The 45,467-nt window shown below is 49.1% G+C and carries 43 protein-coding genes and 1 pseudogene; 7 read left to right on the top strand and 37 right to left on the bottom strand.

Features of this window, described 5'->3' with window-relative positions; all coding sequences use genetic code 11:
- Nucleotides 1–343 precede the first annotated feature (343 nt).
- The 32 genes from K5Q99_RS11910 to gmk form a co-directional block, all read right to left on the bottom strand.
- A complete protein-coding gene (locus tag K5Q99_RS11910) occupies nt 344–643 on the bottom strand; it encodes a type II toxin-antitoxin system RelE/ParE family toxin (RefSeq protein ID WP_220776968.1) in 300 nt (99 codons plus the stop codon).
- Nucleotides 644–651: 8 nt separating this feature from the next.
- A complete protein-coding gene (locus K5Q99_RS11915) occupies nt 652–894 on the bottom strand; it encodes a type II toxin-antitoxin system Phd/YefM family antitoxin (protein ID WP_106648377.1) in 243 nt (80 codons plus the stop codon).
- Between the two features lie 279 nt (nt 895–1,173).
- Nucleotides 1,174–1,917, bottom strand: coding sequence for a hypothetical protein (locus K5Q99_RS11920; protein ID WP_220776969.1), 744 nt, complete (start codon nt 1,915–1,917; stop codon nt 1,174–1,176).
- 28 nt (nt 1,918–1,945) lie between these two features.
- Nucleotides 1,946–3,205, bottom strand: a complete 1,260-nt coding sequence (locus K5Q99_RS11925) for a beta-ketoacyl-ACP synthase (RefSeq protein ID WP_220776970.1) — start codon at nt 3,203–3,205, stop codon at nt 1,946–1,948.
- The gene (locus K5Q99_RS11930) at nt 3,206–3,931 is read right to left on the bottom strand and encodes a 3-ketoacyl-ACP reductase FabG2 (protein ID WP_220776971.1); all 726 of its coding nucleotides are present in this window, start codon (nt 3,929–3,931) and stop codon (nt 3,206–3,208) included. It lies immediately after the preceding gene.
- Nucleotides 3,932–4,042: 111 nt separating this feature from the next.
- A complete protein-coding gene (locus tag K5Q99_RS11935; protein ID WP_220776972.1) occupies nt 4,043–4,576 on the bottom strand; it encodes a hotdog family protein in 534 nt (177 codons plus the stop codon).
- Between the two features lie 4 nt (nt 4,577–4,580).
- Entirely contained in the window at nt 4,581–5,780 is a 1,200-nt protein-coding gene (locus K5Q99_RS11940; RefSeq protein ID WP_246604472.1) for a beta-ketoacyl-[acyl-carrier-protein] synthase family protein, read from the bottom strand.
- A 49-nt stretch (nt 5,781–5,829) separates the two neighbouring features.
- A complete protein-coding gene (locus K5Q99_RS11945; protein WP_220776974.1) occupies nt 5,830–6,630 on the bottom strand; it encodes a DUF3261 domain-containing protein in 801 nt (266 codons plus the stop codon).
- A 4-nt stretch (nt 6,631–6,634) separates the two neighbouring features.
- On the bottom strand, nt 6,635–7,924 hold the full coding sequence (locus tag K5Q99_RS11950) for an NAD(P)/FAD-dependent oxidoreductase (protein ID WP_220776975.1): 1,290 nt from the start codon (nt 7,922–7,924) through the stop codon (nt 6,635–6,637).
- 23 nt (nt 7,925–7,947) lie between these two features.
- Nucleotides 7,948–10,455 (bottom strand): MMPL family transporter, encoded by a 2,508-nt coding sequence (locus K5Q99_RS11955; RefSeq protein WP_220776976.1) that lies wholly within the window; start codon nt 10,453–10,455, stop codon nt 7,948–7,950.
- A gap of 2 nt (nt 10,456–10,457) precedes the next feature.
- Nucleotides 10,458–11,276, bottom strand: a complete 819-nt coding sequence (locus K5Q99_RS11960; protein WP_220776977.1) for an outer membrane lipoprotein carrier protein LolA — start codon at nt 11,274–11,276, stop codon at nt 10,458–10,460.
- Nucleotides 11,276–11,707 carry an acyl-CoA thioesterase gene (locus tag K5Q99_RS11965; RefSeq protein WP_220776978.1) on the bottom strand — a complete coding sequence of 144 codons (432 nt, stop codon included), beginning with the start codon at nt 11,705–11,707 and terminating at the stop codon, nt 11,276–11,278. The genes K5Q99_RS11960 and K5Q99_RS11965 overlap by 1 nt, the downstream gene beginning before the upstream one ends.
- Nucleotides 11,704–13,278: an HAL/PAL/TAL family ammonia-lyase gene (locus K5Q99_RS11970; protein ID WP_220776979.1), complete on the bottom strand. Its 1,575-nt coding sequence runs from the start codon at nt 13,276–13,278 to the stop codon at nt 11,704–11,706. Before K5Q99_RS11970 ends, K5Q99_RS11965 begins: the two co-directional genes overlap by 4 nt.
- Entirely contained in the window at nt 13,275–15,134 is a 1,860-nt protein-coding gene (locus tag K5Q99_RS11975; RefSeq protein WP_220776980.1) for a glycosyltransferase family 2 protein, read from the bottom strand. The genes K5Q99_RS11970 and K5Q99_RS11975 overlap by 4 nt, the downstream gene beginning before the upstream one ends.
- Complete coding sequence (locus tag K5Q99_RS11980) at nt 15,128–15,532, bottom strand: ApeI family dehydratase (protein WP_220776981.1); 405 nt, start codon at nt 15,530–15,532, stop codon at nt 15,128–15,130. The genes K5Q99_RS11975 and K5Q99_RS11980 overlap by 7 nt, the downstream gene beginning before the upstream one ends.
- Nucleotides 15,525–16,889 (bottom strand): AMP-binding protein, encoded by a 1,365-nt coding sequence (locus tag K5Q99_RS11985; RefSeq protein ID WP_220776982.1) that lies wholly within the window; start codon nt 16,887–16,889, stop codon nt 15,525–15,527. The genes K5Q99_RS11980 and K5Q99_RS11985 overlap by 8 nt, the downstream gene beginning before the upstream one ends.
- Nucleotides 16,886–17,434: a COG4648 family protein gene (locus K5Q99_RS11990; RefSeq protein WP_220776983.1), complete on the bottom strand. Its 549-nt coding sequence runs from the start codon at nt 17,432–17,434 to the stop codon at nt 16,886–16,888. The genes K5Q99_RS11985 and K5Q99_RS11990 overlap by 4 nt, the downstream gene beginning before the upstream one ends.
- The gene (locus K5Q99_RS11995) at nt 17,434–17,682 is read right to left on the bottom strand and encodes an acyl carrier protein (protein WP_011982196.1); all 249 of its coding nucleotides are present in this window, start codon (nt 17,680–17,682) and stop codon (nt 17,434–17,436) included. The genes K5Q99_RS11990 and K5Q99_RS11995 overlap by 1 nt, the downstream gene beginning before the upstream one ends.
- A 9-nt stretch (nt 17,683–17,691) precedes the next feature.
- A complete protein-coding gene (locus K5Q99_RS12000; protein ID WP_006079824.1) occupies nt 17,692–17,946 on the bottom strand; it encodes a phosphopantetheine-binding protein in 255 nt (84 codons plus the stop codon).
- Nucleotides 17,930–18,805, bottom strand: coding sequence for a lysophospholipid acyltransferase family protein (locus tag K5Q99_RS12005; protein ID WP_220776984.1), 876 nt, complete (start codon nt 18,803–18,805; stop codon nt 17,930–17,932). The genes K5Q99_RS12000 and K5Q99_RS12005 overlap by 17 nt, the downstream gene beginning before the upstream one ends.
- The gene (locus K5Q99_RS12010) at nt 18,798–19,532 is read right to left on the bottom strand and encodes a beta-ketoacyl synthase chain length factor (RefSeq protein WP_106648361.1); all 735 of its coding nucleotides are present in this window, start codon (nt 19,530–19,532) and stop codon (nt 18,798–18,800) included. The genes K5Q99_RS12005 and K5Q99_RS12010 overlap by 8 nt, the downstream gene beginning before the upstream one ends.
- Before the next feature lie 346 nt (nt 19,533–19,878).
- Nucleotides 19,879–20,775 carry a DUF3014 domain-containing protein gene (locus K5Q99_RS12015; RefSeq protein ID WP_220776985.1) on the bottom strand — a complete coding sequence of 299 codons (897 nt, stop codon included), beginning with the start codon at nt 20,773–20,775 and terminating at the stop codon, nt 19,879–19,881.
- Nucleotides 20,776–20,974: 199 nt separating this feature from the next.
- Entirely contained in the window at nt 20,975–23,050 is a 2,076-nt protein-coding gene (recG, locus tag K5Q99_RS12020; RefSeq protein WP_220776986.1) for an ATP-dependent DNA helicase RecG, read from the bottom strand.
- A gap of 184 nt (nt 23,051–23,234) precedes the next feature.
- On the bottom strand, nt 23,235–23,831 hold the full coding sequence (locus tag K5Q99_RS12025) for a response regulator transcription factor (RefSeq protein ID WP_220776987.1): 597 nt from the start codon (nt 23,829–23,831) through the stop codon (nt 23,235–23,237).
- On the bottom strand, nt 23,831–24,910 hold the full coding sequence (locus tag K5Q99_RS12030; protein ID WP_220776988.1) for a sensor histidine kinase: 1,080 nt from the start codon (nt 24,908–24,910) through the stop codon (nt 23,831–23,833). The genes K5Q99_RS12025 and K5Q99_RS12030 overlap by 1 nt, the downstream gene beginning before the upstream one ends.
- A 131-nt stretch (nt 24,911–25,041) precedes the next feature.
- Complete coding sequence (locus K5Q99_RS12035; protein WP_220776989.1) at nt 25,042–25,746, bottom strand: tetratricopeptide repeat protein; 705 nt, start codon at nt 25,744–25,746, stop codon at nt 25,042–25,044.
- 214 nt (nt 25,747–25,960) lie between these two features.
- The gene (locus tag K5Q99_RS12040) at nt 25,961–26,905 is read right to left on the bottom strand and encodes a calcium/sodium antiporter (protein ID WP_106648355.1); all 945 of its coding nucleotides are present in this window, start codon (nt 26,903–26,905) and stop codon (nt 25,961–25,963) included.
- 179 nt (nt 26,906–27,084) lie between these two features.
- Complete coding sequence (locus K5Q99_RS12045; protein WP_220776990.1) at nt 27,085–28,749, bottom strand: AMP-binding protein; 1,665 nt, start codon at nt 28,747–28,749, stop codon at nt 27,085–27,087.
- A gap of 227 nt (nt 28,750–28,976) precedes the next feature.
- Nucleotides 28,977–29,360, bottom strand: coding sequence for a deaminase RidA (gene ridA / locus K5Q99_RS12050; protein WP_006079838.1), 384 nt, complete (start codon nt 29,358–29,360; stop codon nt 28,977–28,979).
- A gap of 25 nt (nt 29,361–29,385) precedes the next feature.
- Nucleotides 29,386–31,491 carry a bifunctional GTP diphosphokinase/guanosine-3',5'-bis pyrophosphate 3'-pyrophosphohydrolase gene (gene spoT, locus K5Q99_RS12055; protein WP_006079840.1) on the bottom strand — a complete coding sequence of 702 codons (2,106 nt, stop codon included), beginning with the start codon at nt 31,489–31,491 and terminating at the stop codon, nt 29,386–29,388.
- 45 nt (nt 31,492–31,536) lie between these two features.
- Nucleotides 31,537–31,815, bottom strand: a complete 279-nt coding sequence (rpoZ, locus tag K5Q99_RS12060) for a DNA-directed RNA polymerase subunit omega (RefSeq protein WP_007651394.1) — start codon at nt 31,813–31,815, stop codon at nt 31,537–31,539.
- 58 nt (nt 31,816–31,873) lie between these two features.
- Nucleotides 31,874–32,497, bottom strand: coding sequence for a guanylate kinase (gene gmk, locus K5Q99_RS12065; RefSeq protein ID WP_106648352.1), 624 nt, complete (start codon nt 32,495–32,497; stop codon nt 31,874–31,876).
- A gap of 252 nt (nt 32,498–32,749) precedes the next feature.
- Here gmk and K5Q99_RS12070 point away from each other — a divergent pair, with 252 nt between their 5' ends.
- From K5Q99_RS12070 to K5Q99_RS12085, 4 genes are all read left to right on the top strand, one after another.
- Nucleotides 32,750–34,423, top strand: a complete 1,674-nt coding sequence (locus K5Q99_RS12070; protein WP_220776991.1) for a hypothetical protein — start codon at nt 32,750–32,752, stop codon at nt 34,421–34,423.
- A 224-nt stretch (nt 34,424–34,647) separates the two neighbouring features.
- Entirely contained in the window at nt 34,648–35,520 is an 873-nt protein-coding gene (locus tag K5Q99_RS12075) for an NTP transferase domain-containing protein (protein ID WP_220776992.1), read from the top strand.
- On the top strand, nt 35,513–36,577 hold the full coding sequence (locus tag K5Q99_RS12080) for a phosphotransferase enzyme family protein (protein WP_220776993.1): 1,065 nt from the start codon (nt 35,513–35,515) through the stop codon (nt 36,575–36,577). The genes K5Q99_RS12075 and K5Q99_RS12080 overlap by 8 nt, the downstream gene beginning before the upstream one ends.
- A 181-nt stretch (nt 36,578–36,758) precedes the next feature.
- A complete protein-coding gene (locus K5Q99_RS12085) occupies nt 36,759–38,177 on the top strand; it encodes an MFS transporter (protein WP_220776994.1) in 1,419 nt (472 codons plus the stop codon).
- 10 nt (nt 38,178–38,187) lie between these two features.
- Here the strand turns inward: K5Q99_RS12085 and K5Q99_RS12090 are convergent, their stop codons facing one another.
- A complete protein-coding gene (locus K5Q99_RS12090; protein WP_220776995.1) occupies nt 38,188–39,141 on the bottom strand; it encodes a sulfotransferase family protein in 954 nt (317 codons plus the stop codon).
- Nucleotides 39,142–39,523: 382 nt separating this feature from the next.
- Between K5Q99_RS12090 and K5Q99_RS12095 the strand changes: the two genes are divergently transcribed.
- The 3 genes from K5Q99_RS12095 to K5Q99_RS12105 all read left to right on the top strand — a co-directional run bounded on the left by K5Q99_RS12095 (nt 39,524) and on the right by K5Q99_RS12105 (nt 42,982).
- Nucleotides 39,524–40,639, top strand: a complete 1,116-nt coding sequence (locus tag K5Q99_RS12095; protein WP_220776996.1) for a Fic family protein — start codon at nt 39,524–39,526, stop codon at nt 40,637–40,639.
- Between the two features lie 160 nt (nt 40,640–40,799).
- Entirely contained in the window at nt 40,800–41,030 is a 231-nt protein-coding gene (locus K5Q99_RS12100) for a helix-turn-helix domain-containing protein (RefSeq protein WP_011624886.1), read from the top strand.
- Nucleotides 41,027–42,982: a DUF2075 domain-containing protein gene (locus K5Q99_RS12105; protein WP_220776997.1), complete on the top strand. Its 1,956-nt coding sequence runs from the start codon at nt 41,027–41,029 to the stop codon at nt 42,980–42,982. The genes K5Q99_RS12100 and K5Q99_RS12105 overlap by 4 nt, the downstream gene beginning before the upstream one ends.
- A gap of 34 nt (nt 42,983–43,016) precedes the next feature.
- Here K5Q99_RS12105 and K5Q99_RS12110 read toward each other — a convergent pair whose 3' ends face one another.
- From K5Q99_RS12110 to K5Q99_RS12125, 4 genes and pseudogenes are all read right to left on the bottom strand, one after another.
- Entirely contained in the window at nt 43,017–43,493 is a 477-nt protein-coding gene (locus tag K5Q99_RS12110; protein ID WP_220776998.1) for a PD-(D/E)XK nuclease superfamily protein, read from the bottom strand.
- Between the two features lie 103 nt (nt 43,494–43,596).
- Nucleotides 43,597–43,833, bottom strand: a pseudogene (locus K5Q99_RS12115) (LysR substrate-binding domain-containing protein); the annotation flags it as partial.
- A 6-nt stretch (nt 43,834–43,839) separates the two neighbouring features.
- Nucleotides 43,840–45,147 carry a type II toxin-antitoxin system HipA family toxin gene (locus K5Q99_RS12120; protein ID WP_168826545.1) on the bottom strand — a complete coding sequence of 436 codons (1,308 nt, stop codon included), beginning with the start codon at nt 45,145–45,147 and terminating at the stop codon, nt 43,840–43,842.
- The gene (locus K5Q99_RS12125) at nt 45,147–45,413 is read right to left on the bottom strand and encodes a helix-turn-helix domain-containing protein (protein WP_220776999.1); all 267 of its coding nucleotides are present in this window, start codon (nt 45,411–45,413) and stop codon (nt 45,147–45,149) included. Before K5Q99_RS12125 ends, K5Q99_RS12120 begins: the two co-directional genes overlap by 1 nt.
- Nucleotides 45,414–45,467: the final 54 nt, after the last annotated feature.

A 45,467-nucleotide genomic window follows, 5' to 3' on the forward strand; every position in this document is an offset into this window, starting at 1 on the left:
TTGATAGACAGATGTAACTAATTTTTTTCAGAGTATTAATTTGACTCTAGTCTTTTAAGCCAGCAGATTACGCTGATGTTCGAACGGCAAACCATGGTGATTGGCGAGACGACCGTCCGCCCCATGGACGGTGCGGTCGAGCATCCAGGGATGGACTCGCTGCGTGGCGTCGAGCCGGTACCATGGTTGGCCCCACTCTGAACAATATCTATGTTTAACTGCCTCTTCGGCTTCTGTAACTCTCGTTTACCAACTTAGATCCTCTAGGTTTCTTTCACTGTGTCGGTAAGTGAGTGCCATGGCAAGCCTGTGCGGGTGTACCAGTAAACAATCAGGGGTGAGGCTATTTCAGGTGGTTTTGGGGTAGTTGTGGTTGACCTAACAGGGCAACGATAAGGATGAAGTCGTCTTCTTTTGTGAAGTAGGCGGTGTGTTTACCAATAGGAAAGTAGAATCCGTTGGGGTAAATATCGTCGCAGCTTCTGCCTAATCCGGGGTTATCGGCTAACATTTTCAAGCCGGATATTAGGCTTTCTTTGTATTTGTGCCACTGCGACTCAGAAAAGTGTTGAAGGGTGTAGTCTTTAATCTTTAGTAAATGAGTCTGAGCTAACTTACTCAGTTTATAGCGTTTATTTTTCATGTAAGTTGCTACAGGGCGTTAAGAAAATCTTCACCATCAACCACATTGCCCTTCGCTAAATCTTCTTTGGCTGCGTTGAAACAGTGCTTCAAATAGTCGGCTTTCATCGCCTCAAGCTGTTCGAAGTCGTGGATAGACATCACGACAACCGCATCTTTACTGTTTTTGCTGATCTTGATGGGTTCGCGTTGAGCGTTTAGCAGTAACTCACCGAAATTTCGTTTGGCGTCATTGGCTGTTAATGTTTGCACGATTAAGCCCTCTTATTTGGAAATACAGTAGCAGTATAGTGTATTGTGCGAAACGCTCAAAACGATTAAATCGTGCGATATTTTCCGAAAACAAGCGCGTCATAAATTTTTGTCGCCAGTAAAAGGCACAGGCTACAAGATCAACCACGTTGTGCGAGTTCCCTAATCCGCTTACTATTAATTATCCTTTCCGATTCTCAACATTATCCAAGCGAATATAAAAATGGCCGAGGATATGCTCGGCCATTATTTGTTTTATTAAGCGTTAAACGGGCAGGTTTAGTAGAATTTCTTCAGGTAGCTTGCCGCATATTTTTGCAGTTTTCGGTTCGAACTTGTGGTCGCAATATTCTCAATCACGTCGCGGTAATCTGCGTTGCCTGAGCTTGCTAGGGCCTTTGCCATGTTGGCATAGGTATCGATGGCGAGTTTATCATCAGCCATTAAGCGCGGCGTTTTCAATTCGTTACTGAGTACGGCTAGGATAAAATCATCGTACTGACGATCATCCATAATGCGTTTAGCCGCCAGTCGCATTAACTCTAAATCATCGCTGCGTAGTGCATTGGCAAAGGCATTATTTTGCTGACTTTGGTCGGCAGCATATTGGTTTTTATCCCCAAGAATGGTATTCCACTTTTTATATTGCGCTAGATTTTCATTGGCTTGAGATGCGTATTTTTTGAGTTTTTTGTGATAGTTGCCATTCACAATGCTGTTAATGGTTTCGCTGTACTTATCATTGCCTGAATAAGCTAAGCCTTTGACTAACCAAGCACTGTAGTCGATGGCATTTTTTTCAGTGGCTTGGGGCAAAGATGCGAGTAGCTTTGCTTCGAGCACATCGTAAATCGCAGGATCGGATAAGCCTGCAAGGGTTAAGGATTCGATGGCTTGCTTCTGCTTAAATTCGTTGTCGCCCTTAAAGACTTCTTGGTAGGTTTCTACCGTGTATTCTTTGGCAAACAGTGGCGCGGTTAATAAACTGATGCTCAGCAGCATCCCTGCAAACAGTGGTTTCATTGCTATGTCCTTATGTGGGTTTTAGGTGTTATCTAGTCCAGCGTTTAAAAATCAGCGAGGTATTAATGCCGCCAAAGGCGAAATTATTACTCATCACATAATCTGTGTCGATTGGGCGCAGTTCGTTGCGGATATAGTCCAAATCAGCGCACTGTGGGTCGATATTCTCAAGATTGAGCGTTGGCGCAAACCAGCCCGCATTCATCATCTCAATACTTACCCAAGCTTCTAACGCGCCGCATGCACCTAAGGTGTGGCCCGTGTAGCTTTTTAGGGATGAAATCGGCATGTTAGTGCCAAATACCGCGTGAGTCGCGTGACTCTCGGCAATATCACCACGGTCGGTGGCTGTGCCGTGGGCGTTCACATAGCCTATGGCGCTAGGCTCAAGCTGTGCGTCTTTGAGCGCCAACCTGATGGCGATTTCCATGGTATGGGCATTCGGTTGGGTGACGTGTTGACCGTCGGAATTCGTGCCAAAACCGACTAACTCAGCGTAAATCTTGGCGCCGCGTGCCTTGGCGTGTTCTAGCTCTTCGAGCACCAACGTACAAGCCCCTTCGCCAATGACGAGGCCATCACGGCTCGCATCGAAGGGGCGCGGCGTGAGTTCGGGAGTGCTGTTTTTAGTGCTGGTGGCAAATAAGGTATCGAACACGACAGCCTCTGTGGGGCAGAGTTCTTCGCCGCCGCCTGCCAACATTAAGGTTTGCTGACCGTATTTGATGGCTTCATAGGCGTAACCTATGCCTTGGCTACCCGAAGTGCACGCACTGCTGGTGGTGTGAATGCGGCCCTTTAAGCCGAAGAAGACGCCAACGTTCACCGCTGTGGTGTGCGCCATCATGCGGATATAACTCGTGGCGGTGACGCCCGACATATCACCGGTTTTCAACATATCGCCAAAGGCGATGATGGCATCGGTACTGCCAGTGGACGAGCCATAGGCTATACCCATTTCACCCGAGGACACGATAGGATCGTCTAACAATCCCGCATCGATTAATGCAAGTTCACTGGCGCGGGTCGCCATGATGGAAACCCGACCCATAGAACGAATTTTCTTACGCGAATAATGGCTTGGCACTTCAAAGTCGCTAATGGGCGCGGCTAAGCGGGTATTGAGGCCATCGTATTTATCCCATTCGCCCATAGTGACAACACAGTTTTTCTGCGCCTTAAGGCTCGCTGCTATCGCCTCCCAATCATGGCCTAGGGCGGTAATGCCGCCAATGCCAGTGACAACCACTCGTTTCCCTAAGCGGGTTTGATTTGTCGCTTCGCTCATTTAGATCATGCCTCCATTGACCGATATCACTTGGCGAGTAATATAGGCGGCATCGTCAGACATTAAAAATGCGGCTAAGGCGGCGATTTCACTGGGTTTACCCATGCGGCGCATCGGCACTAATTGCTCGACCATATCCTTAGGAATATCAGCCACCATGTCGGTTTCAATCAAGCCGGGAGCGATACAGTTGACGGTAATTTTGCGTTTTGCCAGCTCTAACGACAATGCCTTAGTCGCGCCGATAATACCCGCTTTGGAGGCGCTGTAATTGACTTGGCCACGGTTGCCCGCAATCCCAGAAACTGAGGCTAAGGTGATGATGCGCCCGCCCTTTCTACCTTGTACCATAGGCATGACACAGGGGTGGATAACATTATAAAAGCCGTCCAAGTTGGTATGGATGACGCTGTCCCACTCGCTTTCTGTCATAGCGGGAAAGGCGGTATCGCGGTTGATGCCAGCATTGAGGATCACGCCATAATAGGCACCATTGGCCTCAATGTCGGTTTCAATGGCGGCTCTGACGGTTTCGCGGTCGGCGACATCAAATTTCAGCAGGCTCACATTCACCCCAAGCGCGCGGATTTGCGCGGCAGTGTCATCTGCAGCTGCTTGGTTCCTGTGGTAATGCAGGGCGATATCGAAACCCGCAGCGGCGAGTTTTAGGGCGATGGCTTTACCAATACCGCGGCTCGAACCTGTGACTAATACTCTGTTATTCATCTGTTTTCTCCACCCCATTTTATCGTTATGTGTCGGTATGGGGTTTCATGTATTTATGGTAAAAAGGTCGCTTGTTAAGGCGCTTTAATGCTTTTTATCTACACCATAGCTTTAGTGCCCAAGGCTTCTATTTGCCGCGTCTTGATTGCCTGCAAGGTAGGCTTGTGTGTCCTGAGGCTGGAACACATTCACATTGGCTTGGGCCACTAAGCTCTTTTCTAGCTCAGTGCCGGCTTCGGGCAGCAGATAAATTTGGCAATCGAATACCGCTAATCCCGATTCCTCCTGATAGAGGCGGCTGACTTGGGTGCGATAGGTGCGCCCGAGCTCATATTGCTTTGCATACAAGGTTAATTTGCGCGATCCCAATAGAAACCCGACGCGGATTTTATCATTGCGAAGCTTTGCCTCAACCCCTGCAAGGGCGGCAATACTTTGGGCCATATATTCGATACCCACATAATTGGGTACGGCTTGATATTTATCATCGAAATAAGGGCTCTTGGCCGTGATAGTGACTTCGGTCTCTAGGTTATCACGGCGATAGCCAATGACTTTATCGAGCAAAATCATCGGTGCCCTATGGGGGATAAAGTCGGCAATATCTTGTTCGGCAAAGGGTTGGTTAATTTTAAGTAACTGCATGGTACTAGGCCTCGTTACGGCAAAAAATCAGGCTGGCATTACTGCCGCCAAAGGCGAAGGAATTGCTCATCACATAATTAAGCGCGCCCTTAGCGGCGACTTGATGGCGCTCGACCAATGCAATGTGCGGATCCTGTGGATCGACTTGTCCGTCCCATTCATGGGGCGGCAGGGCTTGGCGGTGATTATGTGCTGAAAGTAATAAATAACAGAAGGCGGCTTCAATGGAGCCAGCGGCACCTAAGGTATGGCCGACTAAGGGCTTGGTCGAGCTACAAGGGGGCGTGTTCACGCCAAACACCTCAACCACGGCGCGGCTTTCCATCGCATCATTTTTAGGCGTGGCTGTACCGTGTAAGTTTATGTAACCAATGTCTTTTGCTGCAATGTGTGCATCTTGCAACGCCGCGTGCATGGCAGCGATGGCGCCTGCGCCTTCGGGATGTGGCGCCGACATATGGTGCGCATCGCTCGACTCGCCAATACCCGCTAGCATGACCTCTGACTCGCCCAACGTTAGGACGAAAAGCGCCGCGCCTTCGCCGATATTGATGCCATCACGGTTGATACTAAAAGGATTGCAGTGGCCTTTCGAGACAGATTCTAAGGCATTAAAACCATTGACTGTGAGTTGGCATAAACTGTCGACACCGCCGACAATCACAACATCACAGAGATTCGCCTGTAATAGGCGTTTGGCACTGGCAAACACTTTGGCGCTGGATGAGCAGGCGGTTGAAATTGTGTAGCAAGGGCCATCTAGCTCAAAATATTGGCGTAAAAAGTCGCTGGTGCTGCCGAGCTCCTGCTGGAAATAGTGGTAATCCGCCGGAAAGTGGCCGTGTTGATTGCGATAGCTTAGGGCCGCTTCACCTTTAGATATGCCAGAGGTGCTGGTGCCTAACACAACGCCAATGCGGGCATGACCCAAATCCCGTTTCGCTTTTTCAACTGTGGCGGCAATTTGCAGTGCGGCGCACAGCAGTAACTGGTTGTTACGGCAGTCGAACTGGATGAGCTTTGCAGGAATGGTTGGTAGCGCAGCCGTCACGGGTGCAACTAAGGTTGGGTGCTCGAACAGGAGTGTGTCACTGCGCTGCATCGCGCTGGTATCGCCTGCGATCAGGCGGTCTAAAACCTGCTGGGGATCTTGCCCTAGCGGGGTACACAGTCCAATTTGTGTAATGGCGACTCTGTTCATCATAGCGTATCGTTTTTTTACCATGGCACAGTGAAGTGCGGGTGTTAAAAGGTTAAATAGGTTCGATTTCTAGCTCAAACTTGGCCTGTGGCATAGTTAGGCTGATGTGGGCTTGCCATAGGGCATCGCCGACATCTTGTTGATAACGGATTTGCACCACATGGGTTTGCAGGGCGCTTTTACTGATCAAGGTATCTTGGCTATAGATCTGGCGACAGGGGATTGTATTCATTCGGGTGCCTATAAGCGTATCGCCCTGATTTCCCTCAACCGTATCGCAAAGACCAGTCACTAAATGGCCACCTTCCAAATGGGCGCGAATACTCTGCTCAGGCCAATAGATCAGTTGCATCATCGCCATTAAATACTCGGCTTTAAAATTGTCACCCAGCAGCACACTTTGCTCACTGCTGAGTGTATTCCCATCATAAACCAAGGTAAACAACGCCTGTCCGAGTGGCGCTAAACCCACGAGCGTCATGCGCTCGCCCTCTAACTCCAATTGAGTGAGCAGTTCGTGGGACTCTTTCCCCACTTTAATACTGACTTTTTGGCTAAAGGACTGGGGTGAAGATACGCCTGTGTTGCTGTCGGTTTGCTGACTCGCCATGATGGCGGGCTTAGTTGTAGGCTCAGTCGTGGGCTTGGTCGTGGACTTTATCCTTGGCTGAGTCAACGGCTTATCGGTCGCGGGAGCAAAATCATGGGGCAATGGTGCCAAACAATAACGCATATCCTTAGCGAGCCCGACACAGGTCTGCCTGAACAGCAGTTCACTACAGCCCGTTAGCCCAAGGCTTGCGAGCAATAGCGCGGGGATGATTAGCCATTTAGCGTTAAGGTTTAGCTGCATGCGATTAGACCTCTGCGAATGCTGGAGTGGCGGCTGGATTTCGGCACAGTTCGACTATCATATTCAGGCGGCGCTCCGAGTCTTTAACAAAGGGATTATTCGTATCCCAAGCATAGCCCGCCAGAATAGAACAAATCATCTGCTTGATACGCTCGTTCGGTTCCTCATAGAAGATCACATCCTGAAAGCGGCCATCATACCAAGCTTGCACATAGGTGCGGAAGGCATTCACGCCCTGCATCAAAGGCGTTGAGTAATCGGCTTGCCAGTCAACCGTTTCGCCATTGAGTTGTTTCGTCACACACTTTGCCGCCATCGATGCCGATTGCATGGCGATAGTCACACCGGAGGAAAACACAGGATCGAGGAACTCGCCTGCATTACCCAATAGCGCGAACTTGTCGGTCGCAAGGCGTGACACATTGGCAGAATAACCTTTGAGCGTGGCGCATTCCTGCACCACTTTCGCATTGGCCAGCAGGGCTTTTAGCCCTGGTTCTTCATTGACTATGCTCATCAATTGTTGCTCAAGGGAACCTTGTAAACGCTCAAGTAACTGCGGCTCAGCCACCACGCCGAGCGAACAACGGCCATTGCTAAAGGGAATGAGCCAGTACCAAATGTCCTTATGTTCAGGGTGGACGCTGATCAAAATCTTATTACGATCAAAGTTAGCATCGCTGATGTTGTCTTCCACATGGGTAAAGATGGCGCTGCGCGGAGGCAGGCAAGACGGACTTTCTAAGTTGAGCAAGCGGGGTAACACGCGCCCAAACCCGCTGGCATCGAGCACATAATGGGCATTGATTTGATAAAGCTCGCCCTGTTCATTGCGCACAGTTAAGCGTGGGGTCTCGGTTAAATCGATCGCCTCGACTGTTTCGCCATAGCGGATGTCGACCCCTTGGCTTTGGGCGGTATCGGCTAACAGTTTATCGAAACTGGCGCGCTGCACTTGAAACGTGGTGCCCGGCCCTGGGGTAAATTTATCGGTAAAATCGAAGGTAGTATAAGTGCCATTGCGACGAAAGGCGGCGCCATTTTTATGCTGGAATCCGGCAGCATTGAGCGCATCTAACATGCCTGCTTCTTCGATGAATTGCATGCAGCAGGGCAGTAAACTTTCGCCGATGGAGAAGCGAGGAAAATGCTGTTTCTCTAACACCAGCACACGCTTACCTTGCTGGTGTAGCAGGCTAGCGGCGATGGCACCTGAAGGCCCTGCGCCGATAATGGCCACATCGATATCGAGTGAATTTGGCATAGTTGATAAATCGTGAACGGGTGTAGACATGTAAAGTACGTTCCTTGTAGTCATCAGGACTTTTTAGTCGTTAGAAGCGGATTGTTGGTTAAAGCCTGTGTTGTAGTCAAAATCAACGGCGAAAGTAAAAAGGTAAACCCTATGCCCAGCGACAGGGTTAAGCCAAAGTAATGAATCGCTTGGGTCTGGCTAAAGGCAAGTAAACCAAAGGCCAATAGGGTCGAGCAGGCGGACATAAACACCGCCATCATCACGGCCTTGCCGTGGTTCTGGGCTGAGGCAAAAAACAAGCTGTAGTCTATGCCAATCCCGAAAACTAAAATGAGCGCCAGTGCATGGAACAGACTCAGTGGTGAGCCCGTTAAGCCTAAGGTTGCGAGCGTGAGCAAGGCCGCAAGGGCTGGCACGGCAACCACAACCGCCGCTTTTTTAATGCCGAAATTCAGGCTAAACAGCAAGAGTGCGATGCTAAGAGCAAGGGCTAACAGCTTTAGGGTTAACAGTCGGTAATGGCCCATGACGGCGGAAATGTCCGCGACTTTATCGATAAGTTGTACGCTTTCATCATGGGCAAAACGCGCCTTAAGGGCATCGATTTGCTGAATGCCACCAAGGAGGACTATTGCACCCTGATCTGCTCCATGCTCAGCGCCATGTTCCGCGCTCACCCCACCATCATTTAGCGCGCCTTTGCTGACTGGACTGTTAGCCTCATTCGGCGCTAGCCACAGCGGTGCAAGTTGCTTGCCAGCCTCTAGGGTAAAGAATGCTGCCGGCGTGATGTACTCTGTTTTCGCGGCCAAATAGGCGGCTTTCAGCTCTGGCTTTAGATTTTCATCCAACCCAAGGCTTGCGAGTACAGTATCTAGCTGAGTTTGATAGATTTCGCCCTGTAAGCGGTAAGCCGTGTCTTGCCTTTGCTGGCTGGGCAGATAACGGCTGAGGCTGACGTAGTTGCCTAACTCTTGGTTAGCAATAGCGGCATCGAGCAGTGGCGACACTCGCTCAAGCTGTTGTAGTAGCGCTTCTTCACTCGCGGCACGCACTAATAAGAATTGATTATCTGTGCCGCCGCTGAGTAACTGGCGTAGCTTATTTTCAGGTTCAGTCACGCTTGCGGGGCTTTGCTGCAAATGGCGAATATCGTCATCGACGGTTAACTTTGATACGCCAATCAGACACCAAACAACTATCACTAAAGCAAATAGGCCCATGCCTAACGGCGTGGTCAATTTGTTGGATAACTTAGTTAAATTAGCAAGGTAAGTCCCCGCGAATGCTAATGGGCGGGAGCCTTCAGGCAAGCGACTGCCCGCTAACAGCGGATAGGCGAGAATGAGGGTGAGATAGGCCCCAAGCAGCCCCGCGGCGCAGAAAATCGCCACTTGCTGCATGCCGGGAAACGGCGCTAACCCTATGCCGACATAAGCTAAAGCGCTGGTGATAAAGGCGAGCGTCACCGTTGGGAAGATATACGCGACCGTGGCCTTCGCACTGCGTTCGCTATCGCTTAGGCGCTCGCAGTAAAAATGAAAACTGTAGTCGATGGCAATGCCAATCAAGCTAGTGCCAAACACTAAGGTGAGTAAATGCAGCTCGCCAAACACACTTAAGGTAAAAGTCACGGCCAGCAAGAGCCCGCTGGAAATAGTGACGATTGCCAGCAGTAGTGGCATTACAGAGCGAAATGCCAACCAGACTAAGGCTATCACCCCAAGTAAGGATGCAAGACCAAGGATAGATATTTCACTCTTAGCCGTTTGCGTTGCCGCAATCGCGTGAAACAGAGCGCCAGCCTTAAGCACATTGATATCGGGATAGCTTTGTTTAACAGCATCCAAGGCCGCTGTTAATGCCGTCATCTGCGCTAATTGCGCATTGGGATTAAAAGCGCTTTCTCGCCCCTTTGCCATGACGACCGCGGCAACATTATCGCCTTGATTCGCCAGCAGTATCCCTTGGCTGGCTCTGACTTTTGAACTCGGCGCGAGGGCGAGTAAATTGGCTGGGAATAACAGCAGCGGATCTTGGGCAAGCAAGTTGCTATTGGCATAACCAAAAGCGTTGTAAAGCTGCGCTGTGGCCGCTTCAATTAGATTTCCAATGTCTTTCGTTGCTAACGCCTCAGCTTGTGGCGCTGTCAGTAATTTAAATCTGTGGGGGAAATAATATTGCCCCAAGGCTTCACCTAGCTGCATATCGGCGCTGCGAATCTCTGTGAGTGCAGCATTTTTGCCAGTAGCAACAAGGTCAGCTTCAAGCTTTTGCATCAACAGCTTAGCCGCTGCTATTGCCGTGGTTTCGTCCTTGGTGACGAGCGCAATATAGACTTGGTCAGCGAGCGTGGCTTCAACTTGGTTAAGGGCGCGCTCTGTGAGTTTATCTTGCTGTAAATGCGGTAGCATGGCGAGGATATCGCTCTGCACCCGTGCGCCGTTTTGCCAGAGTTGCAGCGTCCACAGACTGGCAGATAGCATCAATAGCAACCAAATGGCGAGGCGCCACTTGGGGGAAGATTGCATTAGCGCTTGACTGGCGCGCACGGCGAAGTGGGAGGCCATGGTTAAGGTTTATTCGCCTCGAGCGCTAACGCATACTGCGCCAATTCGGTTTCGCTGAGTGTGCCTTGGGAAAGCGCACTAAAGTCGATGCGGGTCATATCCTGCGGGCTCACACTCGGCGCGGCGCTCAGCAGCACTAAGGATTGCAAGGTATCGCCACCCTCTAACACCATATTGGCGATGGCTTTTTTCATTAAGGGATCTTTGGGCGTTAGGCCCAATTGCCATTGGCTGCCTGGACTCAAGTTCTCTGGGCTTAACTTTTCTGCGTTTAACTTGTCTGTGCTGAGGAAGTGCAGCTCGAAGTTCTCACTTAAACCGGAAATATCACCGCCGAGCATAGCGCGCACTAGGCTGGGCAATAAATCCCCCATAGCGGCGGCGCTTGCCGAGGCATCGGCCTTGCTGACTTGGACTCGACCTTGGCTATCGCGCTGAATAAGTTGCTTATCTTTTAAAATCAGCAGGGATTCGAAGGGTTTTATCTGTTGCCAAATCAGCCCTTGCTCTTTGTCGAAGATAAACTGACCTTGGCTGATTAACGGCTTTTTGAGAACCTTTAACTGCCGAGATTGCACAAACTGACCTCGCACCGTTTCGCCCAAGTTAAGTTTTTGGCTTAAGGCGACAAGCTGCTCAGCATCGGCACTTTGGCTAAAGAGTGCTTGATAAGCGCTGGGCGTGGCAAGCTTGTCACTTAAGGTTTCAGCCTTGAGTGGCAGGCTGCTTATCAAAGCAAAAGCTAAGCAGAGAAATAATGCACACTTTGTCAGCACAGGATTCTTCGTCAGCGCAGAACTCTTGGTGAGTACTGAGTTCATTAGTCTTCCACCTTGGCAAGCAGGGTGGCGATTTTGTTACGGAACACGTCTGGGGTAACAAAGCACAATTCTTGGGTGCTCATATCGACCGCCGCCTGAATGGTATAGCCCTTAGTGATGCGGGCACCGGTTTCAACATCGCGAATTTGATAATTGATCTTTAAGCGGTTTTCCCACTCGACTAACTCGGCACGCACTGTGATTTTTTGCTCAAAGGTGCTGGCTTTAACGTACTTAATCTGCAAATCGACAATCGGCCAGGCATAGTTAGATGCCTGCATTTGGCGGTAGTTATAGCCCAGCTCATCGAGCAGTTTACAGCGAGCTATTTCGAAATAACGCAGGTAATTACCATGCCAAGTGATCCCCATGGAATCCACATCGTGGAAGGGAATTTGCATTTCCATATCGATAGTGAGCAATGATTTCATCGGCACACTTCCCATTCGCCCGCTTGGATTTTAGCTATGGTTTGGCGTAGCACGGCTTCGAGCGGCCTATCTTCAATTAAGGTCTCAAAATCGGCGCGCACTTGGGCGAGGGTTTTCGCCAATGAGGGGGTGAGCGAGGCTTCGTCCAGTTCATTTTGGGCGATACGCAAACCAATACCTTGGGTCATGGCGAGCAAGGCTGCGGCGGCCACTTGTTCGGTTAATTGCAGCACGCGCATGCAGTCACGGGCGGCGATAGTGCCCATGCTGACTTTGTCTTGATTGTGGCATTCGGTCGAACGTGAGAACACGCTGGCGGGCATAGTGTGCTTGAGTGCTTCTGCCGTCCATGCCGATACGCCAATTTGCACCGCTTTAAAGCCATGATTAATCGCGCGGCGCGCTCCGGTTGAGCCGGATAAGTTCGCAGGTAAGCCATTGTTAAACTTAGGGTCCATCACGAGTGCCATTTGGCGATCGATAAGATCGGCCAAGTTGGCCACAGTATTCTTCAGTGAATCCATCGCAAAGGCGATATGGCCGCCGTAGAAATGGCCACCGTGGAGAATGTGCTCGCCTTCGCCGTCGACAATCGGGTTGTCGTTGGCGCTGTTGACTTCGGTTTCGATAAACTGACGCATAAACGGCAGGGCATCCTGCAACACGCCGATAATGTGCGGTGCGCAGCGGATGGAATATCTGTCCTGCAGCCTGTCAGAATTACGTGGATGTTCGTGGTGATTCAAATCTTCCCGTATCCAAGTGGCGATTTGGTTTTGCCCGGGATGCGGTTTGGCGGCAAATAAGATTTCATCAAAATGGTTCGAGTTGCCTTTTAACGTTAACGAAGCCATGGCGGTAATGCGGCTACTTAAGCGGGCAAGATATTGGGCGCGATCGAAGGCTAAACAGGCCAAGGCCGTCATCACGGCGGTGCCGTTCATCAGGGCTAAGCCTTCTTTTGGGCGCAGCACGTGCGGGGTGATGTTGAGTTTAGCGTACACATCTTTTGTCGCTTGGCGCTCACCTTGGTAAATCACTTCGCGCTCGCCGACTAATACGGCGGCCAAATACGATAGCGGCGTTAAATCACCACTGGCGCCGACCGAACCTTCCTCTGGGATGACTGGCACTATGTTGAGATTGAGCAAGGTTTCGATGCGCTTTAATAGCTCATAGGTCACGCCAGATTTGCCAATGGCTAAGGAGTTTAAACGGCAAGCCATCACAGCGCGGGCCTGCATTATGCTTAAGGTCTCGCCTAAACCGCAGCCGTGGAAGCGGGTTAAATGCAGTGGTAATTCGTGGACCAGATCTAAACTCACATTGACTGTGCAAGAGTCGCCATAACCTGTGGTTACGCCATAGACCACGCCTTCTTCGTGCAGCAGGCTATCGATAAAGCGCGCACCTTTTTGGATATATTCTTGATAATCCGCATCGTCACAGAGCTTGACTGGCGCGCCCTTGGCGACGGCAACCACTTGTTCTAAGGTGAGAAATTGACGGCCAAACTCAACAGTCTGTAGGTCTGATTGACTCTCGGAGTCGGCTGCTTGGGTGTGGCTCATGAATGCTGTGTCCTGTCTGTCTTATGATCCTGCTCTGGGATCGGCGATGATGCTGAAGTTGTCGGTAACGGATTAGGCTGTACTAACTGCGATAGAGCGCGTTGGAACTCGCTGTCTTTGCGCCAAAAATCAAAAAAGTTAAACCATTGCAAAGGCTCGCGTCTGGCAAAGTATTCTAAACGTTCGCTGTAGCGGTTCACGGCCTGCTGTAATCTGTCCATTCTGCCCGCTCTTGGGCCTTTCAGTGTTTCGGCGAAGCGTTCTAAATGCACCCGATAACGACCCTGTTCCCGCAGGCAAAACATTAAAAATACGGGACAATCGAGTAAGCCCGCCAAAATAAACGGCCCCTGTGGAAACGCGGCATCTTGGCCCATAAATGGTGCATACATGACGCGACCTTGGGTATTGGATGAGGTTCTATCCCCCGCAATTACCACCAGTTCACCGTCTTCTATCTTTTGCTGCAACAGCATAGACGTTGCAGGATTCAGCTCAGTCACTTGAATGAGATTGAGCGTGCTATCTGGGTTTAACTGCTTGAGTACCTTATTGAAATTTTCAGCATGGCTCGTTAACACCATGACGTTGACTTTGACTTTGCGCTGGTGGATGGAAATGGCGCGGCAGAGTTCTAAATTACCAAGGTGCGATACCAATAACACCGCGCCTTTGCCGCTTTCGAGCTGGTCGGCCAGCACTTGGCGATCGGGGAAATCCACTTGGCTCAATTGAATACGATCGCACCAGGCATCGATTCTATCGAGCGCCGCATTGCCAAAGGCTAAAAAGTGATTCAGGCTATCACGCCAGCCTACGGGCCGATTGAGCTTAGGGTGTTGCGGCTCAAGTTTTTGCACGCGGCGCAGAAAATCTAACGAGGCTTCGCGGGTGACTTTGCCTGTGAGGAAAAAATAGCAAATCACTGGATACATAATGGCGCGGCATAACCAATGGCCGCCAAAGCGATAGCTCTCGGCTAACAGTTTGATGCCCCAGTAACTGCCGCGCTCCTTCATGCCAGACCAATGGGTGGTTGCAGTTGTTTGTGGCTTCGATGAGGTCTCTGAAATATAGGCTTGCTGCTGCGATTGTTTGCGTTTCAGCAGCCAGGGGAGGCGTTTGAGCATGCCGAAAAATAACTTAGTGTGCAGCTTAGTGATGCGCACATTATCGGCCACAGCTTGAAAGTGACTGACGCCGCCTTCGGGATAAATCACCTTAGTCGGTTGGAATAAAATCTCCACCCCTTGCCAGTAGAGTTTGACTAGGATTTCGATATCAAAATCCATTCGCTCGGTTAAGGCTTGCTGGTAGAGTAATCGTTCGGTGGCGGCCAGCGGATAAACGCGAAAGCCACACATAGAATCTTGAATATCAAAGCTTAAGGTTTCGACCCATACCCAAAAATGGGTTAAGTAGCGTCCATAAAGCCTGCCCTTAGGCACGGATTCATCGTACTCAGGTTTACCCGAAATCAGCGCATCGGGTTTAGCCTGTGCCCTTGCTAACATAGCCGGAATATCGGCGAGATTATGTTGGCCATCAGCATCGACCTGCAGCGCATGACTAAAGCCATCGCGGTAGGCACGGCGCAGCCCTGTCATCACGGCGGCGCCCTTACCACGATTGTACGGATGCAGCAGCAGCGTCACCCAAGGATAGGTTTGGGCTAAGGATTGCAGTAGATAACGAGTTTCATCATTGCTGCCATCATCAATCAAATAACAGGGCAGATTAAATTGGGCGAGTTCGGCCAAGGTCTGGGCAATCGCGGCGCTGTGATTGTAATTGGGGATCACTAAGGCGAGCTTAATAGGCGCCGACTCAACAAGGTCGCTGGGTGGCGTTAACACTGGCTCGCTCCGTTATTGTTGACATCGGAAGACTGATTGACCAATGGCGAGGTATCAAAGGCTATACGGCCCGACGCGTAGCGGTTGTCACCATCGCTATAGGCGAAAGTGAGTTTTGCCTTAGCGGCATTATTGCTAATGCTTAAGGTGACTTCTTGCCCCGGCAGTATGAGTTGCTGAAACTTAAGCACTTCTAAGTTAGCAACCGCCTCTGAATAACCAAAATATTGGCAGCCTAAACGCACCGCCCAATCTAATTGCGTCACGCCCGGCAACACGGCCTGTTCGGGGAAATGCCCCTTAAAATAGTCAAGGTCAGCCGCCACTAACAGACGTAATTCAATGTTATCAATGCCGATATCGGAATGCAGGATCGGCGGTAAACTCGATTTAATCATGATCAAATAACTCGACTAACTGGGCAGTGACACGCTTACCCTGAGTGTTAAGCGGCAAAATATCGGGATAACGCCAGCGGCGTGGCAGGGTGACGCGCTCAAATTGGGTCAGTAAATGTGCTTTTAACGCATTGTTGATACTGAGTTTTCCCTGCTCTTGATGCACGCTGCGGCCAAGTGCGGAGAGGGTCACGACCGCGCCCAGTTGGGATTTAAACTGCGGCAATACGACAAGTGCGGCTTGCTCAACATAGGCGTGACTGCCTAACAGCGTTTCCATTTGCGCCAGTGACAGGCGTTTTTCTTCAATCTTAACGATGCGATCGAGTCGGCCCTTGAGTCTAAACTGGCCATTTTCGGTCGGTTCGATTTTATCTTCGCAGCGCAACCATTCATCATCGGCCAAATAGGGCGATTTCAGCAGCAGGGCGCCGTCGCTCGGATCTTGATCTATTGAAATGCGGTCAAACACTTGCCAAGGTTCATCGGCCTCATGTTGACGGCGATAGGCGATGCCGCCGGTTTCTGTGCTACCAAAAATTTCGATGGGCAGGTGACCATAGCACTGGTTGACACCCTTGGCCGCGGCATAACTTAATGGCCCACCAGAGCTAAATACTAGGCTCGGTGAGCGCAGTTGCCGCTCGTGCTCTAGCGCTTTAGGTAGGCGCGATAATTGGGCAGGACTACTGATCAAACACAGGTTTGGCAGTAAGGCAGTGTAATAACTTAGGGTTTCTGGGTATTCAATCTGCTCGCTTAAAAACGGTCGACTGGCGGCGAGCGGCCACAAAATCTTGAATAACAGACCATAAATATGCTGGTGAGAAACCGTTGAAACCACACTGCAATGGGGCAAATGCTCTGCAAAGGTCTGTTCGAGCACTGACACTTCGACATCTAACTGCCTGAGTGTTTTACGGATAGCCTTAGGTTCGCCGCTGCTGCCGGAGGTAAAGAGCACTAACTCGCCGATAGCCGCGCTCGCGGGCCAAGGTTTACTCGGTAGGCTCAGCTCTTTTTTTAGCAGCACAAAAGCCTGACTTTCACACAATGGCTTGTCCGATAATATGCCTTCAAACTGGTGGGTTAACTCGCTCAAGGTGCCGGTTTGGGTGTTGGGAGGCAGGATAATTTCCTTGCCTGCTAACAGTGCGGCACATAATCCGACGGCAAACAGATCGCTGGTATCACTGGCGAGCAGCCATTTTTTCTCGGGCGCGGCGAGCAGTTGCTCGTAAAAATACGCCACCTGATTGGTAAATAATGCACCTGTGACTATGTCGTGGTGATTAAAGCTGATCAGTTGTTGGGCATAGGGCCCTTGGGTTAACCAGTTTTTGAGTAGCTGTGTCATGTTTTCTTCAACCAAAAGCTGCGATATAACCACTCCCCACCGAGGAGCAGTCCCATGAGTACGTATGCAATCAAACCGTTATACAAGGTCCAGGTTGCTAAGCTAGTAAAGCCAGCGGTATAAGCCGCCATAGTGCCATTGAAGATAAATAAGCCGCACCAAAGTAGGGTGACTTTTTTAAGATATGGAATGGCTTCGTCCGGTAAATCGGGTTCTTTCAAGCGGGCTAAACGCTCGATCATGCATGGGCCAGTGTGCAGTGAATAACTGAACAGCGCCAGCATAGTCAGATTTATCACCACAGGGTAATACAAAAGCCAGTCGCTGCGCTTGGCAAGATAACTGCCTGCGGTGAGCGCTATCCCCACCAACAGCGGCAGTATTAACGTCTTAACCCTTTGCTTTTGTAGCATTAACCGAACTATCAGCAATAAACACAACACGAGTGCTATGGTGCTAGCTGGCAAATAATTCAGCCCTAAATATACGGCAACCGGATAGGCTAGCAAGGTTAGGGCGGTTAACACCTGTAGCAAGGCGCGCATTAGTCTTTAACTAAACCTTCGATGGCATTCACCACATCGTTGACTGTGCGAACGGATTTAAATTCATCGGGTTGGATCTTTTTACCTGTCATTTGTTGCAGCTTTATCACTAAGTCGACGGCATCAATACTGTCGAGATCGAGCTCTTCATACAGGTTGGCTTCAGGCGTAATTGCCTCAGCCTCAATTTCGAATTCGTCCACTAAAATAGTGGTCAGCATGGCGAGGATTTGTTCACGATTTTGCATATTCCTCTCCTATGGACGCTGGGATTCGATAAAGCTAGCTAAGCTGGCAACACTGTGGAAATGGGCCTTAGTGGCATCCGAGTTCGCTTCGATTTTAACATCAAATTTTTTCTTGATGGCTAAGCCGAGTTCGAGGGCGTCGATAGAATCTAAGCCTAGACCTTCGCCAAAGAGCGGTGCATCGGTTTCAATATCATCAATACTGACGTCTTCAAGATCGAGGCAGTCGATGATTAACTGCTTTATTTCATTGTTTAAGTTCATAATTATTTTCGAGTTGTTGTTTATAGTAGTGTTCAAGATCCCGCGTCAGCTGCCGGGCCATTTTTGCATGCTCACCTAAAGCCGCTTGGTACTTCTGGTAAGAAACTGTTGTGCCGATTTCAACGGCCATCCCCATGGTTTGCCTTGGGATCTCATACCAAGGTTGCTCCTTTGTCAAACCACGCACATTGGTACGCAGCACCACAGGTAAAATATCGGCTTCTGTCCTTAAGGCAATATTGGCGGCGCCGCGGGCAAAGTCGTTAATGGTCGCGCCGACAACCGTGCGTGTGCCCTCGGGGAAGATAATTAAATTGGTGCCCCTAGCGAGCACTTCACGGCAATCCTCTAGCATGAGTTCGGCGCCGCGATTGGGGATATAACCCGCGCAGGACACCACACCACGCAAAAATGGATTACGCCATAAACCTTGTTTGACTATGCAGCCCGCATTGGGCATGAGGCTTATCAACACGACGACATCCACTAAGCTGGGATGATTGGCGATAACGATAACGCCTTTTGCGTCGTGCAATTGTTGTGCTCTGTGGGTGCTAACGTGGATCACGCCCGCCCAAGTGAGCATGGCGACAAAGCCTTTGAACATCAGATGCACAGCCTTTTGGACTCGAATAATCCGCGCCTCGGGTGTGCCTGGCCAAAAACGCAGCAAAGGCAAAATGGTCAAGGAGCTTAATAAGCCGCCTAAGCCAAAGGCGATATAACAACTCACGCCGCCGAGCCAACGTGGCAGATAATTCAGCCCTGCGCGGCGAGTTTCCGGCGGGGTATAAGCGGCATTGTGCATTGAATCTTCATGGCTATTGGCAGCGTCATGGCTGTGGGTTGTATCAAACATGCTCAAGCTTCCAATGCCATTGGGATAAGCAGCCTGAAATATTTTGCGTTGTCGCTAGGGCGTGAATAAAAGCGCCATAGGTCAAAGGGTTTAATGCTGTCGACTCACAGATGCGGCTGACAGTGAGCTTGACTGAAGCGGGCGCATCGAAGGGCGCGAGCTGTAAGCCGAGGGCCAAAGGCAATTCAAATTCTTGGGTAAACTCATCGTACACAGGTGGCACGGGATCATCACCGAACACTAACAGCAAGGGTTCTGGCGATTGGTGTAACTGGGCGAAGGCTTCAACCATAGCTTGTGACAGGGTTTCGGTACCTGCTGCAACTGAGGTCGATGGCGCGGTATTGGCTGCCACTATGCCAAAAATGCCACTAGCGGTATTGTGTACTGACTGACTAAAACCTAAGGGCGATAAGGGCTGTTTGGCGATAATGTCTTCGAGCAGTCCTATGGTGCGTTGCAACTCACCATGGCGTGAGGCAAAAATTGAGCGGCAGTTCGCCGGCATATCGCACTGAAAACTCACCTCTAACATCATCTTAGTTAAGCGACTAAAACGGCGGCGCTGCATGGCAGGAAGGTGTTTGAGTGCGGGAGCTGTGCTATCAGACTGTGACGTACCGAGATTTAATTCAGCCGAATTCTTGCACCAAGTTTGCCAACTTTGCGGGTGCTGATATTGGGGAGACCAAGCGCCCCAAGAGAGAATGCTGAATGTTAGTTGCACTACTTTGCCTCGACACTAAATTTAAGCTGTCTTAGTTATCCCTAACTAAGTTAGAACATTGATGGATTGTCATACCATAGTGAGGTGTAAACGCGTTTGATGAATGACGCTGGAATGACCTCTACAGCGGGGTCATTCTACACTATGCCCCGCGTTTTTATGAAGCCATTTGCATTGTATGGGTTAATGCAATGGGATCAAGTGCTGCGATTTTCGGCAGTTAGATCGAATTTGTGTAACAAATATCGCAATGGCATTCTCATTCGACAGGCTTTTTTATCCTAGCGATTTACGGTCAAAATGAAAAAGGCGCACGAGCGCCTTTTGTCTTCACCACGGCAAGGTTTTACTGCGCCAGTTGGCTCTCGAGTTTGCGTAGGGCTACTTTTAGCTTGCGGGTATTTTCTGGGCCCATACGGATCAGCAGTTTTTGCGCGCTGGGTAGTGCCTCTAAGTTAGGGTCAACAAATTGATAGTTAACGCTAATAGAGCTCAGCTCAATCGGATCTTCAATGATAGGCGCCGCGAGCAGTATTTTAATCGCTTGCAGCATTCTGTCATTGAATTTGGCATTGCTGTAGCCGAGTTCGCTAAAGGCTTCCTCTAGCATAGGCGTCATTTGCTTATAGGTGGCCATTAACGTCTGTTCGTCCATTTTGGCAATCGAATCAACATAGGCATCGTATCGATGGAAACCTTCTGGATTTAAATACACTTTGTTGGTGATTTCAGAAACCGAGAATAGCTTTTCAGGCCCTTTGAGTGGGCTCACTTTGCGGGTTAATTCACCTTGAGCTAAGTTGTCGACAAACACCACAAATTGGCGTGCGAGATCTTGCTGTACAAGTGAAGAACTCAGCACATTGTTATTGATAATGGCGAGGGCTTTTCGTTGCACAAATGCATCACTTTCAGCCAGCGCGGGTACAGGTTCAACCACCACTTCTGGCTCAGTTACCGCAGGGGTTTCTGGGCTGTTAGTGTCCGTTTCAGGGGCCACGGGGGTCGTCTCTGTGGTCTCTGGTTCTGGCGCACTTTCGAGCGTCATAGGCTCAGAGGGCGGTGTTTCAGGCAATACAATTGGCGCGTTAGGGATGAGTTTAGGTGAATCTGAGTCACCGCTGTAGTAATAATATCCTCCGACAGAAAGCAGCACGACGAGCACGATCGCAAAAAGTGCAAAGCGATTACTGCTAGAAGAAGTCTCTTGAGGTGTTATTCTATCATCTTGATTAACTTGCATTTTACATCCTTCGCTTGAGTGTCAAGGTAACGTGGTGAATACATGCAGCTAACATTAAAAGTGCAAGAGCGGACGATTGGAATGCCGCTGGTTCATTTTGCAAGTTTCCATGCGCTTGTCTATAGCGCTTAGCTGAACATAAACAATTTATTTTGAGTATCGAGGCAGATGTCACTCCTCGGCCTTTCCCCTTTACAGCCTAAGCCTGCACATAGTGCTGCTTGTGCCCCAGCCAACGTAAGATAATCGCATCGACTTTTTCGGGGGCCTGCGCCATCACGTGATTTGCCAGTTTTTGAATATGCGGGATCAAAGCTTGATCGCGCACTAAGTCGGCAATTTTCAGTTCGGCCAGTCCCGTTTGCTTAGTGCCAAGCACTTCACCCGGGCCACGAATTTCTAAATCTTTCTGCGCTATGATGAAACCGTCATTACTTTGTCTGAGTACACTCAGTCTTTGGGTGGCGGTATGGCTCAATGGCGCCTTGTAGAGTAACACACAATGGCTTGCGATGGCGCCTCGGCCGACTCGTCCGCGTAGTTGGTGTAATTGCGCTAAGCCTAAACGTTCAGGGTTTTCAATGATCATCAGGCTGGAATTAGGCACGTCTACGCCGACTTCAATCACTGTCGTTGCCACAAGAAGATGAATGATGCCCGCCTTAAAATCGGCCATGATTTGTTGTTTCTCAGCGCTCTTCAACCTGCCATGCACTAGGCCAATATTGAGCTCGGGTAGGGCGAGGCGCAGTTCTTCGGCCGTGTCTTCGGCGGCTTGGCATTCGAGCACTTCGGATTCTTCAATCAGAGTACACACCCAATAGGCCTGACGTTTATCTGTGATGACGGCGTTACGCACCCGTTCAAGCACTTCGTTGCGGCGTGAATCGGCAATCGCCACTGTGGTTACTGGAGTTCGTCCCGGCGGCAGTTCATCGATAATAGAAGTGTCGAGATCCGCATAGGCTGTCATCGCTAGCGTGCGCGGGATCGGCGTTGCCGTCATGATCAATTGATGCGGATGGAAACCTTGGCTCACGCCCTTTTCCCGCAGACCTAAGCGTTGGTGTACGCCGAATCTGTGCTGCTCATCTATGATAATTAACGCGAGTTTATTAAAGACCACATGCTGCTGGAAGATGGCATGGGTGCCAATCACCATTTGGGCGGCGCCGGATTCAATATCCGCAAGTGATTGCGCTCTTGCCTTGCCTTTAAGTTTACCCGCTAGCCAACCGACTTTAAGCCCGAGTGGCTCAAACCAAGCGGCAAAGTTAGTTGCATGCTGCTCGGCCAATAGCTCGGTCGGCGCCATCATGGCAACTTGATAACCGTTTTCAATCGCTTGCAGCGCAGCCATCGCCGCGACTAAGGTTTTACCCGAGCCCACATCCCCTTGCACTAAGCGCATCATAGGGTGCGGCTTTTCTAAATCTTTGACTATATCGGCCACCACTCTTTGCTGGGCGCCTGTGGGCTTAAAGGGCAAAGCGGCGAGGAAGGGATTGAGCAACTGCCCCGTGGCCTGCATGGTCACCGCTGCATCTAAATTACTGCGCTGCCTTAGGCGTAACATGCTGAGATTATGGGCGAGTAACTCTTCCTGCACCAGTCGCTGCTGGGCTGGGTGTTGGCCTAACTCTAAATCGAACTGTGAGATCCCCGCAGGAGGTCGATGCAGCGTCTGCAACGCTTGTTTAAGGCTGATGTTATTCGGTTGCAACTGCGGTGGCAGCAGCTCAGTTAAACCGCCATCTTCCAGTAATGCCAAAGCTTGCTCGGTCAGCTTTAGCCAACTCGCCTGTTTTAAGCCCTCAGTTGTGGGATAAATCGGCGTTAGGGTATCGCTTAGGTGAACATCTTCACCGGGATAGACGACTTTATATTCTGGATGCACGATCTCGGCTTGATGACCACCACGGCGCACTTCACCGTAGGCTCGGATCATTAAACCATTTTGCATGGCATTACGCTGGGCGACAGAAAAGTTAAAGAAGCGCAGGCTCAAGCTGCCCGTATCATCGCGCACATTGCAGACCAGCATGCGCTTGCGGCCTTGGATGATTTGCGTCGATTGGATTTCAGCTTCTATAGTGCCATAACCGCCTAGGCTGAGGGCGGCAATGGGATAGATTTGGGTTCTGTCTTCGTAGCGCAGGGGTAAGTGAAACAGCAGATCTTGTACTGTTGTGATGCCGAGCTTTGCGAGTTTCTCCGCGACCTTTTTGGCGACGCCTTTGAGGTCGGTGATCGGAACAAGATCCAATTGCTGCAAGTCGTTAGCACTCAATCACTGTGAATTTATACATATATTAACAGAGAATAAGCGTAAGGCAATCTCAAGCAGAATGAGGGACTTATTTGCTAGCCTAACTAACGTCAGTTTGCGGCCCTTAGGTTTCGGCTAAGGCCGCAGAAATTGTCGATATGAACGAAAGAGTGGTTAACCGTGAGCGTGTTTATAGCCAGCCCTTTTGTTTGGCGATACGGGCGGCGTCGATTCGGTTGCTGGCATTGAGTTTAGCTATGGCTTCGGAGAGGTAGTTGCGCACTGTGCCTTCGGCGATAAAGAGGGTTTCGGCGATGTCGGCGGTGGATTTACCTTCGCTAGCGAGGCGAAGGACGCGGCGTTCTTTATCGTTGAGTGGGTCGACGTCACCAATTGCCATCATGGCCAGTTCAGGATCAATTATCCGTTTACCCGCCATCACTTGTTGAATCGCGTTGACTAAGGTTTCCGAGGGGGCATCTTTAAGCAGAAACCCGCCGACACCGGCTTCGATGGCACGTTTGATATAGCCAGCGCGGCCGAAGGTAGTAATGACCACAACTTTAGTTTGGCTGTGTTGCTCCTTTACCCAAGCGGCCAGCTCAAGGCCTGTGCGACCGGGCATTTCGATATCGGTTAGCAAGAGATCAAAACTTTGCTGCTTGAGTAGGTTAAGGGCTTCGTCGCCGTCACTCGCTTGGGTGATATTAAAGCCTCCCGCAAGCGTGAGGAGTGCTGCGAGTGCGCCACGCACCATGGCTTGATCTTCCGCCAATAAAATCTTCATTAATCTGTTGCTCCCTGCAAAGGTAAACTGACGGTAAATGCATATCCTTGTTCGAGATTATAGCTCAAGCTGCCACCTAAAATGTCGAGACGTTCGCGTATGCCAGTGAGGCCATTGCCTTCGGCGATAGGTTTACTTGTGCCATTATCTTTGACTTCAAGGATTAGTCGATCTGGCTGTTGAATAAAGTCGATAATACATTGACTTGCGCCGCTATGGCGTAAAATATTATTCACCAGTTCAGTGACAATTAACCCTAGCTGGCTCTCCATTCTGGCGGGTAATTTGGGGATACTGCCTGTTAGCTCGACACTGATCCCTTTTTCTCTCAATAGTTTACACAGTTGTGTCACGCTATCCGCGAGTCCTTTATGTTTGTAATCCGATACAGTATGGCGAATTTGGCTGAGGCTCTCGCGGGCGATTTGACCGAGTTCATTAAGCTGGGTAGTGGCTAGTTGGTATTCTTGTTTTTCCAGCAGTTTTTCGGCCAGTTCCGCCTTAAGCGCAATCGAAGATAAGCTGTGGCCCATAATGTCGTGTAGATCGCGCGCGATACGCTCACGCTCAAGCATAGTGGCCAAGGTGGTAATTTCTTGGGCACTTTGCTGTTCTTTTAATTTATGCCGATAACGTCTGCGTTCGGCGACACCAAACATACCCACGCCGAGCACTAACCCCGAGCCGTAAAGCGGAAAGTAGTAACTGTTAAAGTGGTAAATCTCATTGAGGGCAAACAGTAGTCCGATGATGGCAGCAAGTGCCAATAGACAGGTTCGTAGAGGGTAAAAAAAGCCAATGAAAAAAGCCGCAAAGGTGAATAGTGAGATAGAACCTGGGTTGATTGGGGTGATCGCTATTGCTATCGCCACCATAATCAGAATGGGCCGATAGGCGCTACGGTTATTGCACTTATAGGTCCAAAAATAGCTGGCAATAAAAGGGATTAACACAGCAAAACTGAGGGCGATTTTCCAGCTTGGATAGGGATTTATGGCTAGAGGGATAAGATAAAACACTAAGTTTATCAAATACACCCAAGCAAGTTTTCGTTCGAGCTGAAGTGGAGTGCTCATCATGATGCCTCTGTGAAACTGTGTTGATTGTTCATAGTTGCCCCTTGAATGCTAAAGGAGGCATCTGCCTTGATTTATTCTGTTTAGGGGTTGGCGCTGGGGTCAGCGCCATCAGTCCCTGTTAACAATGGGATCTAGTTTGCACTTAATTGCTGATTTTGTTGAAGCAAAAATTTTGCCCAACCGTAATCTGCTTGCACTTTGATGGCTTGATGCCAATCTTCAATCGCGCCTTGGGTATCGCCTAATTCCTGTTTAGCGAGTCCACGCCAGGTATAAGCTTCGGCTTCGCCCCAACAAATGTCGTCGCAAGGTTGGGCGAATCTTTCTATGGCGGTAGTGGCGAGCGTCTTAGCATTTTGCATGCTGCCGCCAAACATAGCTGGGGTGTTATAGGCGGCGATGGCTTTCACCAATGCGACCCGCGGATTTTGAGGTGCTAATTGTTCGGCGTTGGCAATGGCATTGGCTGATTTCATCCCGAGCGTTGCGCCTTTGCTATTGTCTAAAGCGATTTGCATGCCATAAACCGACGATAACAGCGCTAGGGATTCGGCGTCAGCTTGGCTGATTTCTAAGGCTTCCAGAGCCGTTTGCGCATTGGTCAGAGCACTACTGGCGAGGGCTTTTTGTCCCATGACATTGGCGCTGATGGCTAAGCGATAGTTCGCATAGGCTTTGTCGTAATCTTGAGTGCTGGCACTCAGTTGTTGTAGCTGCGCTAGGTTCATCGAGTTTGAGGCCGTATCTATGCTGGTGATATTGGCGTTAGAGGGCGACGCTGCAAACGCGTGGCTGCTGATAAGCGCTAAGCTTGAAACGAGTAGTAATGTTTTCATGGTATTTCCTTATTGAGTGAGTTTCTCTGTGCTTGGGTACGGACTCATTATCAGAAATTCGTTAGGAAAAATGCAGACACAAAGGTCATGGCTTTCGCATGACAAATGTCATTAGTTGAAGGGTGTTAAACTTGTCTTTTTTAAAAAGTGCGAAACTCAGATAGCAAAACACCGGAGAGGCTCCGGTGTTTTAAGTGGGGATTACCGCTGAGTGTTATACCAAAGCTTGAGCGCTCGCTTGGTTGATCAGGTAACCCATATAGCCTAAATAGCTCAGTAGTAGTACAGAGCCTTCGCGGCGGCCGATGCGCAATCCCGTCCATGCAAAAGGCAGAATCACAACGGCTAAGGCTAGCATCACCATAAAGTCGAAGGGTTGGAAGCCGAGTGATGACACTGGATGCACTATGGCAGTAACACCTAAAATGCCCAAAATATTGAACAGGTTAGAACCAACAACGTTGCCGATAGCGATATCGCTTTGGCCTTTTAATGCCGCAATCACTGAGGTCACTAACTCTGGCATACTGGTACCAATCGCCACGATCGTTAAGCCGATAATGACTTCACTCACGCCGAAGGTTTTCGCTAAATCTACTGCGCCGTTTACAAACAGAATACCGCCGCCAACTAGCATGCTGATGCCGACTAGGATGAACAAGCCAGAAAGTAGTGGGTTATTCGGCCCCGCTTCAATTTCTTCCTCATCATTGCTGTTTTTCGAGCTGATGTAGCTAAAGGTTAAATAACCAAACAGCAGTGAAAGCAGTATTACACCGTCAATTAGGCTGAGTTCACCGTCTAATAAGAGCCCCCAGAACAGCATAGAAGCCAATATCATCAAAGGGATATCGCGCTTCACCACTTGAGATTGCACTTGGATAGGGCGGATTAGTGCCGTGATCGCTAGGATTAAACCTATGTTTGCAATGTTAGAGCCGATAACGTTTCCTAAGGCGATACCACTGTTTCCGGCGAGGGCAGATTTGACACTCACGGCCAGTTCTGGTGCGCTAGTACCAAAGGCAACAATAGTTAAGCCTATGATAAGTGGCGTAATACCTAAGCGTAGGGCGATAGAACTCGCGCCACGGACTAGGGCTTCGGCGCCTAAGGTTAAAATAATAAAACCGCCAATAATCGAGAGTGTAATTAGCATCACGGGACTTTGTTAAACCTATATTGAATGGGAAAGTACAAGGGAATCATCCCTTAGCCGACAGACGCATATGATACGTGGTTTTATCGAAATTTGACAGAATATGTCATAAAAAAGCACGCCGAGGCGTGCTAGATTTGAGCCGATAACCACATTGGCTATCTCTCTGTTTTGCTGAGCTATTTCTGTGTTAACTCATCTTCCCAGCGAACTTGAGCGCCACGAATACCATCAACGCGTTCGCTAAACGCTTTTTCAAGCACATGGCGTTTGATCTTCAGCGTCGGCGTTAGTGCATCGTTTTCAATCGTCCAAGGATCGCTAACCACGATAATCGCATCCACATGTTCATGTGACTCTAAGTGCGGATTAACGCTATCGAGTGTCGCCTTGAGTGAAGCGCGGACTTCTTCGCGGGCCTGCAAACTAGCGCCTTCGGATAATTGCACTAATGCGATCGGATGCGGCAGGCCAGAGCCAATCACGCAGATCAGTTCAACATGCGGGTCCTGCGCCAATTTACGTTCAATCGGCACGGGCGCGACATATTTACCTTTGGCGGTTTTGAAGTTGTCCTTCACTCGGCCGGTAATGGTCACGCAACCATCGGCGTCGATGGAGCACAAATCGCCAGTGTGGAAGAAACCATCGGCGTCGAAGGCTGCTGCAGTCGCTTCGGGTTGTAGATAATAAGCCGTCATCAACCCTGGACTCTTAAGCAGCAGCTCACCATCTTCCCCTTGGCGGATCTGACAATCCTCAACCGGGCGACCCACAGTGCCAATTTTACGGGCATCGAAGGGATAGTTGATAATCGAGTAGGCGCAGTTTTCTGTCATACCCCAAGCTTCACAGATATTCAGACCAATGCTGTGATACCAGTGGATCAGCGACGGCGGAATGGGCGCAGAGCCAGAGCCGAGTAAACGACAATGGTTTAAACCTAAGCCTTTATGGATTTTGTGTTTTACTAAGCTGCTGATTAACGGGATTTTCAGCAATAGATTCAGTTTACTGACACCAATTTTATCTATGATGTTTTTCTGGAACAGGCTCCACAAACGCGGCACTGAGAAGAATACCGTCGGTTTTGCCCTTTGCACGTCGGCGACGAAGGAGTCGAGACTTTCAACGAAAGCGACCACGCTGCCGGAATAGAAGGATGAACCTTCAATCGCGACGCGCTCTGTGATGTGCGCTAAAGGTAAATAGGATAACAGTCTGTCATTGCCGTCGGTGCGTAAATCACGCACTACCGCTTGGCAGGTCCAGCCATAGCTGGCGAAGGTTTGAATCGCACCCTTAGGTTGACCCGTCGAGCCAGAGGTATAGATAAGCGTCATCACTTGATCAGGCGTCGGCAGCGGCGCATCGACGAGTGGATAGCCGAGATTAAGTAATTGCTCCCATTGATATTGGGCTGGCATTGTATCGTAGGGCATAGCAAGGCGTAACAGTTCGCCGCCGACACCGGCTTCTTGGTCAGCCCAATGGTCGAGCTTGCCGAGGAAAATGGCTTTTGCGCCACTGTGTTGCAACACATAGCGAATGGTATCTGTGTTGGCCGTTGGGTAAATCGGCACGCTGACATAGCCGCCGTGCATCAACGCGAGGTCGGTGATAAACCACTCGGCGCAGTTTTTAGAGAGTACGGCAATCTTATCTCCGCGCTCTAGGCCTAAGTGGTGTAAGGCACCAGCCAGTTGCTGTACTTTTTCTTGCACTTCGGCCCAAGTAAAATCAAGGAATTGACCCTTGATAGGTTGGCGTAAATAGACTTGGTCCCCCTGAGTCTTAGCCCAGTGCGCCAGCATTTCAATTGGCGTCTTAATCGCTGTATCCATTGGCAATTCCCTGTTCTTTATTGTTATTTTGGCTGCACCCAGTATGGCGAGTTTTGTGAGCCCGCGCAAATAGTTTACAGGATTGTAAAATATGAGAATGGAGCCCAAAGCCTACAAGCTGAGTATGAAAATAAGATGAAGAGAATAGTAAGCTGGAAAGAGGATTGTGGCGGCAACAAAAAAGGCGCCGCAGCGCCTTGTTGTTGGTTGAAGGGCAATGCGAGAGCTTACAGCTCCATCACGCCATCCATTTCAACTTGAGAATCCTTCGGCAATTGCTTCACGCCGATAGCTGCACGGGCAGGGTAGGGCTGGCTGAAGTAACGGCTCATGATTTCATTCACTTTTGCAAAGTGGCTTAAATCAATCAGGAAGATGTTGAGCTTAACGATATCGTTGATTGAACCGCCCGCAGCAGTACAAACGGCGGTTAGGTTTTCAAATACTTGCACCACTTGCGCTTCAAAATCATCGCTGACAATTTGCATTGTGCTTGGCACAAGTGGAATTTGGCCGGATAAATACACTGTGCTGCCGACTTTGACGGCCTGTGAATAAGTGCCGATGGCCGCAGGGGCGTTTTCGGTCGCTATGATGATTTTTTCTGCCATGACGCTCTCTCTAATGTTGAGTTAATTAACGATTACGGGACGTACGCAGCACTTCGGGCAGTACCCTAATTCGGCGCATCACGTTGGCTAAATGGATCCTGTCTTTCACCGAAATCCGCAGGTTAATCAAATACACGCGGCCATCACGTTCTTCAGTGCTGAGGTTGTGAATGTTCGAACCTTCGGCGGCAATGATCGAAGTGATCTTCGCCAGTGCGCCTTGGTGGTTAACGATTTCGACCCGCAGGTTGGCTTGGTAATCAACGCCTTCGACATTATCCCATTGCACAGGAATATACTTGTCAGGCTCGCCTTGATAACCACGAATGTTAGCGCAGTTTTCCATGTGCACCACTAAGCCCTTACCTTGGCTCACGTGGGCAATTACGGCGTCACCTGGGATTGGGCGGCAACAGTTGGCGAAGGTAACGAGCATGCCTTCAGCGCCACGGATTGGCATCATGTGGCCGTCGCGGCTTTCTTGATTTTCAAGATTATCACCAATTAAGCGCTGGGCGATCACTATGCTCATGGCATTGCCAAGGCCGATATCGGCGAGCAGTGAATCGAGCGTGGTGTGTTTAGTATCGCGAATGACTTTTTCAATCTGCTCAGGCGGAATACTGTCGAGTTTAGTTTTGCCGAGCGCATGGTTGAGCAGGCGGCGACCGAGCGCAATCGCGTCATCACCCTTAAGGCTTTTCAGCACTTGGCGGATTTTGGCGCGGGCCTTACCTGTTACCACAAAGTTCAGCCAAGCGGCATTAGGACGTGCGCCTTTAGCTGTAATGATTTCAACGGTTTGGCCAGAAATTAACGGCTGGCTAAGCGGATACGCTTGGCGGTTAACGCGGGCACCGACGCAGGTATTACCCACGTCCGTATGCACTTCGTAGGCAAAGTCTACTGCAGTGGCATTGACAGGTAATTCTAGAATGCGACCTTCAGGGGTGAACACATAAATCTCTTCAGGGAAGAGTTCCGTCTTCACGTTTTCAACGAATTCGAATGAGGTGCTGGCGCTTTGTTGTAATTCCAACAAGCTTTGCATCCACTTACGGGCACGCACTTGAGTCGTCGTGCCTTGGCCTGTTTGCGCACCGCCTTTGTAGGCCCAGTGTGCCGCGACCCCTTTATCTGCCATCTGATCCATATCTTCGGTACGAATTTGGATCTCAACGGGCACGCCGTGTGGACCAAATAAAGAGGTATGAAGAGACTGATAACCGTTGGCTTTAGGGATAGCGATATAATCTTTGAAACGACCGGGACGAGGTTTGTACAGTCCGTGCATGGCGCCGAGTACGCGATAACAAGTGTCGATGGAATCGACTATCACCCTAAAGGCGTAGATATCCATGACTTCTTGGAATTGCAGCTCTTTACTCTGCATCTTGTTATAGATGGAGTAGAGGTTTTTCTCGCGACCTTTAACTTTTCCCGGAATGCCTGCATCGTTTAAGCGCGTATACACAGCGGCTTCGATGCCTTGGATCAATTCTTTGCGATTGCCACGGGCGGCTTTAACGACTTCTTTAAGCACCCGATATCGCATGGGGTAATACGCTTGGAAACCTAAGTCTTCTAACTCTGTCTTGATGTTATGGATACCGAGACGGTTAGCGATGGGGGCATAGATTTCAAGGGTTTCGCGGGCGATACGGCGACGTTTGTCGGGACGCAGGGCGCCTAAGGTACGCATGTTGTGGGTTCTATCGGCAAGCTTGATGAGGATAACGCGGATATCCTGCGTCATCGCCATCATCATTTTACGGAAGTTTTCAGCCTGAGCTTCTTTCTTGTCGCGAAATTTAAGCTTATCGAGTTTTGACACGCCTTCGACGAGTTCGGCCACCGCGACACCGAATAGTTCGGCTAAGTCGTCTTTGGTGACATGGGTATCTTCGATGGTGTCATGGAGCAGTGCTGCCATCAGCGTCTCATGATCAAGACGCATGTCAGCAAGGATGCGGGCAACCGCAACCGGATGAGTAATATAAGGTTCGCCACTCGTGCGCATTTGCCCTTCGTGGGCATCACGCGCGATCTGGTACGCCTGCTTGAGCAATTCTACCTGTTCGGGTTCTAAGTAACCGGAAGCAGACTCCTTTAGACCTTCAAACAGATACAAGTGGCAGCTCTCCTTTTACCTAAATAGGTGTTTACTCAATAACGCTTATAATGAACGGCCTTCAGCAATGGCTGCAACCGCTGCAATTTCAGCGGCTTCACGTTCACGTACCGTTTGACGCTCATCAGCATCTAAGGTGTGAGCGTTAACTAAACCTAGTTCGATTTCACGCAGGGCGATAACCGTTGGTTTGTCGTTCATCTCTTCAACCATAGGGTCTTTACCCTGCACGGCGATTTGGCGAGCACGACGCGCCGCAACCAAGATCATATCAAAACGGTTGCCGATTTGTTCTACGGCGTCTTCTACAGTTACGCGAGCCATGTGTTGAAACTCCAGTTTATCTAGGGAAAAAATGACGCAAAATTGTACACTATGACAGCTATCCTGCCAACAGATCGTGAAGCATATCATTTTGCGCGTGGATCTGACTAGCACCTGTTAAGCGCTGACTGCGAATGATGGCACGCAAATCGGCTAAGGCAGTGTCAAAATCGTCGTTGACGATAATAAAATCATATTCTTTATAGTGGGACATTTCCGATACGGCTTGTGCCATACGGCTGGCGATCACATCGCTACTGTCTTGTCCACGGCCGGTGAGGCGGCGTTCTAGCTCGGCTTTCGAGGGTGGCAGAATAAACACACCAACGGCATCGGGCATCACGGCTTTCACTTGCTCGGCACCTTGCCAGTCGATATCGAGGAAAACATCGATACCTTGGGTGAGCGTATGTTCAATCACATGGCGCGAGGTACCGTAGTAATTGCCGAACACTTCTGCCCATTCAAAAAAGGCATTTTCAGCAATTAAGGCTTTGAATTGCTCAACATTAACGAAGTGATAGTGTTGACCATCGACTTCACCTGGGCGTGGCGCGCGGGTGGTATGTGATACCGAAACCTGCATGTCGGCGGGCTTGTCTTTAAGCAAGGCCGAGATCAGCGAGGATTTACCTGCGCCACTTGGCGCCGACACAATAAATAAATTTCCGCGTGCGGTCATGAGCTAAATATCCAATTGGTTAACGCAAGAAGGGCCCAGAAAGCCGAGCATTATACCGATTTTGACCATAGAAATACTAGGGCCTGTAGGCCAGCAATTTAAGCCTATTTTAGATTTACTTCGATATTATGCGCATTTTTATCCGACTAGGGTCGTAGGCACTGACAATTGCGGGTAAATTGGTTACGCTCGTGCGAATAAGGCAATGAGTGTCTTTTTGTATCTCGTTTTTACAACAATAAAGGAAGGGTCGTGCTGTTAAAATCTCTTTTTTGCCTTCACGGGCGTGATTCTCGTCCCCGTTTTGTCGCAATCAGTGTTGGCGTTTACGTCTGTATTGCACTTGCCGCCGCTGCTTTTGGGGCCAATTTTCTGATGTATTTGCTGGCATTGTTGGGTCTACCTTTATTAGGGCTCACCAGTTTGCGTCGTTTGGCCGATGCCGATAAGTCAAAAGGCTTGATTGGCCTATTCCTTTTGCCGTTAATAATTTTCATCGGCCTGTTAGCGGCCGATGTGCATATTGCCTTAATTGGATTGAGTTTAGTGTTAGCCGCGGGGCTGACATTTTGGGGCTGGCGTTTACCGGCACCAACGATAGTGGATTATCGCTACGGTTATTTCGGCCCTGAGCTGGATGCGCCAACATCGCAGGCTATGCCTAGGCGCCGTGTGGAGCCGACTATCGTTCCAAAGGCGGCTAAAGAAATAGAAACTCCAGACGTTGCCGCTAGACAGGCAGCTAAATCGACCGCCCATATTCAAGCGCAGCCTCAAGTTGAGCGACATGAACCGCATCTTGAGCTGTCGCATGCGCAGGCCATTAGCGCCGCAACGGCCTCTGAGCCAGTGGTGGATTTATCTGCCCATGTTGAACCCATTGCCGCTAAACCAATAGTCGCTGAATCAACGGTCGTAGAATCTACAGTCGCTGAACCTACAGTCGCTGAACCTATAGTCGCCTCGACGATAAGCGCAGCGGATGCCGAACTTGAAGCCCAGCGCCAAGATGAACTGCGCTTCGATGCCCTTACTCGGATGACGCAGAATCCTGCCGATTTTGTGGTGCCCGACAGTCATGCAGATTTTCGCCCAGCGAATGCTAGCCGTATTGAGCAGACCAATATTGATTTAGTCGACGTTGATGTCGCCAAGGTTGATTTAAAACATGTCGACTTTAACGCCGCCCAATTAGATCCTGCCGAACGCAGTACAGAACCTGGTTGGCGTTTTGCCGCCGAAGAAGATGACGAACTAGATAGCTTTAACGATCGAGATCATGCCGAAGAAGTGCGTCAACGTCGCGCCGAAGCGAAAGATTCTGGCTCGATGACTGAGCTGTTTCGCGGTCTATTCGAGTTTCTAGCGCCGCTGAAACGTTTCTTTGTATTGCCTAAGATTAAGTTACCTAAACTGGAACGCCGTTATTGGCGTCCTGCGGGGATTGGTTGTGGTGTTGTGGTCTTGTTCGCCTTGGTTTGGGGTCTTTGGCCAAATGGTGACGCTGAGACGGGTGATGGCGCAGAAGTGGTCACGGTTAACGCAATTGCGCCCTATGCGGGTGAGCGGGTGACGCTCGCGCTACCGGACGGCTTTTCTGTGGCGCTGGAGGATGACATCTTGATCATGCGTTGGCTCGGTGAGAAAGGTGAAGCGCAAAACCTGTGGTCCTTAGCGACGGCAAAAGGCGATAAAACCTGTAGCTTGTTGTCCTTTAACAATGGCACTGACTATCGCCCTGTGACTGTGGACTTGAAAGCCGACTCAGCAACCGAAGCGCGATTCACGCCACTCGACACCCAAGCCATCATAGTGGACCTTGCGCGCCGTGGCAGTATCAGCCTGTGCGGGTATAAGTTCAGCCTTAAGGGCAGCCAAGCGATACTGGAACAGAATCGTACTTTTGGTGATTACATCGCGCGTTAGTTAAGTTTGCAAGTTAGGTCTATAAGTTAGATCAGTAAATGAAGTCGCAGCTTAGGCCTGCAACTTAAGTCGATAAAAATTCTGCTTAAATGCTAGTCACAATTAGAGGGGTAGATTACACTTTTGCTCCTCTTTTTCTCAAACCGCGTTTTAAATGCGCTATGCATTGGGCGTGGCGGTTTGGGGAAACATCATTAAATTTGAACTGAATATATCAATCCAGCATGAATACAGAATTGACCTTAGTCATTATGGCTGCAGGGCTAGGCAGTCGTTTCGGCGGCGATAAGCAATTGGCAGCGCTCGGTCCCGCCGGCGAACCCATGTTGGTGTTATCGATCATGTCGGCCATTCGCAGTGGCTTTCAGCGTGCTGTGCTGGTGATCCGCCCTGAGTTAGAAACTGAATTAACTGAGATACTGACACGGTTTTTACCCGCCGATTTTGCCTATCATTTTTGCTATCAAGCGCTAACGGATTTACCCGAAGCGGCGCAGCTGGTTGATCTCAGCCACAGGCTTAAACCTTGGGGCACGGCTCATGCATTGTGGAGTGCGCGCCATCTTATTAAAGGACCAATGGCCGTTATCAATGCCGATGATTTTTATGGTGATAGCGCTTTTGCTTCCTTAGCCAAGGGCTTAAGCATGAGACCGACAGAGTGGATGATGGTGGCCTATCCCATAGAACTCACATTGTCGGAGCACGGCGGTGTTAACCGGGGTCTGTGTCAGGTTGAAAATGGTCAGCTTAAATCGGTTGCCGAATGGCTCAATATCGCCGAGCAAGGTGGCCAATTGGTAGGTGATGGCCCACAGGGGCATGCGAGTTTGCCGCCCAAGTCCCTGGTCTCTATGACATGCTGGGGCTTCTCCCCAAGCATATTTGATGTTATTAAACGTGAATTAACCGAATTTATCGGGCAACAGGGTCAACAACCTAAGTCTGAATGTTACTTGCCCGCCATAGTACAAGCGGGCATTGAGCAAGGTTTGCCTGTCTATGTCGATGTTGCCTGCGAGCCCTGGCTCGGCGTGACTTATCCGCAGGACACTGTCTGGGTAAAACAAAAATTAACGGAGTTATTGAGTGATTAAACTCATCAGGCAGTCAGTGTTGCCTCATTTTGGTATTGAATCTGCCGAGGCGAAAATTTCTGCCCTCGGTAATGGCCACATCAATGACACCCTTTTGGTGCGTTGGCCTGCGGGCGAATTGGTATTGCAGCGAATTAACACTGAGGTATTTAAAACACCCAACGCTTTGGTCTGCAATGCCGATAAAATTAGCCATCATTTATGCGCTAAGTCGTTACAGCAACAATACGGCCTGAAAGTCGTTAGCCCTTGTTTAACCCAAGAGGGTGAATTGGCTATCGATTTAGGCGAACAAGGATTTTGGCGCGCGATCAGTTACTTGCCCCATAGTCTCAGCATCGAAGTGGTTAAGTCGGAACAAGAAGCGGAAATGGCGGCCAAAGCCTTTGGTCATTTTGCCTCAGCCTTGAGTGACTTTGATGCGACAGAGCTTGAAGATGTGATCCCTCAGTTTCACCACTTACCGGGACGTATGGCCTTGTTACAACAGGCCGCCGAGCTTGATAGCCAACACCGTTTAGATCTTTGCCGTCATTGGGTCGATTATGCGTTATCTCAGCAGGCATTGTTGGATGAACTTGCGGAAATATCGCCAAAGCTGCCGCTGCGAATTTGCCATAACGACACCAAAATCAATAACATGCTTTTCGATAAACGCGATATGTCCAGCATGGCGATTATCGATTTAGATACCTGCATGAAAGGTCATCTGATGTATGACTTTGGTGATATGGTCCGCACTTTCTGCTCGCCAGAGGAAGAAGACTCAACGGCCTTGGATAAAGTCCTAGTGCGCCAAGATATCTTCGCCGCAATTTGCCGTGGCTACTTGAGCGAGTTGGGTGATGTCTTAACAGAAGACGAAAAACGCAGTCTGTGGCTCGGTGCGCGGGTGATTTGTTTGATGATAGGCGTGCGTTTTTTAACGGATTATCTTAACGGTGATGTGTATTTCCATATCCACCGCGAAGGCCATAATTTAGACCGCGCCGCTAACCAGTTTACCTTGTACCAAAGCTTGCTCGACCAAGAAACGGTACTTAAAGCCCATTTCTAAGTCAGGATATGGATCTTGGTGATTGCGCCAGTTTATCGCTCCAATGCACGGATAAACACAACGCCCAAGGCTTTGCTTTGGGCGTTTTGCTTTAATACGATTGCTTAAGCCCTAGGCAGATGGCATTTCATCCGACATAATCGAGCAATATCCCTTAATATTACATGGATTTGTGCTTGGTATGGATTCACCTGTGGCGCAGCCGTTAGTCACTTGTTTACGGCGCAGCGAACGTAACTCTTGGTTAAGATGTACCCTGCGTCGCTCGCAGCAGGAGGCGGTTGCCTCGTCTATGATGACGGCGACCAGCGATAACTTCTTCAATGCCTACGCTATTTTTCTCGGTGCTAGCCTAGCGCAGATGGGCTTTGTCACTGGGTTACCTCAGCTTTTTGGCGCTATCTCCCAGCTTTTATCTGTCTGGCTCGCCAGCCATTTCTCCCGCCGAACTTTTATCGTCTTTTGCGCCGCCTTTCAGGCCTGTGTTGTGCTGGCGATGGGCGCGTTAGCCGCTTTCGGCCCTGAACATGCGGTGTGGATCTTTATCGCTTTAGCCGTTGGTTACCATGGCTTTATCAATCTAATTCAACCCCATTGGCGGGCGTGGATGGGCTCTATTGTTCCCGAACGGCGCCGTGGTGCATTTTTCGCCGCGCGCACTCGACTCACTATGGGCGCTTCTTTGAGTGTGTTCTTTATTGGTGGCGGCATACTTACCTTAACCGATTCGATGCAGATGGCGTGGCTGGGCTTTAGTCTGTTGTTTTCTATTGCGGCGATGGGGCGGTTTGTGTCGGCTTGGTTACTGCTGCAGATGCACGATCCCGATCCGCGTGAGCCCAAACAGCGCGGCGTATTTTTGCAGACGATTGGTCATTTTCGCGAGGCGTGGAAGGATAAAACCTTTCGCCAGTACAGTTTGTTTGTCGCCAGTATGCAGGGCATGGTGGCGATCTCTGCGCCATTTTTTGCCGTTTATATGTTGGAAGGCTTGAAGTTTACTTATCTCGAATTTGTGTTCGCCAGCGTGGCTTCGATAGCGACTCAATTTGTCACCCTGCGATTTTGGGGCCGCTTTAGCGACCAATTCGGCAATCGTTTAGTGATGATCATTACCAGTTGTATGATCCCAAGCTTACCGCTGATGTGGCTATTCTCGGATAACTATCTGTATATCTTAGCTATCCAAGCTTTCTCTGGCTTGGCGTGGAGCGGCTTCACCTTAAGCACGGCAAATTACCTTTATGATATCCGCCCCTTTCGCAGTGACTTTGCGACCTACGCAGCCCTGCAAGCAGCCTTGAGCGCGGCTTGTGTATTTGTTGGCGCGATATTGGGTGGGATTATTGCCTCCCATGCAGCGGACTTTTTAGTCTGGTCGGGTTGGAATAGCGTGTTATCTAGCCCTATCTTCGTGGTGTTTTTAGTCTCGACCGTACTGCGGGCCTTAGTGACACTTTGGTTTATTCCGCGCTCGGTCGAACCTAAAGTGCGCCCAAGGCCGCAGCTAATGCAACTTATCTTCCGTATCCGCGGCTTTAATGCCATTTCGGGCGTGAGCCTCGATTGGCTCACAGTGGTGAAACGTCGCAAGCAGTAGAGACGTGCAGCTAAAGCGTATAGTCGAAAAACTTACGGCTTTGTGGGCCAGCGCTATTACTGTTCACCTTATTGGGATGTTTATATTCATGCCAAGCTGCGACATGTGTACCAGCGTTTAATTTAGGGAAATCCAGTCCATGTTCGCTGGTGTTGACGCTTTGTGGCTGAATGTTTCCCTTTGCCTGACTTATTCCTTCCTGTAATAGCTGGTTTGGTGCACTTTTTACTTGGGAAGCCGAGAGCGCCCTATCTGTCACTTGGCCTAAGGTTGGGCAATCCGTGGTTAACCCCAAAAATTGCAACAAGCGACTCAAGCTCCCCGCATGGCTTATATCGAGCGAGATAAAATCTTCGCGGCCTTGAAAGTAAGCGAGCACTTCGTTTTGATGCCTTTGATAACAATCAATAAGATGTGCCTCGTCTGCGGGAGCCGCCACTTTATCGATAGCAAACGTGTGCCGAAAGCTGCGTTTCATAATCGGGTGAAATCGCCCCGATTTGGCTTCTAAATGCGGCAGCATTTTACCCAGCAGCATCTGCATTGAAGGCACCCACTTCACCATATCACGCTCGAGGTAGACAAATTTGGCCTGCGGGAATAGACCATCGAGCTGCCGATAATCACTAAAACAGGGCACATCAGAAATCGCATCGGCCAGCATAAACGCCTGTTTAGTAAAAGCCATGTGCGCCACTTTAAGCCCTTGCTCCAGCAACGCCACACTTACACTCGTCGTGCCCGTACGTGGCAAACCTATGATAAAAACCTTCTGTTTTTCTACACTTGCCTGTTCACTACTGAGCGTATTCGAATTTGCAGGATTCATCTCAGCTGGCGTGGCAATCTGTGAATGACCAGTGTGCTGCGTATTGGCGGCATAATCTGCATTGCCAATATGTTGTGCATTAGCAGAACATTGTGCGTGAGCAGAAGCTGTTGAATTGTTGGCATTATCAGGCATAGATTGGGCTCAGAATGTGTGTGCAAGCGGTGCAGTGTAAGCAATGAGTTTTCACATCGGTGTTTCGCATTGGCGTGTCAAATCAGCGGCGGCAGTATATCTCAGCGCGAAGGCTTTGTCGGTAGCTATACATAAAAGTCACGAACAACGGCAATGCACCACAGTATTGTATGACAGCTGTACGATAAAATGGATGACCACAAGGCTTAGAAACGAGATCCCAGATTACCAACAAGGCTCATTTCCCTGCATTGGATAGCCATGTTGGTATTAATGAGGCGATTATTGGCGCTATTCGACTCATAATGTGAGGCGAATATGTTTGTTAATCGCCTCATTATGTGAGTAGAATAGGCTTGTTATTTGACTCGTGGGGTAAGATATGTGGATTTGGCAGCAAGCTGATTGGCCTAAGTTTCATTGGAATACCAGCAGCATTGATGCCTTGCTGCGTCAGGTTTATTTCAATCAGGGCCAGCTGCTTGGCAAGCAAATGCTAAGTCACGACGACAGCCTGTTAACGTCAGACGCTGCACTCGACACCTTACTCGCTAACATTATCCACTCCAGTGCCATTGAAGGTGAAAAGCTCAATGCGGCTTCGGTGCGCTCATCCTTAGCTAAAAAACTCGGTGTGACTGAGGAAAAACCGTATCCGACCACAGCGCAAACCGATGGTTTAGCTGACATTATGCTCGATGCTTTAAAAAATTTAGAGACTGAATTAACCCTCGAACGGATATTGGGCTGGCATCAGCAGTTATTTCCGCAGGGTTATACATTGTTTAACCCCGTTATTGGTGGAACGCTACGTGGCGATACACCTATGCAGGTTGTCTCAGGCCGGATTGATAAACCAACAGTACATTTTGAGGCACCCTCTAGAGCGGCATTGGATGCTGAACTCTCGCAGTTTATCCAATGGTTTAATGCTTCACGGCAAGCGCAGGTTTTAGATCCGCTTATCCGTGCGGCGATAACACATCTTTGGTTTGTTACTCTTCATCCACTTGATGATGGTAATGGGCGCATCACGCGCTTATTGACTGATTTAGCTCTGGCGCAAGCGGAGAAACGCTCGATTCGTTTTTACGCTATGTCGGTCAGTATTCTTGCCCGTCGCCAAGCCTATTATGACATTTTAGAGTCCACTCAAAGGGGCGATGTCGATATTACTCCTTGGTTAGTCTGGTTTTTTGAAACCCTCAATGACTGCTTACTCAATGCGATGGCAGATGTGAGCAGAACGCTGTCGAAAACTCAGTATTGGCAAAGTGTCGACCAATCTTTATTGAGTCAAGAGCAAGCCAAAGTACTCAATCGCATGTTAGACGGCGATTTTGAACTAGGGATTAATAGTAGCCAGTATCAAAAAGTCGCGAAGGTGAGTCGCGCCACCGCCACCCGTCATCTTGCGCAAATGGTCGAGCAAGGCTTTTTAGTGAAAGCCGACGCCGGCGGCCGAAGTACGAGGTACTTATTGTCGAGTGGGCAGTAGATGGATTCCGCGCCAATAATCATTTTGCATTTTGTTAGTGATTACCCAGTGTGATCTTATGCCCAAATCATTATGTGTTTGATATTGAATGTGACTCATAGTCCGTAGACGTATTGTCTACAAGTAAAGATCATCATGAAAACTCTTCACAGGATTATTCATGGAAGATCATTTGCTTACCTCATTTGGTACTCATCTAAAAAGTTTGCGACTCGAGAGATCGTTTTCGCAGGAGCAGCTTGCATTAAAAGCTGACATGGACAGAACCTATGTCAGCGGCATTGAACGTGGTCAGCGTAATGTGAGTTTGATTAATATATTCAAGCTCGCTAAAGCCTTAGATATTCCTGCGAAACAACTTCTAGATTTTACCGTTGAGGGATCATTATGACTCAACGAGCATTTTATTCGGCGAGTTTTAAAGATTTTTTGTCGGCAGAGGCCCATGCGATTACCGGACTGATATCCGCTGCCCATACCCAGCCTTTACAGCATTTGCAAACCTGCGCTTGGACTGCTGAAATCGGCATTCTCAAACATAATTTGGCCCAGAACAATGTGACTGAAGGACATATCTTTATTGAGTTTATGATCCCACGAATGGGGCGACGTGCCGATGTCGTGATGATATTTAAAGGGATTGTTTTTGTAGTAGAGTTTAAAGTGGGCGCAACAGCATTTACCGCTGCCGATATGAGGCAGGCTCATGGATATGCCTTAGATTTAAAGAACTTTCATCGCGGTAGTCATGATAAATATCTAGTCCCTCTGCTTGTCGCCACCAACGCGACCAGCCAATCGGAAAATCCAGTATTCGCAGGCGATAATGTTGCTTCGACCTTGTGTATTTCTCCCGGTGAATTGTTTTCAAGAATGCGCCTAATTGCTGAGCGGCTGAATCAACCTACTTTTGATCCAAACTTGTGGGCTGATTCTGGTTATTTGCCGACGCCAACCATTATCGAAGCGGCACAAGCTCTGTATGCGTCGCACAATGTCGAAGATATTGCTCGTAGTGAAGCGGATACACAAAATCTTGGGCAAACGAGCCAGCAATTACTTCAGTTGATTCACGATGCTCGTATCAATAAGCGAAAAATAATTTGTTTCGTTACCGGCGTTCCGGGTGCTGGCAAAACCCTTGTAGGACTTAATATTGCGAGTATTCACGCAAACAGGGAAGAGAAAGAGTATTCTGTTTTCCTCAGTGGTAATGGGCCTTTAGTGACGGTATTACAGGAAGCCCTAGCTAGGGATAGATCTTCTAGAACTGGTGATTCTATCAGCGCAACCAGAAAGGAAACTGAATCATTTATTCAAAATATCCATCGCTTTAGGGACGAATATCTGCATGGTGGCGTGCCACCTGAAAAAGTGGCCATATTTGATGAGGCTCAACGGGCGTGGGATAAAGAGCAGGCAAGCGATTTCATGCGTCGCAAGCGAGGTATTGTCGATTTTGATAAATCAGAGCCTGAATTTCTCATCGAAGTAATGGACCGTCGTCAAGACTGGGCGTTTATTATTGCGCTAGTTGGTGGTGGACAGGAGATTAATAAAGGTGAGGCAGGACTAGCTGGATGGTTGAATGCGCTTAAGGCCAAGTTCTTAGAGTGGGATGTCTATTTTTCCACAGCTTTATTGTCAGGTGAGTATATCTCAATGGGCGTAGACCTGAATGCGGTTTCAAGGGCGAATATTTTGCCTAACTTACATCTTGCCACATCCATGCGATCTTTCCGTGCTGAAAAGTTATCGAGCTTTGTTCATTACTTGGTTTCTGGGCGATGCGGACTTGCAGTTAGCCTCTATAAAGAGATAGGGCATGTCTACCCAATCAAAGTCACTCGCGATTTAGCTAAGGCTAAAGCTTGGGTTAAGCAGCACAAACGAGCCAATGAGTCTATGGGGCTGCTTGCTTCTTCTAACGGTATTAGGCTTAAAGCTGAGGGTATTTTCGTTAAGAACAAGATAGACCCTGCTAAGTGGTTTTTAAGTGGGGCTGAAGATATTCGTTCTGCCGAGTTTTTAGAGGATGTAGCTACCGAGTTTGATGTGCAAGGACTGGAGCTAGACTGGTGTGTCGTTGCTTGGGATGCAGATTATCGTTTCAACGGCCAAGAGTTTGAGCATTGGGAATTTAGAGGAACTAAATGGGAAATGCGACATCAAGCTGTACGTAAGAGATATCTTGAAAATGCTTATCGCGTATTGTTGACGCGGGCTCGTCAGGGCATGGTGATATTTGTTCCTAAAGGCGATAAATCAGATGAGACTCGAGATCCCAAGTTTTATGATCATACCTATAAGTACTTGATAGATTGTGGGATTGGTGTGATTTAGTAAAAAAAGGGTCGGAGTTGTTCGACCCTTTGGGTTATTTTGAAGCGAAAAAACGAATAAATTCATCAAGGTCACTAAAGACCTTGATTTGTTTGTCTTGAATATTACTAGCAGCAGTTTTTATCCAGTCAAAAGCTTTTTGTTTATAGCCTTTCCCACCTAGTAAAATGACCAAATTGTGTTCTGGCGCGAGGCGAAGAGACTCTAGGAAAAAAGGAAATTTTTGATCGACAGAGCCGCTTTGCTCTTGCTTGTGAGCTTCAATTCGGACTGCTCCTAGTGTTTGATGCTGTACTAAGAAGGCTGCCTTTCGAATTCCACCATACATATCTGTATAAGGCACACTTTTAAGGAACTCGTTTTGAGACGGAACACCTTGTGCTTCACGGAAGCCTATCGCCACAAGGGATTGTTCTACTTGATAACAAAACTTCTGATTGGATAACATGCTTGCTTCATATTTACCTGAGTCGACTTCAGGTAGATCTTCAAAAAGTGATTCTTGGTTCATTCTCCATCCTTGGTTATTAAATCGCCCTTTAATGTAGCATTGAGAGTGGCTGATTTTCAATCAGTTAGAGTTACTAAACAAAATCGCTATATCAGTCTGAAATTTAAACTAATTTGTCACTCGCAAACGGCTCCATCAAAAACTCAATCAATACACTCACCTTAGTCGGCAAATATTTCCGCTGTGGATAAACCGCATAAATGCCATGTTCGGGGAGGGGATGATCTGTGAGCAAAGCTTGTAGGCGGCCTGCTTGTAAGTCGGCGTCGATCATGAAACGGGGCAGATTGGCTATGCTTAAACCATCGAGTGTGGCTTGGTGGATGGCATCACTATTTGAGCGCTTTTATAGCAGTCGCCTTACCCTATGCTCTAACCCGTTCAGGATGCTGTGCTGGATATGTGGGGGGAAATCATCTGGCAGTTGCGCTTGTATCCGTTGGATAACCATAGGCGTTTTTTCAACAAACTCCTCAAGAAGCTCGTTCATGGCTTGTTGACTAAAGCCGACTCGATTTGCCGTAGCGAGAAAATGGCGGGGAAAGATTTGTTCAATCTGGTATTTTTTCCCTTTAGTGGCTGTCAGTCCCATGGCCAGTTTCGCATCGCGGATGTTAAGTCCTGTACCACCCAGCACTGGATAAACGGAGATGATGTCGTAGAGTGGGGTAAGCTCGTATTTTCCTTCGGGCCTGATAAATAGCGAAAAGTTTTTAGCGTGGCCGTCTGTCGCCGCCAGTAACCAAAATAACACTTGTGCTTTCATGAAGATGCGCCGATCTCTTTCTGGGGCAAGCGATCCCATCAATACGTACATTATCTCGCTAATGCCTGGTCCCTCTTGGTTCTCGTATTTCCTCGCTGAGGGGATATTGAGGGTTTGGCAAAAATCTTCCTGTGGTAGACGCATCAGCCAACTATTGTCCGCTGCGTAGCGGCGATCGAAGCGTTCAACAGCGAGCGCCTTGATATTCCCAACCTTAAGGATTTCGCAATCGGGAACTGGTAAACCATATTCTCGAGCAATAGACATGCACAGGTACTCGTTTTCGACACTGTCCGATAGATCTAAGGTGTGGGAATGGGTGACTATCTGGCCGATAGGGAGTTTGATTATGTGACTGGTTGGCGTTGAACCATGGGGTAAACACCACTGACCATCATATTTCAGCAGGGCGGTTTTTTCCTGTGCTCCAGCAACTGAGATCCGAAAATCGTCATATTCTTCGAGCATGCCTAATGGGATCTTGGATTGGTAACCTGCTAAGACCCGTACTAGGGCTGCGTCATCAAGTGGTTCACATTCAATTTTTTTAATGTCTTCGGGTTCAATACCTTGTGGTACCAGTTGCAAGGCTCCGACACTATCTTGGCCGACTTTCGTCAGTAAATCGAAGGGTTGGGTTGAACTAGCTTGATAGCGTGCGAGGATACGCTGGCGAATTTCCGGTGAGTCAGGCAGTAAGTTATCAAAGAAGTTATAAACTTCATTGCCCTGATAATGGCGTTGGCGTAGAGGCATAGACAACGATATGGGGCGATTTCCTGGAATAGTCAGCCAGTCGCTATTGTATTGAAATCGATGGGCTCCTGTCTCTTCTTTAGAGAAAGTACCGACTAGAAAGCCATTCATATAAACGTCAAGTGCTGCCATTACCACTCCTGAGCCCATTGTTTATTGTTAGATGGGCCTGTATCACTGTCACTCGCGTTGCGAGGTTTGAGTTCTATTTCGAGTTCGAGGGCTGATAAGAGTTTGAAAAATGTATCAAGTTTAGTGCTGTCGGGATTCTGTTCGAAGTTGGAAATTGTGCCTTGGCGTAAGCCAATTTTCTCACCAATTTTAGCCTGAGAGAATCCCTGTGATTGGCGAACATCTTGTATATAAGCGCTAAGCTGTTTGGTTGTGGTGATCTTCATTTTGAATTCCCATTATTTCCCAATACGCTTTAAAGTATAAACATAACTTAACAC

Origin of the sequence: Shewanella hafniensis, assembly GCF_019655335.1 — a bacterium.
Taxonomy (GTDB): Bacteria; Pseudomonadota; Gammaproteobacteria; order Enterobacterales; family Shewanellaceae; genus Shewanella; species Shewanella hafniensis.

Bases quoted from the DNA above. Each gene is read 5' to 3' on its own strand.
- K5Q99_RS11945 (WP_220776974.1), bottom strand. From the start codon at position 6,630: ATGCAGCTAAACCTTAACGCTAAATGGCTAATCATCCCCGCGCTATTG.
- K5Q99_RS11910 (WP_220776968.1), bottom strand. From the start codon at position 643: ATGAAAAATAAACGCTATAAACTGAGTAAGTTAGCTCAGACTCATTTA.
- K5Q99_RS12125 (WP_220776999.1), bottom strand. From the start codon at position 45,413: ATGAAGATCACCACAACCAAACAGCTTAGCGCTTATATACAAGATGTT.
- K5Q99_RS12045 (WP_220776990.1), bottom strand. From the start codon at position 28,749: ATGGATACAGCGATTAAGACGCCAATTGAAATGCTGGCGCACTGGGCT.
- ridA (WP_006079838.1), bottom strand. From the start codon at position 29,360: ATGGCAGAAAAAATCATCATAGCGACCGAAAACGCCCCTGCGGCCATC.
- K5Q99_RS12090 (WP_220776995.1), bottom strand. From the start codon at position 39,141: ATGCCTGATAATGCCAACAATTCAACAGCTTCTGCTCACGCACAATGT.
- K5Q99_RS11985 (WP_220776982.1), bottom strand. From the start codon at position 16,889: ATGACACAGCTACTCAAAAACTGGTTAACCCAAGGGCCCTATGCCCAA.
- K5Q99_RS12105 (WP_220776997.1), top strand. From the start codon at position 41,027: ATGACTCAACGAGCATTTTATTCGGCGAGTTTTAAAGATTTTTTGTCG.
- K5Q99_RS11970 (WP_220776979.1), bottom strand. From the start codon at position 13,278: ATGAGCCACACCCAAGCAGCCGACTCCGAGAGTCAATCAGACCTACAG.
- K5Q99_RS11925 (WP_220776970.1), bottom strand. From the start codon at position 3,205: ATGAGCGAAGCGACAAATCAAACCCGCTTAGGGAAACGAGTGGTTGTC.
- K5Q99_RS11995 (WP_011982196.1), bottom strand. From the start codon at position 17,682: ATGCAAAATCGTGAACAAATCCTCGCCATGCTGACCACTATTTTAGTG.
- K5Q99_RS12110 (WP_220776998.1), bottom strand. From the start codon at position 43,493: ATGAACCAAGAATCACTTTTTGAAGATCTACCTGAAGTCGACTCAGGT.
- K5Q99_RS12025 (WP_220776987.1), bottom strand. From the start codon at position 23,831: ATGAAGATTTTATTGGCGGAAGATCAAGCCATGGTGCGTGGCGCACTC.
- rpoZ (WP_007651394.1), bottom strand. From the start codon at position 31,815: ATGGCTCGCGTAACTGTAGAAGACGCCGTAGAACAAATCGGCAACCGT.
- K5Q99_RS11965 (WP_220776978.1), bottom strand. From the start codon at position 11,707: ATGAAATCATTGCTCACTATCGATATGGAAATGCAAATTCCCTTCCAC.
- K5Q99_RS12005 (WP_220776984.1), bottom strand. From the start codon at position 18,805: ATGTTTGATACAACCCACAGCCATGACGCTGCCAATAGCCATGAAGAT.
- K5Q99_RS12120 (WP_168826545.1), bottom strand. From the start codon at position 45,147: ATGGCAGCACTTGACGTTTATATGAATGGCTTTCTAGTCGGTACTTTC.
- K5Q99_RS11990 (WP_220776983.1), bottom strand. From the start codon at position 17,434: ATGCGCGCCTTGCTACAGGTGTTAACCGCCCTAACCTTGCTAGCCTAT.
- K5Q99_RS12040 (WP_106648355.1), bottom strand. From the start codon at position 26,905: ATGCTAATTACACTCTCGATTATTGGCGGTTTTATTATTTTAACCTTA.
- K5Q99_RS12015 (WP_220776985.1), bottom strand. From the start codon at position 20,775: ATGCAAGTTAATCAAGATGATAGAATAACACCTCAAGAGACTTCTTCT.
- K5Q99_RS12035 (WP_220776989.1), bottom strand. From the start codon at position 25,746: ATGAAAACATTACTACTCGTTTCAAGCTTAGCGCTTATCAGCAGCCAC.
- K5Q99_RS12075 (WP_220776992.1), top strand. From the start codon at position 34,648: ATGAATACAGAATTGACCTTAGTCATTATGGCTGCAGGGCTAGGCAGT.
- K5Q99_RS12000 (WP_006079824.1), bottom strand. From the start codon at position 17,946: ATGAACTTAAACAATGAAATAAAGCAGTTAATCATCGACTGCCTCGAT.
- K5Q99_RS11920 (WP_220776969.1), bottom strand. From the start codon at position 1,917: ATGAAACCACTGTTTGCAGGGATGCTGCTGAGCATCAGTTTATTAACC.
- K5Q99_RS11960 (WP_220776977.1), bottom strand. From the start codon at position 11,276: ATGAACTCAGTACTCACCAAGAGTTCTGCGCTGACGAAGAATCCTGTG.
- K5Q99_RS12030 (WP_220776988.1), bottom strand. From the start codon at position 24,910: ATGATGAGCACTCCACTTCAGCTCGAACGAAAACTTGCTTGGGTGTAT.
- K5Q99_RS11935 (WP_220776972.1), bottom strand. From the start codon at position 4,576: ATGCAGTTACTTAAAATTAACCAACCCTTTGCCGAACAAGATATTGCC.
- K5Q99_RS12100 (WP_011624886.1), top strand. From the start codon at position 40,800: ATGGAAGATCATTTGCTTACCTCATTTGGTACTCATCTAAAAAGTTTG.
- K5Q99_RS11980 (WP_220776981.1), bottom strand. From the start codon at position 15,532: ATGATTAAATCGAGTTTACCGCCGATCCTGCATTCCGATATCGGCATT.
- K5Q99_RS12085 (WP_220776994.1), top strand. From the start codon at position 36,759: ATGGATTCACCTGTGGCGCAGCCGTTAGTCACTTGTTTACGGCGCAGC.
- gmk (WP_106648352.1), bottom strand. From the start codon at position 32,497: ATGACCGCACGCGGAAATTTATTTATTGTGTCGGCGCCAAGTGGCGCA.
- K5Q99_RS12095 (WP_220776996.1), top strand. From the start codon at position 39,524: ATGTGGATTTGGCAGCAAGCTGATTGGCCTAAGTTTCATTGGAATACC.
- K5Q99_RS11940 (WP_246604472.1), bottom strand. From the start codon at position 5,780: ATGATGAACAGAGTCGCCATTACACAAATTGGACTGTGTACCCCGCTA.
- K5Q99_RS11955 (WP_220776976.1), bottom strand. From the start codon at position 10,455: ATGGCCTCCCACTTCGCCGTGCGCGCCAGTCAAGCGCTAATGCAATCT.
- K5Q99_RS11950 (WP_220776975.1), bottom strand. From the start codon at position 7,924: ATGTCTACACCCGTTCACGATTTATCAACTATGCCAAATTCACTCGAT.
- K5Q99_RS11930 (WP_220776971.1), bottom strand. From the start codon at position 3,931: ATGAATAACAGAGTATTAGTCACAGGTTCGAGCCGCGGTATTGGTAAA.